This window comes from Kitasatospora sp. NPDC056273 (assembly GCF_042268845.1).
Classification (GTDB): Bacteria; Actinomycetota; Actinomycetes; order Streptomycetales; family Streptomycetaceae; genus Kitasatospora.
This window is the reverse complement of record NZ_JBHJSJ010000001.1, coordinates 56591-113947: the sequence shown is the minus strand read 5'-3', so window position 1 is coordinate 113947 and position 57357 is coordinate 56591. Positions and strand designations below refer to the sequence as shown.

At 73.7% G+C, this 57357-nt stretch carries 50 protein-coding genes (2 of these 50 only partly in view); 32 read left to right on the top strand and 18 right to left on the bottom strand.

Going from position 1 to position 57357, the window contains the following annotated elements:
- From ACFCY1_RS00500 to ACFCY1_RS00465, 8 genes are all read left to right on the top strand, one after another.
- A protein-coding gene (locus ACFCY1_RS00500) for an FAD-binding protein (RefSeq protein ID WP_375872988.1) crosses the window boundary here: on the top strand, positions 1 to 673 show its 3' end. It extends 851 nt beyond the left edge of the window; 673 of the gene's 1524 nt are visible here — the last part of the coding sequence; its start codon lies off the left edge, out of view; its stop codon occupies positions 671 to 673.
- 135 nt (positions 674 to 808) lie between these two features.
- Entirely contained in the window at positions 809 to 2167 is a 1359-nt protein-coding gene (locus ACFCY1_RS00495; protein WP_375873140.1) for an NDP-hexose 2,3-dehydratase family protein, read from the top strand.
- A 127-nt stretch (positions 2168 to 2294) separates the two neighbouring features.
- A complete protein-coding gene (locus ACFCY1_RS00490; RefSeq protein WP_049650264.1) occupies positions 2295 to 3488 on the top strand; it encodes an acyl-CoA dehydrogenase family protein in 1194 nt (397 codons plus the stop codon).
- Positions 3489 to 3538: 50 nt separating this feature from the next.
- Entirely contained in the window at positions 3539 to 4795 is a 1257-nt protein-coding gene (locus ACFCY1_RS00485) for an acyl-CoA dehydrogenase family protein (protein WP_375872987.1), read from the top strand.
- A 19-nt stretch (positions 4796 to 4814) separates the two neighbouring features.
- Positions 4815 to 5936 (top strand): DegT/DnrJ/EryC1/StrS family aminotransferase, encoded by a 1122-nt coding sequence (locus tag ACFCY1_RS00480; RefSeq protein WP_375872986.1) that lies wholly within the window; start codon positions 4815 to 4817, stop codon positions 5934 to 5936.
- 70 nt (positions 5937 to 6006) lie between these two features.
- Complete coding sequence (locus ACFCY1_RS00475) at positions 6007 to 7269, top strand: methyltransferase domain-containing protein (protein WP_375872985.1); 1263 nt, start codon at positions 6007 to 6009, stop codon at positions 7267 to 7269.
- Positions 7270 to 7329: 60 nt separating this feature from the next.
- On the top strand, positions 7330 to 7929 hold the full coding sequence (locus ACFCY1_RS00470) for a dTDP-4-dehydrorhamnose 3,5-epimerase family protein (protein ID WP_074002845.1): 600 nt from the start codon (positions 7330 to 7332) through the stop codon (positions 7927 to 7929).
- A 36-nt stretch (positions 7930 to 7965) separates the two neighbouring features.
- The gene (locus ACFCY1_RS00465) at positions 7966 to 9240 is read left to right on the top strand and encodes an RNA polymerase sigma factor (protein WP_375872984.1); all 1275 of its coding nucleotides are present in this window, start codon (positions 7966 to 7968) and stop codon (positions 9238 to 9240) included.
- A gap of 49 nt (positions 9241 to 9289) precedes the next feature.
- Here ACFCY1_RS00465 and ACFCY1_RS00460 read toward each other — a convergent pair whose 3' ends face one another.
- Positions 9290 to 10579 carry an activator-dependent family glycosyltransferase gene (locus tag ACFCY1_RS00460; RefSeq protein WP_375872983.1) on the bottom strand — a complete coding sequence of 430 codons (1290 nt, stop codon included), beginning with the start codon at positions 10577 to 10579 and terminating at the stop codon, positions 9290 to 9292.
- Between the two features lie 170 nt (positions 10580 to 10749).
- Here ACFCY1_RS00460 and ACFCY1_RS00455 point away from each other — a divergent pair, with 170 nt between their 5' ends.
- The 3 genes from ACFCY1_RS00455 (at position 10750) to ACFCY1_RS00445 (ending at position 13872) form a co-directional block, all read left to right on the top strand.
- Positions 10750 to 11694: a putative sugar O-methyltransferase gene (locus ACFCY1_RS00455; RefSeq protein WP_375872982.1), complete on the top strand. Its 945-nt coding sequence runs from the start codon at positions 10750 to 10752 to the stop codon at positions 11692 to 11694.
- Positions 11691 to 12701 carry an NAD-dependent epimerase/dehydratase family protein gene (locus ACFCY1_RS00450; protein ID WP_375872981.1) on the top strand — a complete coding sequence of 337 codons (1011 nt, stop codon included), beginning with the start codon at positions 11691 to 11693 and terminating at the stop codon, positions 12699 to 12701. The genes ACFCY1_RS00455 and ACFCY1_RS00450 overlap by 4 nt, the downstream gene beginning before the upstream one ends.
- Before the next feature lie 253 nt (positions 12702 to 12954).
- A complete protein-coding gene (locus ACFCY1_RS00445; protein ID WP_375872980.1) occupies positions 12955 to 13872 on the top strand; it encodes a glycoside hydrolase family 19 protein in 918 nt (305 codons plus the stop codon).
- Positions 13873 to 13960: 88 nt separating this feature from the next.
- Here ACFCY1_RS00445 and ACFCY1_RS00440 read toward each other — a convergent pair whose 3' ends face one another.
- Positions 13961 to 15442 (bottom strand): APC family permease, encoded by a 1482-nt coding sequence (locus tag ACFCY1_RS00440; protein ID WP_375872979.1) that lies wholly within the window; start codon positions 15440 to 15442, stop codon positions 13961 to 13963.
- A gap of 118 nt (positions 15443 to 15560) precedes the next feature.
- Here ACFCY1_RS00440 and ACFCY1_RS00435 point away from each other — a divergent pair, with 118 nt between their 5' ends.
- The 3 genes from ACFCY1_RS00435 (at position 15561) to ACFCY1_RS00425 (ending at position 18617) form a co-directional block, all read left to right on the top strand.
- Positions 15561 to 16208: a TetR/AcrR family transcriptional regulator gene (locus ACFCY1_RS00435; RefSeq protein WP_375872978.1), complete on the top strand. Its 648-nt coding sequence runs from the start codon at positions 15561 to 15563 to the stop codon at positions 16206 to 16208.
- Between the two features lie 47 nt (positions 16209 to 16255).
- Positions 16256 to 17434 carry a P1 family peptidase gene (locus ACFCY1_RS00430; RefSeq protein WP_375872977.1) on the top strand — a complete coding sequence of 393 codons (1179 nt, stop codon included), beginning with the start codon at positions 16256 to 16258 and terminating at the stop codon, positions 17432 to 17434.
- 193 nt (positions 17435 to 17627) lie between these two features.
- Positions 17628 to 18617, top strand: coding sequence for an aldo/keto reductase (locus tag ACFCY1_RS00425; protein ID WP_375872976.1), 990 nt, complete (start codon positions 17628 to 17630; stop codon positions 18615 to 18617).
- A gap of 103 nt (positions 18618 to 18720) precedes the next feature.
- Here the strand turns inward: ACFCY1_RS00425 and cysD are convergent, their stop codons facing one another.
- Positions 18721 to 19659 (bottom strand): sulfate adenylyltransferase subunit CysD, encoded by a 939-nt coding sequence (cysD, locus tag ACFCY1_RS00420; protein ID WP_375873139.1) that lies wholly within the window; start codon positions 19657 to 19659, stop codon positions 18721 to 18723.
- The gene (gene cysC, locus ACFCY1_RS00415; protein WP_049653039.1) at positions 19656 to 20234 is read right to left on the bottom strand and encodes an adenylyl-sulfate kinase; all 579 of its coding nucleotides are present in this window, start codon (positions 20232 to 20234) and stop codon (positions 19656 to 19658) included. Before cysC ends, cysD begins: the two co-directional genes overlap by 4 nt.
- A gap of 86 nt (positions 20235 to 20320) precedes the next feature.
- Between cysC and ACFCY1_RS00410 the strand changes: the two genes are divergently transcribed.
- Positions 20321 to 20965 (top strand): sulfotransferase family protein, encoded by a 645-nt coding sequence (locus ACFCY1_RS00410; RefSeq protein WP_375872975.1) that lies wholly within the window; start codon positions 20321 to 20323, stop codon positions 20963 to 20965.
- Between the two features lie 48 nt (positions 20966 to 21013).
- Here the strand turns inward: ACFCY1_RS00410 and ACFCY1_RS00405 are convergent, their stop codons facing one another.
- From ACFCY1_RS00405 to ACFCY1_RS00395, 3 genes are all read right to left on the bottom strand, one after another.
- A complete protein-coding gene (locus tag ACFCY1_RS00405) occupies positions 21014 to 22219 on the bottom strand; it encodes a cytochrome P450 (protein WP_375872974.1) in 1206 nt (401 codons plus the stop codon).
- 82 nt (positions 22220 to 22301) lie between these two features.
- Positions 22302 to 22520, bottom strand: coding sequence for a ferredoxin (locus ACFCY1_RS00400; protein ID WP_049653036.1), 219 nt, complete (start codon positions 22518 to 22520; stop codon positions 22302 to 22304).
- 469 nt (positions 22521 to 22989) lie between these two features.
- Positions 22990 to 23793, bottom strand: a complete 804-nt coding sequence (locus tag ACFCY1_RS00395) for a class I SAM-dependent methyltransferase (protein WP_375872973.1) — start codon at positions 23791 to 23793, stop codon at positions 22990 to 22992.
- Between the two features lie 416 nt (positions 23794 to 24209).
- Between ACFCY1_RS00395 and ACFCY1_RS00390 the strand changes: the two genes are divergently transcribed.
- The 7 genes from ACFCY1_RS00390 to ACFCY1_RS00360 all read left to right on the top strand — a co-directional run bounded on the left by ACFCY1_RS00390 (position 24210) and on the right by ACFCY1_RS00360 (position 31851).
- The gene (locus tag ACFCY1_RS00390) at positions 24210 to 25013 is read left to right on the top strand and encodes an SDR family oxidoreductase (protein ID WP_220450004.1); all 804 of its coding nucleotides are present in this window, start codon (positions 24210 to 24212) and stop codon (positions 25011 to 25013) included.
- Entirely contained in the window at positions 25010 to 25609 is a 600-nt protein-coding gene (locus tag ACFCY1_RS00385) for a non-canonical purine NTP pyrophosphatase (RefSeq protein WP_375872972.1), read from the top strand. Before ACFCY1_RS00390 ends, ACFCY1_RS00385 begins: the two co-directional genes overlap by 4 nt.
- The gene (locus ACFCY1_RS00380; RefSeq protein ID WP_375872971.1) at positions 25594 to 27984 is read left to right on the top strand and encodes an MBL fold metallo-hydrolase; all 2391 of its coding nucleotides are present in this window, start codon (positions 25594 to 25596) and stop codon (positions 27982 to 27984) included. The genes ACFCY1_RS00385 and ACFCY1_RS00380 overlap by 16 nt, the downstream gene beginning before the upstream one ends.
- Positions 27985 to 28028: 44 nt before the next feature.
- Positions 28029 to 29222 (top strand): deoxynucleoside kinase, encoded by a 1194-nt coding sequence (locus ACFCY1_RS00375; protein WP_375872970.1) that lies wholly within the window; start codon positions 28029 to 28031, stop codon positions 29220 to 29222.
- Complete coding sequence (gene moaA, locus ACFCY1_RS00370) at positions 29203 to 30237, top strand: GTP 3',8-cyclase MoaA (RefSeq protein ID WP_049657070.1); 1035 nt, start codon at positions 29203 to 29205, stop codon at positions 30235 to 30237. The genes ACFCY1_RS00375 and moaA overlap by 20 nt, the downstream gene beginning before the upstream one ends.
- A 4-nt stretch (positions 30238 to 30241) precedes the next feature.
- Positions 30242 to 31333 carry a glycosyltransferase gene (locus ACFCY1_RS00365; protein WP_375872969.1) on the top strand — a complete coding sequence of 364 codons (1092 nt, stop codon included), beginning with the start codon at positions 30242 to 30244 and terminating at the stop codon, positions 31331 to 31333.
- 347 nt (positions 31334 to 31680) lie between these two features.
- Positions 31681 to 31851: a hypothetical protein gene (locus ACFCY1_RS00360; RefSeq protein WP_181970411.1), complete on the top strand. Its 171-nt coding sequence runs from the start codon at positions 31681 to 31683 to the stop codon at positions 31849 to 31851.
- Positions 31852 to 32075: 224 nt separating this feature from the next.
- On the opposite strand, the gene ACFCY1_RS00355 is transcribed toward ACFCY1_RS00360, so the two are convergent.
- The 5 genes from ACFCY1_RS00355 to ACFCY1_RS00335 all read right to left on the bottom strand — a co-directional run bounded on the left by ACFCY1_RS00355 (position 32076) and on the right by ACFCY1_RS00335 (position 37225).
- The gene (locus ACFCY1_RS00355) at positions 32076 to 33878 is read right to left on the bottom strand and encodes a S8 family serine peptidase (RefSeq protein ID WP_375873138.1); all 1803 of its coding nucleotides are present in this window, start codon (positions 33876 to 33878) and stop codon (positions 32076 to 32078) included.
- A 222-nt stretch (positions 33879 to 34100) separates the two neighbouring features.
- Complete coding sequence (locus ACFCY1_RS00350; protein ID WP_375872968.1) at positions 34101 to 34847, bottom strand: anti-sigma factor domain-containing protein; 747 nt, start codon at positions 34845 to 34847, stop codon at positions 34101 to 34103.
- A complete protein-coding gene (gene sigK / locus ACFCY1_RS00345; protein ID WP_375872967.1) occupies positions 34844 to 35428 on the bottom strand; it encodes an ECF RNA polymerase sigma factor SigK in 585 nt (194 codons plus the stop codon). The genes ACFCY1_RS00350 and sigK overlap by 4 nt, the downstream gene beginning before the upstream one ends.
- Before the next feature lie 196 nt (positions 35429 to 35624).
- Complete coding sequence (locus ACFCY1_RS00340; protein WP_375872966.1) at positions 35625 to 36431, bottom strand: ferritin-like domain-containing protein; 807 nt, start codon at positions 36429 to 36431, stop codon at positions 35625 to 35627.
- Positions 36428 to 37225, bottom strand: a complete 798-nt coding sequence (locus ACFCY1_RS00335; protein WP_375872965.1) for a ferritin-like domain-containing protein — start codon at positions 37223 to 37225, stop codon at positions 36428 to 36430. The genes ACFCY1_RS00340 and ACFCY1_RS00335 overlap by 4 nt, the downstream gene beginning before the upstream one ends.
- 382 nt (positions 37226 to 37607) lie before the next feature.
- On the opposite strand from ACFCY1_RS00335, the gene ACFCY1_RS00330 reads away from it, so the two are divergent.
- Both ACFCY1_RS00330 and ACFCY1_RS00325 read left to right on the top strand, forming a co-directional pair.
- A complete protein-coding gene (locus tag ACFCY1_RS00330; protein ID WP_375872964.1) occupies positions 37608 to 38906 on the top strand; it encodes a serine hydrolase domain-containing protein in 1299 nt (432 codons plus the stop codon).
- Positions 38907 to 39229: 323 nt separating this feature from the next.
- Positions 39230 to 39706, top strand: a complete 477-nt coding sequence (locus tag ACFCY1_RS00325) for a hypothetical protein (protein ID WP_375872963.1) — start codon at positions 39230 to 39232, stop codon at positions 39704 to 39706.
- Between the two features lie 213 nt (positions 39707 to 39919).
- On the opposite strand, the gene ACFCY1_RS00320 is transcribed toward ACFCY1_RS00325, so the two are convergent.
- On the bottom strand, positions 39920 to 40837 hold the full coding sequence (locus tag ACFCY1_RS00320; RefSeq protein ID WP_375872962.1) for a LysR family transcriptional regulator: 918 nt from the start codon (positions 40835 to 40837) through the stop codon (positions 39920 to 39922).
- A gap of 191 nt (positions 40838 to 41028) precedes the next feature.
- Between ACFCY1_RS00320 and ACFCY1_RS00315 the strand changes: the two genes are divergently transcribed.
- The 4 genes from ACFCY1_RS00315 (at position 41029) to ACFCY1_RS00300 (ending at position 45139) form a co-directional block, all read left to right on the top strand.
- Positions 41029 to 41757: a class II aldolase/adducin family protein gene (locus ACFCY1_RS00315; protein WP_375872961.1), complete on the top strand. Its 729-nt coding sequence runs from the start codon at positions 41029 to 41031 to the stop codon at positions 41755 to 41757.
- 45 nt (positions 41758 to 41802) lie between these two features.
- Positions 41803 to 43056: an MFS transporter gene (locus tag ACFCY1_RS00310; RefSeq protein ID WP_375872960.1), complete on the top strand. Its 1254-nt coding sequence runs from the start codon at positions 41803 to 41805 to the stop codon at positions 43054 to 43056.
- Between the two features lie 285 nt (positions 43057 to 43341).
- Entirely contained in the window at positions 43342 to 44673 is a 1332-nt protein-coding gene (locus ACFCY1_RS00305) for a M64 family metallopeptidase (protein ID WP_375872959.1), read from the top strand.
- A gap of 142 nt (positions 44674 to 44815) precedes the next feature.
- Positions 44816 to 45139: a hypothetical protein gene (locus ACFCY1_RS00300; protein WP_375872958.1), complete on the top strand. Its 324-nt coding sequence runs from the start codon at positions 44816 to 44818 to the stop codon at positions 45137 to 45139.
- 228 nt (positions 45140 to 45367) lie between these two features.
- Here the strand turns inward: ACFCY1_RS00300 and ACFCY1_RS00295 are convergent, their stop codons facing one another.
- From ACFCY1_RS00295 to ACFCY1_RS00280, 4 genes are all read right to left on the bottom strand, one after another.
- Positions 45368 to 46090 (bottom strand): LURP-one-related/scramblase family protein, encoded by a 723-nt coding sequence (locus ACFCY1_RS00295; RefSeq protein WP_375872957.1) that lies wholly within the window; start codon positions 46088 to 46090, stop codon positions 45368 to 45370.
- A gap of 277 nt (positions 46091 to 46367) precedes the next feature.
- The gene (thpR, locus tag ACFCY1_RS00290; protein ID WP_375872956.1) at positions 46368 to 46961 is read right to left on the bottom strand and encodes an RNA 2',3'-cyclic phosphodiesterase; all 594 of its coding nucleotides are present in this window, start codon (positions 46959 to 46961) and stop codon (positions 46368 to 46370) included.
- Positions 46962 to 47070: 109 nt separating this feature from the next.
- Positions 47071 to 47568, bottom strand: coding sequence for a beta-class carbonic anhydrase (locus ACFCY1_RS00285; protein ID WP_375872955.1), 498 nt, complete (start codon positions 47566 to 47568; stop codon positions 47071 to 47073).
- Positions 47569 to 48040: 472 nt separating this feature from the next.
- On the bottom strand, positions 48041 to 48217 hold the full coding sequence (locus ACFCY1_RS00280) for a hypothetical protein (RefSeq protein WP_375872954.1): 177 nt from the start codon (positions 48215 to 48217) through the stop codon (positions 48041 to 48043).
- A 749-nt stretch (positions 48218 to 48966) separates the two neighbouring features.
- Here ACFCY1_RS00280 and ACFCY1_RS00275 point away from each other — a divergent pair.
- The 4 genes from ACFCY1_RS00275 (at position 48967) to ACFCY1_RS00260 (ending at position 56021) form a co-directional block, all read left to right on the top strand.
- Positions 48967 to 52284: an ALF repeat-containing protein gene (locus ACFCY1_RS00275; RefSeq protein ID WP_375872953.1), complete on the top strand. Its 3318-nt coding sequence runs from the start codon at positions 48967 to 48969 to the stop codon at positions 52282 to 52284.
- Between the two features lie 202 nt (positions 52285 to 52486).
- Positions 52487 to 52786, top strand: a complete 300-nt coding sequence (locus ACFCY1_RS00270) for a hypothetical protein (protein ID WP_143204551.1) — start codon at positions 52487 to 52489, stop codon at positions 52784 to 52786.
- A gap of 268 nt (positions 52787 to 53054) precedes the next feature.
- Entirely contained in the window at positions 53055 to 53597 is a 543-nt protein-coding gene (locus ACFCY1_RS00265) for a hypothetical protein (protein ID WP_053112263.1), read from the top strand.
- Between the two features lie 609 nt (positions 53598 to 54206).
- Positions 54207 to 56021, top strand: a complete 1815-nt coding sequence (locus ACFCY1_RS00260) for a trypsin-like serine protease (RefSeq protein ID WP_375872952.1) — start codon at positions 54207 to 54209, stop codon at positions 56019 to 56021.
- 205 nt (positions 56022 to 56226) lie between these two features.
- Here the strand turns inward: ACFCY1_RS00260 and ACFCY1_RS00255 are convergent, their stop codons facing one another.
- On the bottom strand, positions 56227 to 57357 hold the 3' portion of the coding sequence (locus tag ACFCY1_RS00255) for a cytochrome P450 (protein ID WP_049655872.1). 69 nt of this gene lie beyond the right edge of the window; the window shows 1131 of its 1200 coding nt (coding positions 70–1200); its start codon lies beyond the right edge, outside the window; it ends in the stop codon at positions 56227 to 56229.

Below are 57357 nucleotides of genomic sequence, written 5' to 3'. Positions count from 1 at the left end.
CTCGGGGGGCATGCTCGGCCTGATCTCCGTCATCGACGACGCGCTCCCGGGCGCGTCGGAGCGACTGAACACCCATGTCGACTTCCTCACCGCCGGGGTCGGCGCCACGCCCGTGATCGACACCGACCAGGTCATCCCCTGGATGTCCCCGCAGAACTGGCCCTACGAGCCGTCCGGGAACTACAAGCACAAGGCCGGGGACCTCCGCAAGGGGTACACGGACGAGCAGATAGCGGTCATCTGGAGGTACCTGAGCAGCACCGACTACCACAACCCGGCCGCGAACCTCGGCCTCTCCGGGTTCGGCGGCCAGGTCAACGCGCTGCCCGCCGACGCCACCGCCACGGCCCAGCGGGACGCGATCGTGAAGGCCGTCTACTCCACCGGGAACTGGGAGGGGGGCTCGGGCGCCGAGCACCTCGACTGGGTCCGCTCCTTCTACCGCGACGTCTACGCCGCCACCGGCGGCGTCCCGCTCCCGGACGAGCGGAACTCCGGGAGCTACATCAACTACCCCGACGTCGACCTGCTGGACCCGAAGCTGAACGACTCCGGGGTCTCCTGGACGACGCTGTACTACCGGGACAACTACGCCCGGCTGCAGGCGGTCAAGAAGCGGTACGACCCCGGGAACGTCTTCCGCCACGCGATGTCGGTGGAACTCCCGTCCTAGCGCGTTCCGGCCGGGCGGTTCGCGCCGCCCGGCCGGGGCCGGCCCCCCCGGGGTGACCTCCGCGCCGATTCCCGTGACAGCCGATTCCCCTGAAAGGACGTGGAGTTGAGCACCATCGGTACGGTTCGTGGAGGCATCGGAACCCGGCTTCCGGCCCTCACCCGGCGCCCCGCCGCGGCACCGGGCCGGGACGGTCCGGGCGCCTCGGCCGACGAGATAGCGCACTGGCTGTCCGCCCGGGTGCGGGCCGACCGCTTCCGGGTCGAGCGCATCCCGTTCGACCGGCTCCGCGGGTGGTCCTTCGCCCCGGACACCGGCGACCTGGTGCACGACAGCGGGCGCTTCTTCTCGATCCAGGGCGTCGAGGTGGAGACGGCCGACGGCCCGGTGCCGACCTGGCGCCAGCCCATCATCGACCAGCCCGAGGTCGGCATCCTGGGGATCATCGCCAAGGACTTCGGCGGGGTGCGCCACTACCTGATGCAGGCGAAGATGGAGCCGGGCAACCCCACCATCGTCCAGCTCTCCCCCACCGTGCAGGCGACCCACAGCAACTACACCGGCGTGCACAAGGGCGCGCCGGTCGCCTACCTGGAGTACTTCCTCGATCCGTCCCGGGGGCGTCCCGTCGCGGACGTGCTGCAGTCCGAGCACGGCGACTGGTTCAACCGGAAGTTCAACCGGAACACGATCGTGCTGGTCGACGAGGAGGTGCCGGTCGCCGAGAACTTCCGCTGGCTGACCCTCGACCGGATCGCCGCGCTGCTGCACCGCGACAACCTCGTCAACATGGACGCCCGCACGGTGCTCTCCTGCCTCCCCCTCCCCGTCTCGGGAGCGAGCGGGCTGATCTCCGTGGAGCACATCGAGGGCTGGCTGGCCGCGGAGCGGGCCCGGCGCTCGCTGCGGGTGCGGCGCGTCCCGCTGCGCGAAACCGGGGGCTGGGTGCGGACCGCGCACGCGATCCGCCGGGTGCCGGACCGCCACTTCCGCGTGGTCGCGGTGGCCGTCGAGGCGGGCAGCCGCGAGGTGGCCCAGTGGACGCAGCCGCTGGTCGAACCCGTACGGCTGGGGCTGAGCGCCTTCGTGCTGCGGTACTTCTCGGGCGTGCCGCACCTGCTGGCCCGGGCCGGCGTGGAGGTCGGCTTCCAGGAGATCGCGGAACTCGCGCCGACGGTGCAGTGCACCCCGGAGCACCACCGCGGCCGCCCCCGCGGGCCCCGCCACCACTTCCTGGACGTCGTCGAGACCGCCGCGCCCTCCCGCGTCCGCTACTCGGCCCTCCACTCCGAGGAGGGCGGCCGCTTCCTGAACGCGGTGAGCCGCTACGCCATCGTGGAGGCGGACGGAGCGCAGGCGCCGTCCCAACCACCGCCCGGGTACTGCTGGGTGACGCCTGGTCAGCTCTCCGCGCTGGTGACCCGCGGCGGGCGGGTGAACGTCCAGGCCCGCACCCTGCTCTCGGCGCTGACCACGCGCGCCGTCCGGCTCTGATCCCACCGGCTCCGATCCCCCCGCGACGCCGTCCACGGGGTGCGGGACCGCCACCGCGCGACCGGTGGACCCGCCCCCGCCATGCCCCGAATTCCGCTGCCCCGTCCTTCACCAGGGAGAGCACGTCATGACGGACACCACCGCAACGACCGCCGTCCCCGACCGCGCCGAGATCCTCCGCCGGGCGCGCGAGGTGGCGCCGGTCCTGAGGAACAACGCGCCCTGGGGCGACGAGAACCGGCGCCTGTCGAAGGAGACCGTCTCGGTCCTGGCGGACGCCGGCCTGCTCCGCACCCGGATCCCCAGGCGCCTCGGCGGTTTCGAGGTCGACATGCGCACCCAGGCCGAGCTCCTGGTGGAGCTGGCCCGCGCCGACGGCGCGGCGTCCTGGACGGCCGGCGTCTGGTCGATCAGCGCCTGGGTCGCCGCACTGTTCCCGGACGAGGTGCAGGACCGGGTCCTCGCCTCCCCGGACGCCCTGGTCAGCGGCATCATCAGCCCGACGGCCACCGCCGTCCCGGTCGACGGCGGCATCCTCGTCAACGGCTCCTGGAAGTTCAACAGCGGCGTCCAGCACAGCACCTGGGACACCAACGCGGCGGTCCTGCTCACCCCCGACGCGGCCCCCCGGCCCATCATGACGCTGATCCCGGTCTCCGACCTGGAGGTGGTCGACGACTGGCACACCGTGGGGCTGCGCGGGTCCGGCAGCGTCACCACGGTCGCGCGGGACGTCTTCGTCCCCGCGGAGCGCTACATCCCGATGGAGCCGGTCATGATCGGCGGCGGCGGGGCGGGCAGCAACGCCGGCTCGGAGATCTACCGGGCCCCGATCATGCCGACGGCCTGCGCGACGGTGAGCGCGACCGCCCTCGGCCTCGCGATCGCCGCGAAGGACGCCTTCTTCGAGCGCCTCCCCGACCGGCGGATCACCTACACCGACTACACCGACCAGCGCGAGGCGCCGCTGACCCACCTCCAGGTCGCGGAGGCCGCGGTGAAGATCGACGAGGCGGAGTTCCACTGCTACCGCCTCGCGGACCTCGTCGACGCGAAGAACGCCGCCGCCGAGCCCTGGACGCTGGAGGAGCGCGCCCTGGCCCGCCTGGAGACCGGCGCGGTCTGCGCGCGCGTCAAGGAGGCGGTGGACATCCTGGCCACCGCGAGCGGGGCGTCCTCGGTCTACCTGGACGTGCCGATCCAGCGGATCGAGCGGGACGTCCGGACCCTCCACCTGCACGCCGTCATGCACCCGAACACCAACCTCGAACTCTACGGCCGGCTGCTGTGCGGCCAGGCACCGAACACCCAGTACCTCTGAACCGCCGGTGCGAGCGCGATGCCCGGCCGGAACGAAACGGGAGGCGAACTGTGCTGACGGAGGCCGCGAACGAGGCCGCGCGCCCGGACCTGTCCGCGCCGGTCAGCGAGGCGGGCCGCAGGCTGCTCGGCCTCGTCTCCGAGCAGGTGCCGGCGATCCGCGCCGACGCCGACGCACGGGACCGGACCGGCACCTTCCCGGTCGAGGTCTTCGAACGCTTCGCACGCGCCGGCGTGCTCGGCGGCACCGTCCCGGCGGAGCTCGGCGGGCTCGGCGTGGACCGCCTCCACGACGTCGCCCTGGCGCTCCAGGAGGTGGCCCGGGCCGACGCCTCGACGGCGCTCGCCCTGCACGTCCAGTTCAGCCGGGGCCTGACGCTGGCGTACGAGTGGCGCAACGGCAAGCCGGAGGCCGCGGCGCTCGCCGAGCGGGTGCTGCGCGCCATGGCGACCGGCGAGGCGCGGGTGTGCGGCGCCGTCAAGGACCCCCCGGGCACCGTAACGCGGCTGGAGCCGGACGGCTCCGGCGGCTGGCTGCTCTCCGGCCGCAAGACGCTGGTGAGCATGGCCCCGGTGGCCACCCACTTCTTCGCCTACGCCCTGGTCGAGGCGGACGGCCGCACCTGCCTCGCGGCGCCCCTCGTCGCCCTCGGCACCCCCGGCCTGACCGTCCTGGACACCTGGGACGGCCTCGGGATGCGCGCCTCCGGCACCTGGGACATCGCCTTCGACCGGTGCCCCGTACCGGACGCCGACGTGCTGGTGCGGGGCCCGGTCGGGGAACGCGGCGACGCCGCGCTGGCCGGGCAGACCGTCAGCTCGATCACCATGCTCGGCATCTACCTGGGCGTCGCCCGGGCCGCGCGCGACGCCGCCGTGGAGTGGCAGCGGGAGCGCCCCGGCGCGCCCGCCGCCGTCCGCACGCTCGTCGCCGAGGTCGAGGCCCGCCTGTACGCGGCGCGCGCCACCACCGCCGCGGCCCTGGCCGAGGCCGACGCGCTGACCGCCGGCGTGCCCGATCCGGCCGTACGCGGCCCCCGGATGATGACGGCGTTCCAGTGCGCGAAGCTGACGCTCAACCGGCTCGCGCCCGACATCGTCAACGACTGCCTCACCATCGTCGGCGGCGCCTCGTACGCCGGGAGTTCGAGCCTGGCCCGGCTCTACCGGGACGTCCGGGCCGGGTGGTTCATGCAGCCCTACACCTACCCCGACGCCGTCGACCACCTCAGTGCGCGGGCGCTGCGCATCGACCGGGACGACGACTACATGAGCACCCGCGCCGCCCGCCCCGCCGGGCGGCGCTGACCCACCGAGGAGGGCGCAGATGACAACGCGGGTATGGGACTACCTTCCGGAGTACCGGAACGAACGCGAGGACCTGCTCGACGCCGTCGAGACGGTGTTCGGCTCCGGGCAGCTGGTGCTCGGCGCGAGCGTGCGCGGCTTCGAGGCGGAGTTCGCCGCCTGGCACGGGCTGGACCACTGCGTCGGGGTCGACAACGGCACCAACGCCATCGTCCTCGGGCTGGAGGCGCTCGGCGTCGGGCCGGGCGACGAGGTCGTCACGGTGTCCAACACGGCCGCCCCGACCGTGGTCGCGATCGACGCCGTGGGGGCGGTGCCCGTCTTCGTCGACGTGCGCGAGGACGACTACCTGATGGACACCGACCTGCTCGAGGCGGCCGTCACCGACCGCACCAGGGCGATCGTCCCCGTCCACCTCTACGGCCAGTGCGTCGACATGGACGCGGTGCTCCGGGTGGCGCGCGACCACGGCCTGGCGGTCCTGGAGGACTGCGCCCAGGCGCACGGGGCACGCCACCGCGGCCGGACGGCCGGCACCATGGGCGACGCCGGCGCCTTCTCGTTCTACCCGACCAAGGTGCTGGGCGCGTACGGCGACGGCGGGGCCGTGGTCACCCGCGACCCGGACACCGACCGCGCGCTGCGGCGGCTGCGCTACTACGGGATGGAGGAGACCTACTACGTCGTCGACACCCCCGGCCACAACAGCCGGCTGGACGAGGTGCAGGCCGAGATCCTCCGGCGCAAACTGACCCGCCTGGACACGTACATCGAGGGCCGCCGGAGCGTGGCGCGCCGCTACCAGGAGGCGCTCTCCGACCTCGCCGCCCCCGACGGCCTGGTGCTGCCCCGGACCACGCCCGGCAACGAGCACGTCCACTACCTCTACGTGGTGCGCCACCCGCGGCGCGACCTCGTCCTGAAGGAACTGCTCCGGCACGACATCGCCCTGAACATCAGCTACCCGTGGCCCGTCCACACCATGAAGGGGTTCCGCCACCTCGGCGTGGGCGAGGGCGCGCTGCCCGTGACCGAGCGGCTCGCCGGCGAGATCTTCTCGCTGCCGATGTACCCCTCGCTGCCCCCGGACCTCCAGGACCGGGTGATCGAGGCCCTGCGCGAGGTCCTGGCCGGGCTCTGACCTCCCGCTCCCCCGCGCCCGCGCCCGCAGCCGCAGCCGTGCCGACGACGATGACGATGGAGGCCCGACGATGACCGACCGGATCGACACCGCGCCGCCCGCCCCGCCCGCCCCACCGCACCCGTGCCGGATCTGCGGCGCGGCGACCGAGGAGTTCCTCGACCTCGGCCGCCAACCGCTCTCCGACGCCTTCCCGGCGCGGACGCCCGTCGCCGACGAGTTCTTCTACCGGCTCCGGGTCGCCCGCTGCACCGCCTGCACCATGGTGCAGCTGGTCGACGAGGTGCCCAGGGAGCGGATGTTCCACGAGGACTACCCGTACTACTCGTCCGGGTCGGCCGTGATGCGCGAGCACTTCGCCCGCACCGCCGGCGAGTTCCTGGCCTCGGAACTGGCCCGCGACGGCGCCTTCGCCGTCGAGATCGGCTGCAACGACGGGGTGATGCTCCGGACCGTCGGCGAGGCCGGCGTCCACCACCTCGGCTTCGAACCCTCCCGCAAGGTCGCCGAGGTCGCGCGCGCGGCCGGCGTGCGGGTGCGCGGCGACTTCTTCGAGGAGGCGACCGCGGCCGACGTCCGGCGCGCGGAGGGGCCCGCCGACGTGATCTACGCGGCCAACACCATCTGTCACATCCCCTACCTGGAGTCCGTCTTCCGCGGCGTCGACGCACTGCTCGCCCCCGACGGCGTGTTCGTCTTCGAGGACCCGTACTTCGGCGACGTCGTCGAGAAGACCTCCTTCGACCAGATCTACGACGAGCACTTCTACCTCTTCACCGCGCGCTCCGTCCACGCGATGGCCGAACGCTTCGGCTTCGAGCTCGTCGACGTCCGCCGACTGCCGGTGCACGGCGGGGAGATCAGGTACACCCTCGCCCGGCCCGGCACCCGGCGCCCCTCGCCGGCCGTGGGCGAGCTGCTCGCCCACGAGGAGGAGCGGCGGCTCGCGGCCCCGGACACCCTGCGCGGCTTCGCCGACGCCGTGTCGGCGGTCCGGGACGACCTGCTCGCGCTGCTCACCCGGCTCCGCGACGAGGGCCGCACCGTGGTGGCCTACGGCGCGACCGCCAAGAGCGCGACGGTCGCCAACTACTGCGGCATCGGCCCCGACCTGGTCTCCTTCGTCTGCGACACCACCCCGGCCAAGCAGGGCCGCCTGACCCCCGGAACGCACATCCCGGTGCGCCCCGCCGAGGCGTTCGCCGACCCGTACCCGGACTGTGCGCTGCTCTTCGCCTGGAACCACGCGGACGAGATCATGGCCAAGGAGACCGCATTCCGCGAGGCCGGCGGCCGGTGGATCCGCTACGTCCCCGAGGTACGCGTCGACTGACCGCGGCCCACCCGGCCGGGGAACGGCCTTCCCCGGCCGGCCCGCGAGGAGAGGAGTGCCATGGACGTACGGGAGTTGGCGGTCGAGGGCGCGCTGGAGTTCACCCCGCGCGTCTTCCCCGACGACCGGGGGGAGTTCCTGTCCGGCTACCAGGAGGCGGACTTCCGCGCGGCCACCGGGAGAACGCTGTTCGCCGTCCGACAGGCCAGCCACAGCCGGTCGCGGAGCGGGGTGCTCCGCGGGGTGCACTACACGGCCACCCCGCCCGGCTGCGAGAAGTACGTGACGTGCCCGCGCGGGCGGGCCCTGGACGTCGTCGTCGACCTGCGGGTCGGGTCCCCGACCTTCGGGCGGTGGGACTCCGTCGAGCTCGGCCCGGACCGGTACCGCGCCGTGTACCTGCCCGTGGGCGTGGGGCACCTGTTCCTCGCGCTGGAGGACGACACCGTCGTGTCCTACCTGCTGTCACAGGAGTACGTCCCACGCAACGAGCTGGCGCTGTCGCCGTTCGACCCCGCGCTGGCCCTGCCCGTCCCCGAGGCGTCCCGGACGCTCCTCTCGGCGCGCGACCGGGACGCGCCGTCGCTCGCCGAGGCCCGCTCCGCCGGGCTGCTGCCCGACTACCGGGAGTGCCGGCGGGCCGGGTCCGGAGGGCGGTGATCGGCTAGCCTGGACCGCAACGCTGGGGAGGTCCGGGTGGCGGTCGTCGTCGAGGAACTGCTGCGCCGGTCGGCGCCGCGCGCGCTCGGCCTGCTCACCCGCCGCCACCCCACGCAGTTCGACCACTGCGAGGACGCCATGCAGGAGGCGCAGCTCGCCGCGGTCGTGCAGTGGCCGCGGGACGGGGTGCCGGACGACCCGGTCGCCTGGCTCCTCACCGTCGCCACCCGCCGCCTCCAGGACGTGATCCGCAGCGAGAGCGCCCGGCACCGGCGCGAGGCCGTGGTGGTGGCCCGGTCGGCCGCCGGCGAGCCGGCCGTCCCCCCGGCCGACGAGGCCGGCCCGGGCGACACCGACGACACCCTGCGCCTGCTGTTCCTCTGCTGCCACCCCGAGCTCTCGCCGCAGGCCCAGGCCGCGCTGACGCTCCGTGCGGTCGGCGGGCTGACCACCGCGGAGATCGCCCGTGCCTTCCTGGTGCCGGAGGCCACCATGAGCCAGCGGATCCGGCGGGCGAAGCAGCGGGTGAAGGAGGTCGGGGGCGGGTTCCGGATGCCCGTCGGCGAGGAGAGCGCCGCGCGGGTGCAGGTGGTCCTCCAGGTGCTGTACCTGATCTTCAACGAGGGGCACACCGCGTCCAGCGGGTCGACCGTGGTGCGCCCGGACCTGACGGCGTGGGCGCTGCGCCTGGTCCGCGACCTGCACCGCGCCCTGCCGCAGGAGGGCGAGGTGGCGGGGCTGCTCGCGCTGATGCTGCTGACCGAGGCCCGGCGGGACGCCCGCTCCGCACCGGACGGCGCGCTCGTCCCACTCGCCGACCAGGACCGCACCCGGTGGGACCGGGACGCGATCGCGGAGGGGGTCGCCCTGGTGGCCCGGACCCTCGAACGCTTCGGGCCCGGCCCGTACCGCTTGCAGGCCGCGATCGCCGCCCTGCACGCGGAGGCGCCCGGCGTCGCGGAGACGGACTGGCCGCAGATCCTGATGCTGTACCGCATCCTGGAGCGCATCGCGCCGAGCCCGGTGGTCACGCTCAGCCGTTCGGTGGCGACGGCCATGGTCCACGGCCCGCTCGCCGGGCTGGAGGTGCTCGCCGAGGTCGCGGACGACCCCGCGCTGGCGCAGAACCACCGGGTCGACACCGTCCGGGCCCATCTGCTGGAACTCGCGGACCGCCCCGCCGAGGCCGGGGCCGCCTACGAGGCCGCGGCGCGGCGCACCGAGAGCGACCCCGAGCGGCGCTACCTGCTGGCGCAGGCGGAGCGGGTCCGTCAGCCGGGCGGGTCCCGGGGCGGCCCGGCCCGGCGGTGAGCCGGCGGTCCCGGGGCGGGGCGGGCGGCCCGGCGGGCCGGTGCGGGGGTCAGGCCGGGTAGCGGTGCTTGGCGGTGAGCCCCTCCAGGACCGGGACGAGGTCGTGCGGGCTCGGCAGGGCGGCGGACTGCTCGGACACCCGCGCGGCGCCCTCCCGGAAGGCCGGGTCCTCCAGGACCCGCCGCAGCTCGGAGCGGAGCAGCTCGCCGGTCAGCCCGTCGGCGTCGGCGACGTAGCGGCCGGCGCCCTGCTCCTCCAGCCCGGAGGCCATCGCCACCGGCCCCCACCACTTCTCGCTCCAGTACACGTTGGGCACGATCAGCTGCGGGACGGCGTGTTCGACGGCGGCCGCGAAGGCCCCCGCCCCGCCGCTGTGGATGACGGCCGCGCAGGTGGGCATGAGGTCGTTGAGCGGGACGAAGTCGACCACCCGCACGTTGTCGGGAACGCTGAGCCCCGGCGGGAGTTGACCGGGGGCGAGGGTCGCGACCACCTCGACGTCGAGGTCCGCGATGGCGTCGAAGACCTCGCGCGGCGAGGCGGACACCCCGTGGCCGCGGCCCTCCCGGTGCGCCAGTCCGAGGGTGAAGCAGACCCGCCGCCGCTCCGGGCGCCGGTACACCCAGGACGGCGTGGCGCTCGGGCCGTTGAACGGGACGTGCCGCATCGGGACGTACGGGATCCCGGCCGGGCGCCAGACCCAGGTGGGCATCGGGAAGACCGTCCACTGCCCGAGGACCGCCTCCTCGTCGAACTCCACGCCGAACCGGCCGAACACCGGCTCCAGCCATTCCCGCAGCGGATCGACGCCGTCCCAGTCGGAGCCCTGCGCCCGCCACTGCGCGCGGCAGGCCGTGCGCAGCTGGCCGAGCCCGTCCGCACCGAACAGCATGCGGGCGTGCGCCGCCCCGACCCGGCGGGCGGCGGGCGCGCCCGAGAGGACGAAGGTGTCGGAGACGACGAGGTCGGGGCGCCACAGCTCGGCGAACGCGACCAGGTCGTCGAAGGACGAGTCGGGGTTGAACAGCGTCCGCCAGCCGGCCGCGTTGGAGGCCAGCTCGGCGGTCGGGTCGCCGAGGGGGTAGTCGCTCTGGTGCGACTTCCGGCCCCCGGCCGGCGCCGCCGGGGCGCGCTCCGGCTCCGACCGCGCCATCAGGTCGCCGAGGTCGACCTCCTCGCCGATCGGCACGGGCGTGAGCCCGGTGCGGACGACGTCCTCGGTCAGGCGGGGCGAGCAGGCGACCCGGACCTCGTGGCCGGCCGTGCGCAGCGCCCAGGCGAGCGGCGTCTGCACGTAGAGGTGCGAGCGGAACGGTGCGGTGACGAACAGTACGCGCAACGGGCCCTCCGAGCTCGGACGAATCCCGGTGATTCTGGCACCGCGGCGGACGACCGCACTTCTCGCGGAGTGCTGTGTTCGGGGCGGCGGGGGCGGCGGACGGTCGGGCCGGCCGGGAACAGCACGATCGAGGAAGCCCCCGCCCGCCGGGCCTCCTAGCATCGGCAGCCATGGATGACAGGTACGCCCCCAGCGCACTGTGGGAATACAACAACTCCGTCAAGGTGACCGAGCAGGGCGTGGCCGAGCTCGGATCCTTCAAGTCCGAGCCGGTGAACTTCAAGCTCGCCCTCTGGGATCCGCAGGTCAACGGCGTTCGCTACCTCAAGGCGCTCATCTTCGAACTCGCCACGCGGCTCACGCCGGAGAACCGGTCCCGCCTGCGCCGGATCCGCGGCCGCGAACTCGGCTCGCCCATCACCGTGACCCACGACGGCGACCGGGTCTGCATGGACTACCTGCTCGCCGTCCACGAACTGGACTTCATCTCCCGCCACCTCCCGCTGGACGGCGCCCGCGTCCTGGAGATCGGCGCCGGCTACGGCCGGACCTGCCACGCGATCTTCGCCAACCACCGCGTCGAGGAGTACTGCATCGTCGACCTGGCCCGCGTGCTCTCGCTGTCGCGGGCGTACCTCGGCAGGGTGCTCGCCCCCGAGGACTTCGCGCGCGTCAGGTTCGTCCCGGTCGACGACACGGACGACCTGGACCGGGCCCTCGGGGAGAGCCGCTTCGAACTCTGCCTCAACATCGACTCGTTCGCGGAGATGCCGCCCGGGACGGTGCTCAACTACCTCGACCTGGTCGACCGCCGGTGCGCGGCGCTCTACGTGAACAACCCGGTCGGCAAGTACCTGGAGAAGGAGCTGGACAACCACGCCCAGGGCGAGGAGGTCGTCCGGATGGCCCTGGCGACCGGGCTGCTGCGGGACGTCCTCGACATCCACGACAGCCGCGCCGTCGAGGCGCTGGCGCCGAAGTTCCTCTCGTCCTACCGCCCCGGGCCGCACTGGGAGACCGTCGCCGACGGCGGGGCCGTCCCGTGGAGCTACTACTGGCAGGCCCTGTACCGGCGGCCCGGTGCGGGCCCCGACGCGGGCGCCGGCCCGGCGTGAGCGGCCCCGTCGCGGCGGCGCGCCGCCCCCGCGTCACCGTGCTGGGCGCCTCGGGCTTCGTCGGCTCCGTCGTCCTCGGGGCGCTCGCCCAACGGCCGCTCCGGCTGCGCGCGGTGGCCCGGGGGGCGGTCGCCGTGCCGCCCGCCGGGCGGGCCGAGGTCGAGGTGGTCGCCGCCGACGTGACGGACCCCGAGGCCCTCCGGGCCGCCGTCGCCGGGTCCGACGCGGTCGTCCACCTGGTCTCGCACCGCGCGGGGTGGCGCGGCACCGGCCAGCCCGAGGAGGCCCTGGGGCGGACCAACGCCGGCGTGATGAGCTCGCTCCTGCCGGCCCTCCGGCAGGAGCGCGCACGGCGCGGCGGCGCCCCCGTGGTCGTCCTGTTCGCCGGTTCGACCTCGCAGGCCGGGCCGGACGCGCCGATCCCGGTCGACGAGTCCGCGCCGGACGCCCCGGCCAGCCCGTACGACCGCCAGAAGGCGGCGGCGGAACGGGAGTTGCTGGCCGCCACGGCCGAGGGCGCGGTGCGCGGCGCCTGTCTGCGGCTGCCGACGGTCTACGGCCGCGGCGCACCGGCGGGGCGGGGCGACCGGGGGGTGCTGGCGACGATGGTGCGCCGCGCCCTGGCCGGGGAGCCGCTGACGATGTGGCACGACGGCTCCGTGCGGCGCGACCTGCTCCACGTCGACGACACCGGGCGGGCCTTCCTGGCCGCCCTGGACCGGCCCGACGCGGTCGCCGGCCGGCACTGGGTGCTCGGCACCGGGCACGGGGAGCCGCTCGGGCGGGTCTTCCGGGCGATCGCCGACGGCGTCGCGGTGCGGACCGGCCGTCCCGCCGTGCCGGTGGTCTCCGTCCCCCCGCCGGAGCACGCGCTGCCGACCGACCTGCGGAGCACCGTCGCCGACTCCTCGCGGTTCCGCGCCGCGACCGGATGGCGCCCGCTGATCCCGCTGGACGCCGGACTCGCCGACCTGATCGCCAACCTCGCGGACCTCGCGGACCTGTGACCGCCCGGACCGGCATCCGCACGCCCCACCGCCCCGGCGCCGCCCACCGCGCCGCTCGCGGGCGGGTCTTTTGCCCGGAACCCCTTGACAGGTATAGACCACTCCGCTTGAGTCTGGGGCAGCCCCGCACCGGCCCGCACCCCGGTCGGCCCGTCCCCCACGACGTGCCCCCACCCCGCGGGGCCCGGCTCCCCTGCCCCGACGTCCCTACCTCCACGACCGTGCGGCCCCACACCGCACAAGGGGTGATCAAGTGTCCACGAAACGCCTGCTCGCACTGCTCTCCGCCGTCGCCACGGCGCTGACGGTGCTCCTGCTGCTGCCCGCGACCAACGCCAGCGCCGCCGTCTGCGCCACGCCCTGGAGCTCCTCGGCCGTCTACACCGGCGGCGCCGCCGTCTCCTACAACGGCCACAACTGGCTCGCCAAGTGGTGGACCCAGAACGAACCGCCCAGCACCGGCGGCTCCGGCGTCTGGTCCGACCAGGGCGGCTGCGGCACCGGCCCGAGCCCGACCGCCACGCCGACGTCCACCGGTACCCCGAACCCGGGCGGATTCCCGGTCAGCCAGGCCCAGTTCAACCAGATGTTCCCGAACCGGAACGCCTTCTACACCTACCAGGGCCTGATCGACGCCCTCGCCGCCTACCCCGCCTTCGCGGCCACCGGCAGCGACACCGTCCGCAGGCAGGAGGCCGCGGCCTTCCTGGCCAACGTCAACCACGAGACCGGCGCCCTGGTCTACGTGGTCGAGCAGAACACCGCCAACTACCCCCACTACTGCGACACCTCGCAGCCGTACGGCTGCCCGGCCGGGCAGGCCGCGTACTACGGGCGCGGCCCGATCCAGCTGAGCTGGAACTTCAACTACAAGGCGGCCGGCGACGCCCTCGGCATCGACCTGCTGCACAACCCCAACCTGGTGCAGACCGACCCGGCCGTCGCCTGGAAGACCGCGCTCTGGTACTGGAACACCCAGAACGGGCCGGGCACCATGACCCCGCACAACGCGATCGTCAACGGCTACGGCTTCGGCGAGACGATCCGCAGCATCAACGGCACGCTGGAGTGCAACGGCGGCAACCCCGCGCAGGTGCAGAGCCGGATCGACGCCTACCAGCGCTTCACCCAGCTCCTCGGCACCGTGCCGGGCGACCACCTGGGCTGCTGAACCCGCACGGGCCCTCCGCGGTACGTCACCGCGGAGGGCCTCGGCGCCGCCGTCGCGCGCCCCGGTCCCGGTGGTCCCGCCCGGGGCCTCAGCCGGTGGCGCCCCCGTCCTCCTCCCGGACCGGGTCGGGCATGGTCCAGCGGTCGGCGCGGCGGGGGTGGAGGTAGGCGTAGTAGTAGGCGTAGCCGACGGCCGTCATCCCGACCGCGATGGCGATCGGGCGCCAGTCGGCCCGCACCGACTCGTAGCCGACGTAGAGCATGATCGCGACGACGCCCAGCGGGACGTACGGCCAGCCGTGCATCCGGTAGGGGGCCGTGGCGGTGGTCCCCCTGATCCGGCCGGACAGCGCCGACAGCGCGACCAGGACGTAGACCACGACCAGGGTCGAGCCGGTGGCCAGGATCAGCGTGTCGAGCGAGACGAGCCAGCCGACCAGCAGCGTGGCCACGCCCATGGTCAGGGTCGCCGCGAGGGGCGTGCGCAGCCGGGGGTGGACGGAGGCGAGCGGGGCGCCGACCCGGTCGGGCCAAGCCCGGTCGCGGGCCGAGGAGAAGAGCAGCCGTCCGCTCTGCAGCATGATCGCGATGACCGCGTTGACGACGGCGACCGCGATGCCCAGGCTGACCACCGTGTTGACGGTGGAGCCGGCCCGCTCCAGCAGGAAGTAGCTCATCGGCGAGGCCGCCGACATCAGTCCGCTCATGCTCGGCGTGCCCAGCAGCACCCCGACCAGCGGCAGGCACTCGGCGGCGACGGTGATCCCCAGCGACCAGAGCACCACCCGGCCGATCGAGGACGCCCGCCTGGTCTCCTCCGCGAAGTACACGGCGGTGCCGTAGCCGTTGTAGGCGAAGATCGCGGTGGTCGTGAACGAGGCGACCAGCCCCCAGGACGCCCCGACCAGCACGTCGCCGCCGGCGCCGCCGAGCGCCTGCGGGGTCCACAGCACCGAGACCGGCTGGTCGACGTGGACGAAGCCGAGCACGGCCAGCACCGCGACCGCCGCCAGCTCCAGGAGCAGGAAGACCCCGGTGACCCAGGCGTTGGTGCGGATGTCGAGCACCGCGACCAGCGAGGCCAGCGCGATCACCGCCAGCCCGGTCCCCTTCCCGTCCAGCGCGCTCCAGAGCACGCCCAGGTAGCTGCCGGTGCCGAGGGCGATGACGGCGGTGACCAGCACCCCGCCGAGCAGGCTGAGCGCGAACAGCGCGAACCCGGTGGACCGGCCGAGGGTGCGCGCCGCGAAGGCGTACTCGCCCCCAGTGACCGGGAAGGCGCTGGACAGCTCCGCGTAGCAGAGCGCCATCAGCACGCCGACCGCCGCCGCGAGGGCGAAGGCCACGGCCGCCGCGCCGCCGAGGCCCCGGATCACCGCCGGCATCACGATGAACACGCTGGAGGCCGGGGTCACCGAGGAGAGGGTGATCAGCATGTTCTCGCGCAGGCTGAGCGAGCGGGAGAGGTCCTGGGCGTAGCCGGCCGACGGCGCGGAGCCCGAGGCGGCGGGGCCGGTGGCGGCGGTAGCGGGGTCGGTGGCGGCGGGGTCGGTGGCGCGGGGATCGGCCATCGTGCTCCTTCCGAGTCCATGAAACTTCGTCGGAGTTCTTTGGCACAGAAGTCAAAGTTCTGCGATAGTTCCACGTCAAGAGGTACGACGTGATCCGACATCAGTGACAAGGAATGCGATGGCCCGAGCAAAGAACCAGGCCGCCCGCCGCGAACAGCTGGTCCTCGCGGCCACCGAGGCCGTCGGACGGCACGGCCTGGCGCAGCTGCGCGTCGCCGACATCGCGGACGCCGCCGGCGTCGCCCGGGGGTCGGTCAGCTACTACTTCAGCGACATCGGCGAGCTGCTCCAGCAGGTCTACCAGCGCGCCGCCGACCGCTTCTTCACCAGCCGCAGCGCCGTCGCGGCCGGGCTGCCGGACGCCCGCGACAAGCTCGTGGCCTGCGCCCGGCTCGGCCTCCCGGACGGCCCGGACGACGAACTCGCCCTGGTGCTGTATGAGTTCAGCTCGGCCACGCACGACAACCCGGTCTACTCCGCACTCGCGCAGAGCCTGTTCGACCGTCAGGTCGCCCTCTACGCGAGCATCCTGGAGATCGGCCGGGCCCAGGGCCACTTCGAGCCCACCGGGCCGGCCCTCGACCTCGCCGCCAACCTGGTCGTCCTGGAGGACGGCTACGGCCTGCACATCGTCTCCCGCAACGCCTCGCTCACGCCCGAGCGCTCGCTGGAGCTGCTGCTCGGCTACGCCCGGACGGCGACCGGCTGCCCGGACCTGCGCCCCGACCGGGCGGTGGACGGCCCGGCCGCGCGCCCCCGCGACTGACCTCCCGCGCCCCAGTCCCTGCCCCTGCCCCGCGAGGAAGGATCCACATGACCACGCTCTCCACCCCGTCCGGACGCCCCCGGGCCCGCGCCCTCGGCCTGCTCCTGGACGGCACCCCCGGCCCCGCCAACGCCCTGACCGACGTCCCCGGCGTGCGGATCGGCTACACCACGCTCGTCGAGGGCGAGCACGTCCGCACCGGCGTCACCGCGGTGCTCCCGCGCGGACGCGAGGGCGTGGGCACGCCGTGCGCGGCCGGCTGGTACGCGCTGAACGGCAACGGCGAGATGACCGGGACGACCTGGATCGAGGAGACCGGCGCGCTCAACGGCCCGGTCATGGTGACCAACACCCACGCCGTCGGCACCGTGCACCGGGGCGTCGTCGACTGGACCGCCGCCCACCGGCCCGACCTGGCTCGGCAGTGGCTGCTGCCGGTGGTCGCCGAGACCTGGGACGGCTACCTCAACGACATCAACGGACCGCACGTCCGCGCCGAGCACGCGATCGCCGCGATCGAGTCGGCGGCGGCCGGGCCGGTCGAGGAGGGCTGCGTCGGCGGCGGCACCGGGATGAACTGCTACGGCTTCAAGGGCGGTTCCGGCACCGCCAGCCGGGTCGTCCGCTACGGCTCCGCCGAGTACACCGTGGGCGCCTTCGTCCAGGCCAACTTCGGCGACCGGCGCGAACTCGTGGTCTGCGGCGTCCCGGTCGGGCGGGAGCTGTCGGCGGACAACCCGATGGAGGACGACGACTGGTTCGCCCCTGGCGGGGCCGGCTCGGTGATCGTCGTGATCGGCACGGACGCGCCGCTGCTGCCCGGCCAGTGCAAGGCGCTGGCCCGCCGGGTGCCGCTGGGCCTGGCCCGGACCGGCACCAGCGGGGGCCACTTCTCCGGCGACGTCTTCCTCGCCTTCTCCACCGCCAACCCGGGCGCGCTGGGCAGCTCCTTCCCCCGGGGCGAGCCCGGCGACACCGACTACGACACCCTGCGGTTCATCCCCTGGGGCCGGATCGACCCCTTCTACGAGGCCGTCGTCCAGGCCGTGGAGGAGGCGGTGCTGAACGCCCTGGTCACCGCCGAGGAGACGACCGGCCGCGACGGCCACCGCTCCCCCGCACTCCCCCACCAGCGGCTCCGCGAACTCCTCGCGGCGCGCGGCGCGTTGGCGGTGGCCGAGGACGGGACTCCGCCCGGCCCGGGCGCGGGGCCGCTGTCCGCGTAGCCGTGGCCGTGACCGCGGAAGTCGTCGCGGCGGCCCCGCACCGGCCTCCCGCACCCGGCCGTGCCGGTCCGCCGCCGGAAGGCCCCGGCGCCGTAAGGTCCTCTCCGGAAGACGAGGCCGACCGGTCACCCGGACCGGGGCGTCGGAAGGCGTCGGGCCGCGGGAAGATCGGGACGAAGGGCTGGCACGTCACATGCAACAGCGCAGTCTGCGGGACCTCCAGGTGTCGGCCATCGGCCTCGGCTGCATGGGGATGTCCGCCTTCTACGGCACCGCCGACCAGGACGAGGCCGTCGCGACCATCCGGCACGCCCTGGACCTCGGCATCACCTTCCTCGACACGGCGCAGGTCTACGGGCCGCTCACCAACGAGTCCCTGGTCGGCGAGGCCGTCCGGGGGCACCGTGACGAGTACGTGATCGCCACGAAGTTCAACTACCGCATGGACGGCGCCGTTCCGGGCGACATGTCGACCGTGGGCCGCCAGGACGGCTCGGCCGAGCACGTCCGCGGTTCCGTCCACGGTTCGCTCGCGCGGCTCGGCACCGACCGCATCGACCTGTACTACCAGCACCGGGTCGACCCGGAGGTGCCCATCGAGGAGACCGTCGGCGCGCTCGGCGAACTGGTCGCCGAGGGGAAGGTGCGGTACATCGGACTGAGCGAGGCGAGCGCCGAGACCATTCGCCGCGCCGACGCCGTCCACCCGGTGACCGCCGTCCAGAGCGAGTACTCGCTCTGGAGCCGGGACGTGGAGGCCGAGGTCCTCCCCACCTGCCGGGAGCTCGGGATCGGCTTCGTGCCGTACTCCCCGCTCGGCCGCGGCTTCCTCGCGGGCCGCTTCAGCTCCCCGGAGGAGCTCGACAAGGACGACTTCCGCCGCACCAACCCGCGCTTCACCGAGGCCAACCTGGCGGCCAACCTCCGGCTCGCCGGGAAGGTGAAGGAGATCGCCGCGGAGAAGCAGGTCACCCCGGCCCAGCTGGCGATCGCCTGGGTCCTGGCCCGCGGCGAGCACCTGGTGCCGATCCCGGGCACCAAGCGCCGCAGCTACCTGGAGCAGAACGCGGGCGCGGTCGACGTCGAGCTGACCGCCGAGGACCTGGCCCGCATCGAGGCCGAGCTGCCCGCGGTCGCGGGCGAGCGCTACGACGAGGACGGGATGCGGGCGGTCAACCGCTGAACGACCGCCGCTCCCGTCGCCGGACCCGGAGCCCGGCGACGACCAGGGGCGCGACTGCCGCTCCCCCCGGACCTCCGGGCCCGGGGGCGGCGGCGGGCGTGCGTCAGAAGTACCCCTCCCGCTTGCGGTCCTCCATCGCCGCCTCGGAGAGCCGGTCGTCCGCACGGGTGGCGCCGCGCTCCGTCGAACGGCAGGCCGCGAGTTCCGCGATGACCTGGGCCGGGGTCGTCGCGTCCGATTCGACGGCTCCGGTGCAGGACATGTCGCCGACCGTGCGGTAGCGGACCAGCCGGGTCTCCAGCCGCTCGCCCTCCCCCGGGCCGCCCCAGGCACCGGGCGTGAGCCACATGCCCGCGCGGGCGAACACCTCCCGCCGGTGGGCGTAGTAGAGCGCGGGGAGGCCGATGTCCTCGCGCTCGATGTACTGCCAGACGTCGAGCTCGGTCCAGTCGGACAGCGGGAAGACCCGGAGGTGTTCGCCGGGGCCGCACCGGGCGTTGTAGAGCCGCCAGAGCTCGGGGCGCTGGCGCCCCGGGTCCCAGCCGCCGGACCCGTCGCGGATCGAGAACACCCGCTCCTTGGCCCGGGCCCGGTCCTCGTCCCGGCGGGCCCCGCCGAACACCGCGTCGAACCCGTGCCGCTCGATCGCGGCCGTCAGCGGAACGCTCTGCAGCACGTTGCGGCTGCCGTCGGGCCGCTCCCGCAGCCGCCCGTCGTCGATGAACTCCTGGACGGAGACGACGTGCAGGCGCAGCCCGTGGGCGGCGACCAGGCTGTCCCGGTGGGCGAGGACCTCCGGGAAGTTGTGCCCGGTGTCGATGTGGAGCAGCGGGAAGGGCAGCGGCGCGGGGCCGAACGCCTTGCGCGCCAGGTGCAGCAGGACGATGGAGTCCTTGCCGCCGGAGAAGAGCAGCACGGGCCGCCCGCACTCGCCCACGGCCTCCCGGATGATCTGCACGGCGTCCGACTCCAGCAGGTCGAGCTGGGAGAGGCCGGGCGGGCCCGTGCCCGGTCCGTCGGCCGGAGCGCCGCCGGCCGTCACGGCGCGCACAGCCCCCGGTCGGTCAGGAGCGCGCGCAGCGCCCTGACCGACTCGGCCTCGCTCTGCCGGTCCGTGTCCAGCCTCAGGTCCGGCCGCTCCGGTTCCTCGTACGGGTCGTCCACCCCGGTCAGGCCGGTGAGCAGCCCCTCGCGCTGCCGCGCGTAGAGGCCCTTGACGTCGCGCCGGGCGCAGACCTCGACCGGCGCCGCGACGTGGACCTCCAGGTACGCCGTCCCCGACTTCTCGTGCCGCCTGCGCACCGCCTCGCGGGCCTGCTCGTACGGGGCGATGACCGGCACCAGCGTGAGGACGCCGTTGCGGGCGAGCAACTCGGCCACCAGGCCCACCCGCTGGACGTTGGTGTCCCGGTCGGCCCGAGAGAAGCCGAGGCCGGCCGAGAGCAGTCCGCGCATCTCGTCCCCGTCCAGCACCTCGATCCGGCGGGCCTCGGCCCGCAGTTGCGCGGCGAGGGCCCACGCGATCGTCGACTTGCCGGCGCTGGGCAGGCCGGTCAGCCAGACCGTGGCCCCGGGGAGGCCCTCGCGGGAGGCGACGGGGCGGGACGGATCGTTCACACCCGCTAGAACGAGGCCGGCGCCGTGACGACACGATGCCGGGCGGCTCCGTACCCCCACGGGGCTCCGCGTCGTTGGGTTCCCATGTGTGCGCATCCTCCTTCCAGCCGGTCCCCTCCGAGCGCTTCCAGCCGGTCCCGTCCGAGCGCGACGGCGGCCTCCCGCGCCCGCCGAAGGTCTTCGGCCTCGGTCTGACGCGCACGGGCACGCGCTCCCTGACCGCGGCCCTGGGCGTCCTGGGGTTCGACGTCGTCCACTACCCGGTCGACGGGGCCACCTACCGCACGCTGCTGGCCGGCAGCGCGCGGTTCCCGCTGCTCGAATCGCACGACGGCCTCACCGACATCACCGCCGTGCCGTACTACCAGGACCTCGACCTCGCCTGGCCGGGCAGCAGGTTCGTGCTGACCGTCCGCGAGGAGGAGAGCTGGCTGCGGTCCTGCCGGACGCACTGGGAACGGCCGCTGCCGGACCGGGGCGACGGCCGGGACGTCCGTCTCGAAAGCGACCTCCAGCGCTTCCTGCGGGCCGCGGTGTACGGCTGCCACGCGTTCCACGCGGAGCGGTTCCGCGGGGTGTACCGGCGGCATGTCGCCGAGGTGGCCCGGTACTTCGCGGACCGGGCCGACGACCTGCTCGTCCTCGACGTCGTCGGGGGCGAGGGGTACGAACGGCTCGCCCCCTTCCTCGGCGTGCCGGTCCCGGACGAGCCGTTTCCCCACCTCAACTAGCCAGGGATCCGGCCGGTACTCCGGTGAGAGTTCTCCCTCGGGCCCCGCTCACCAGGTCACGGGCAGTGACCGCATCCCGTAGATGAACGACTCGGTACGGAACTCGCGCTCGCCGGCCGGCCGCAGCCCCGGCAGCCGGCGGAACAGCGTCTCCAGGGCGATCTGGAGTTCGGCGCGGGCCAGCGGCTGGCCCAGGCACTGGTGCACGCCGAAGCCGAACGCCAGGTGCCGCCGGGCGTCCCGGTACACGTCCAGCTCGTCCGTCGCCCGGTGGCCGGCGCCGCCGAACGCCGCCTCGTCCCGGTTGGCGGTGGAGAGCATCGCCATCACGCCCTCCCCGGCCCGGACGGTGACGCCGCCCAGCTCCACGTCCTCCAGCGCCACCCGGGGCAGGCCGGTGTGCACGATGGTCAGCAGCCGCAACAGCTCCTCCACCGCGCCCGGCAGGGTGGCCGGGTCGGCCAGGCCGGGGATCTGCTCGGGGTGGTCCAGCAGCAGCGCGGTCGACAGCGCGATCATGTTCGCGGTCGTCTCGTGCCCGGCGACCAGCAGCAGCACGCCCATGGCGGCCACGTCGACCGGGGTCAGGTCGTCCCGCGCCGCGAGCCGGCTGAGGACGTCGTCCTCCGGCTGTGCGCGCTTGCGGGCCGTCAGGTCGCGCAGGTAGTCATGGACCTCCTCCTGGGCCTCCCGGAGCTGCTCCACGGTGCTCTCCCGGTTGAGCATCGTGCGGCTCAGGCGCTGGAAGCGGTCGTGGTCCTCGTACGGCACGCCGAGCAGCAGGCAGATCACCAGCGAGGGCACCGGCAGCGCGAAGTCGGTGACCAGGTCGGCCGTGGTCCGGCCCGCGGTCATCCGGTCCAGTGCCCCGTCCACGATCCGCTGGATCTCCGGGCGCAGCGTCTCCACCCGCTTGACCAGGAACTCCCCGGTGAGCATGCGGCGCTGGCGGGCGTGCTCGGGGTCGTCGAGCCGCAGGAAGTCCGGATTGTCGGTGATCAGCTCGCGAGCGCCGGCGATCAGCAGCGGGAAGGTCGGGTGGCGTATGTCGGCACTGAACCGGCGGTCGGACAGCACGGTGCGGACCTCGGCGATGCCGGTGACCAGCCAGCAGAGGTCGCCGTCGGGCAGCACGGCCCTGGTCACCGGCCCGGTGGCGGCGGCCTCGGGGTACGCGGGCGGCGGGCCGAACGGGCAGCCGCCGGAGTGCCGGGCCGGCAGTGGGAGGGCGGGGGTGGTGGGTGCGGTGGTCACGGCGGGGGTCTCCTCACGTCGCGGGTGTTCTCGTGGGGTTCGGGGCCCGGGAAGGTTCCCGGCGGCCTGCGGCGGGGGTCCGTCAGGCCCCGGTCCGCGCGGGCTCGTCCCCGGTGACGGTGATCGCCCGGCCCGGGCAGAGCTCGGAGGCGAGTCTGACGTCGTCGAACTGCTCGGGCAGCAGGACGGTCTGACGGAGCCTCACAAGACTGTCCCGTTCGTCCTGGTCGAAGACCGCGGGGGCGTTCGTCACGCACATGCCGGAGCTGCAGCAACGGTCCCGGTCGACGCTCACCTGCATGTCGGGCACCTTTCGCCAGGGCGGCGCCGGCTGCCCGGCGGCCGCCTCTCGTTGTCACGGTCAAACTAGCCGTCGCCGGTCCGCTTACGGACGGGTACGGTGGCCGGACCGAGAACGGCTGAATCGGCCCCTGTGCGTGAACCCCCATGGCCGCACAATGCGTTCAACCCGTGGTACTTCATCGGAAGAGTCGGCGGACCCGGCCGCGCGGACGGCCTCACAAGCCTTCGGCGGTGGCCAACTCCCGCACGGAGGCCACCGTATAGGCCTCGGCAGCGCTCCTGTCCGTCCGGTAGCGCACCGCCCGGGCGAACCGCCGGGCCGGCCCGGCGGGGTGGCGGGGGCCGCGCCGGAGGCCGTCGAAGGCGACCTCGACGACCGGTTCCGGCCGGACCGGCACCGTCCGGGCGTCCCGCCCGGTCTCCCGGGCAGCACCGCACTGGTCGTACGGCTCCGCTCATGACAGAACCTACCCGGGGCGGAGGCCTCGATGCCGCCGCGTCGCGGTCAACGCCTCGGTGCGGACGGTCTGTTCGAAGCGGCCGTCCGGGCTGATGCCGGTCAGCGCCGTCCGCAGGTCCCGTTCGAAGGCGTCCTTCCGGCCGCCGAGCCGGGCGGGGGTGAAGGAGGAGTGCGAGAACTGGAGGCCGATGACCTCGTCGAGGGTGCGGTCGATGCGGTACGTCCAGTGCGCGGCCGTGACGCGGGGGAAGGGGGAGCGCCGGAGGATCTCGCGGTTCGACTCCTCCTGTTCCGGGCGGGAGCCGTCGTCTCCGCCGCCGGGGAGCGTGCGGTACGCCTCCCGTACCTCGTCCACGGCGCGCGACCACGCCGTCCCGGCCGGTTCCGTGGCGACGAGGACCACGCCGCCCTCAGGGTTGGCGAGGCCGTCGAGGTCGGCGAGGACCTGCTCGCGGGACATCCAGTGGAACGACCTGCCCATGACGCAGAGGTCCAGCGGGGGAAGGCCCAGCGCGCGCAGGTCCGAGGAGTCTCCCCGCCTCCACCGGATGGTGTCGACGCCCTGCCGTTCGGCGATCGACCGGCCTTCTTCGAGCATGCCCGGTTCCGGGTCCACGGCGATGACGCGGGCGACCAGCCGGGACAGCGGGAGGGCGAGGATGCCTGGTCCGCATCCGAGGTCGAGGGCCGTCTGGGTCCCGTTCAGCCCGAAGGCCTCGGCGAGGAAGTCGAAGAGCTCCCGCGGGTACCGCGGCTGGTAGCGGGCGTAGTGCGACGCGCCGGAGGCGAAGAGCTCACCCGGGGAGGACATCCGGACCTCCGACGACCGGCCGGGGCGTGCCGGGCGGGTTCACCGCGGCCCCGTCCGGGCGGGTGAGGGGCGGCAGGGGTTCCGGCAGGCGGTCGGCGGCGGCCTCCCAATGGGCTCGCGTCCGGCCGGTGCGCGGCGGGGGCCGGCGGTCCTCGGGAGGCACCGGGAATCCGGTCGTCACGGGCGGGTGCACGGGCGTTCCTCCGGCAGGCGGCGGGCGGGGCGGGCTGGGAAGGCGAGGGTGCTGGGTTGCGGTGCGTATCGCCACGTGCACCATAAGTCACAGGTAGGTGGTTCGTCCGACGACTGATCGCCGTCGCTCCAAGCCGAGGAGGCGGGACATGGCGCCCCACCCTCACCCCGACCCCGCGAAGCCGCGTTCCGCACCTCGTCCGGGCCTCGCGGACACGACCTGTGTGATCACCGGAAGCGCGTCGGGCATCGGTCGCGCCGTCGCCCACGCCTTCGTCGGCGCGGGAGCCCACGCCGTCCTGGTGGACCGGGACTCCGACGGGCTGCGCCGGGTCGCCGGAGAACTCGGCCCGGCGGCCTCCGTGGTGGTGGGTGACATCTCGCGGCACGCGGACTGCCTGGAGGCCGCGCGGGCGGCCGAGGGGACGGCGCTGCCGGTCCGGTCGCTGGTCAACTGCGCGGCGAGCTTCCTGGCCCTCGGTGAGGGCGCCGGCCCGGCGGACTGGGACCGGAGCCTGGGCGTGAACGTCAAGGGCAGCGCGATGATGACGTCGGCGCTGGCCCCCCTGCTGCGCAGGGCGGGAGGGGCCTCGGTGGTCAACGTCGCGTCCGTCTCGGGGCACATCGCCCAGCCCCGCCAGTGGACGTACAGCGCCGGCAAGGGGGCGCTGCTCGCGCTGACCCGTTGCCAGGCGCTCGACCTCGCGGACGACGGCATCCGGGTCAACAGCGTCTCGCCGGGCCTGATCTGGACCCCGGAGACCGACCGGATGACCGGCGGCGACCGGGCGCGCTGGGGGCCGGTGCTCGGCGACCACCACATCCTGCGGCGGGTGGGGCAGCCGGAGGAGGTCGCGGCCGTCGTGTTGTTCCTCTGCGGGCCCGGCGCGTCGTTCATCACCGGCGCCGACCTGCCGGTCGACGGCGGCTACCTGGCGATGGGCCACAGCAGGTCGGAACCCGAGGTGCTGCCGGGGCGCAGGGACGACCGGGCCCATGCCCGGCACGTGGACGGGACGCCCGCATGATGCACGCCGTACTGGCGACCGGCAATCCCCGCAAGGCCGCCGAGATCGTCGAACTGCTCCACGGGGTCCTGGAGTTGCTGCCCCGGCCCGGGTGGCTTCCCGAGACCGTCGAGGACGGGACGACGGTCGAGGAGAACGCCTACCTCAAGGCCTCCGCGGTGGCCCTCGCGACCCGCCTGCCCGCGGTGGCCGACGACACCGTGATGGAGGTGGACGCCCTGGGCCTCGCTCCCGGGCTGTTCTCGGCCCGCTACGCCGGTGAGGGCGCGGGCGACGCCGCGAACGTGGCCAAGGTGCTCGCCGAGATGGCGGGTGTCGCCGCCCCGGGCCGGGGAGCCCGGGTGCGCACCGTGGCGCTGCTCTGCTACCCGGACGGACGGCGGGTGGTCAGCGAAGGGGTCGCCCGGGGCCGGATCACCGAACGCCCGCTCGGCGACCGCGGGTTCGGCTACGACACCGTGTTCGTGCCCGACGACGGCGACGGACGCACGCTCGGCCAGATGACCGCGGACGAGAAGGCCCGGCTGTACTGCCGGGGGCGGGCGTTCCGCGGCCTGGCCGCCTCCCTGAAGAGCGCGGCATGCCGGTCGCGCTAGAGCTCGGCGGACACGCGACGGTCCTGATCCGGGCGGACGCCTTCACCCTGCTCTGCGACCCCCACCTGCACGACAGCTACCGCGGCGGCCTCCTCGGCTTCGCCCCCGCTCGACGCGTCCTGCCGCACGCGCTGCCCCGGCCCGACGCGGTGTGGATCTCCCACTCCCACCGCGACCACTTCGACCTCGCCTCCCTGGCCCGGCTCGACCGGGCGCTGCCGGTCCTGCATCCCGACGACCCGAGGATCGCGCACGCCCTCCGCCGGCTGGGCTTCCGCGACACCGTCGTGGTGCGCGACTGGACGGCGTTCAGCCCCCGCCGGGGCGTCGAACTGACGTGGACGCCCTCGACGATGGCGGTCCCCGAGCACGGGCTCTCGGTCCGCACCCGGGACGCCTTCGTCTGGCACATGGTCGACAGCCTGGTCACGCCCGCGTGGGTGCGGCGGCTGCTCGCCGACGGACCACCGCCGGACGTCCTGCTGGCTCCCTGCCAGCCGATCGAGGAGACCCGCAGTGTGGAGGGCGTCCCACCCGGAGTGGACCCGGACTGGTCCGACCCGCTGACGGCGCTGATGGCACAGGTCCGCCCCGCACACGTGGTCCCGCTGCCGGAGGGGCAGTACGGGCTGGGCGAAGCGGCCTGGCTCAACGGGCACAAGTTTCCCGTACCGCCCCGGCTGGTCGACCGGGCGCTGCGCGCGGACGACCCGGACCGCCGGGTGCTGCGCCCCGGCCCGGGAGACCGGCTCACCGTGACGGGAGGGACCGTGCGCTGGGAGGAGGCCGCCGTGGACTGGGTGCGGGCCACCGACGAGCAGCGCGATCGCAGCTACCGTCCGGGAAGCTGGATCGGCCGGCTGGCCGCGGGCCCCGGTCCCGCCGCCGGGGACGGCCGGAGCGCGCCGGACGGCCACGACGGAGCGGCGGCACTGGACCGGCTGTTCCCCGGGCTCCCGGCGCTTCCCGGGGCTGACGCCCCCTCCGGCCGGGTGACGGTGCCCGGCCTGCCCGAGCTCGCCGCGGCCGCCCGGGGCCGGCTCCGCGCCACCGCGTACCGCTTCGTCACGGTGGGCGCCGGCGCGGAGCCGCTCGCGGAGCGGACCGTACGGCTGGGCGTCGAGGGCACGCTGTCCGCCCTGCCGTCGGAGAGCGTGCCGGACGTCGAACTGGCGGTCTCCGTCCGGGATCTGGACGACCTGCTCGACGGGCGCCTGGGCTACTCCGCGGCGCAGTACGGCGGGCGGCTGCGCGAGGTGCGGCCCGGGCCGGCGGCCGATCCCGACGCCGGCCCCGCCGTCGTCACCAGCCGTCATGACCCGGTCCCCGCCACCGGGGCGGTGATGCTGTCGGGCACCGGACTGTTCGCGATCCTGCTGCGCGCCCGGCTCGGTTCGGCGCTGGTGGAGCTGGACCACGAACTCGACGCCCGGCTCCCGGACCATCCGGTGCCTTCGGTGCTTCCGGTGCTTCCGCCCTCCGCGCCGCCGGCCCGTGCCCTTCCCCCGGTCGTCCGGCCGCAGTCGCGGGCCGGGGAGCAGCCGCCCCGGTTCTGGCCGCGCGTCGCCCGTTGCCTGGCGCTGGGCGAGGACCCGTCCGCCGCGTCCGGGACCTTCACCGATGCCGGTCGCACGCACTACCTCGGTGTGCTCGGGCGCGGCGAGTGGCCCGCGCCCGGGCCCGGGCCGGACGACGGCGTGGGGCTGCTCGTGCTGACGAGCCTGCTGGACGCCCAACCCCACCTCGGTGGCGGGGTGCGGTTCCCGGACTCCTCCTACCGGCGGTTGCTGGCGAACATCGAGCGTTCTCCCGTCCGCCGGTGGCGGGTAGCCGCGGCGCTTCCCCCCGGGGTACGGGTGCCCCGGTGGCGTGCGGCCTCGCTGTTCCCCGTCTCGGCCGAGCGGCTCCGTGCCGACCTGGCCCGCCGGGGCTGGGACGGCGAACTGCTCGGCCCGGTCGCTCCCGACCCGGCCGTGACCGGCGGAGCCGAGCGCTGCTGGTGGCTCGGCGTGCCCCCGCTGGAGGGGCCGTCCGACGGCCGGCGGGCCCTGGTCCTCCGGGAGTCGCCCGGGTGCCGGCTCCACGGTCTGGTCGAGGCCGCCCCCGGGCCGGAGGACCCGGCAGTGGAACAGCCCGACTTCCGCGTGCGGGCGGCGCTGTCCCGCCCGTCGGCGCCACCGGACGCCGTCCTGCACGCACTGCTCGGCGGTGACGTGCGGTTCTCCTGGCTGCTGCCGCCCCGGGAGACCGTGCGGAAGGCCGGGCGGACCGTGGACCCGGTCGCCTTCGCGGAGCGGGTCGCCCTGCTCGCCCTCGCGGAACTGGCCCGCCGGGCGTACCCGAGGACCGGGCCGCCACCGGCCGGCACCGGCTGACCCCGACCGCCCCCGGCCGCTTCCGACCGACCTCAAGGACCGTGATGCTCACCGAACTACCGCCCCGGCACCGCCCGGACCACCTCCGCGCCGCGTGCGTCATCCTCGACGGGCAGGACCGGGTCCTGCTCACCGAACCGCGGTCGGCCGACGAGCGGCCCGGCCTGCCCTGGGCCGTCGTGCCGCCGGGCAGCACCGCTCGGGAGACCGCCGCGGACGTGGCCCGCCACGCCTGCCGCCAGCGCGTGGCCCCGACCCGGCTGCGCTACCTCACCGAACTCCACCTCCCGCCCGGCCCCCACGGGGAAGCGCCCCACGACCTGCGGGTGTTCGTCCACCGGTACGCGGGCGCCTCCCGGCGTACCGCACCCGGCCCGGACCTGCGCTGGAGCCCGCTGGTGTCCGGTACCGGGGAGGGCCTTGGACTCGACGCGGCATCCGCGTACTGCGTCGGCGAGTTGCTGCGGCACCGCCCCGACGACGCCGCGGACGACGGCGGGATCCGTGCCGTGGCCGAGATCGAGGACGAGGCGCGGCGGCTGATCGATCCGGTCCCCGCGCTGTGGCGCAGGGACGGAGCGGCCCGCGTGGTGGTCATCGGCCCGCCCGCCGTCGGCAAGAGCACCCTGCTGAAGCGGCACACCGCCCGCGCCCCGGACACCGAGCACGTGCAGGACATCGTCCCGGTGCGCCGGGACCGGGGCCCGGGCCCGGACAACTACCTGACCCGCTACCTGCGCGGGGACGACGCCTCGGGGTTCTTCTGCCAGATGGAGACCCTGCTGCTGCGGGTCCTGCAGAACCTCCGCACCGGCGAGAGCGGCGTCATGGACCAGGACGTGCACAGCTCGCTGGCCTACGCCAAGGCGCTCCGGCTGAGCGGCGCCCTGAGCGCCCAGCAGTACGAGACGTACTACCGCTACCACCACCTGATCACCTCCGCGCTGCCGCCGCCCGAGGCGGTGGTCCACCTGACCGCCCGTACCGACGTGCTGATGCGCCGGCTGCGCCGCCGCGACCGCGTCCTGGAGCGCTCGTTCACCAGCTCCTACGTGTCCCTGGTGGCCCAGTGCTTCGAGGACGTGGCCGAGGAGCTCGCCCCGCGGATCCCCGTCCACCACCTCGACACCTCCGAGCTGAACCCCGACCAGGTGCTGGCGCGCTTCGAGGAGCTGCTCCCCGTGCGCGCCGGCTCCACCGACCGAAGGACCGACCGACATGACCAAGCCCAAGGCTGACTGGCGCAATCCGGGACCCGCCCCGACCGGCGGCCCGCTCATCGACACGTTCGGCCGGGTCGGCGGCGACCTCCGGATCTCCGTGATCGACAAGTGCAATCTGCGGTGCACCTACTGCATGCCGGCCGAGGGGCTGCCCTGGCTGGAGAAGGAGGAGCTCCTCACCGTCGACGAGATCGACCGGCTCGCCCGGCTCTTCCACTCCCTCGGGGTGCGCGACTTCAAGATCACCGGCGGGGAGCCGACCGTCCGCCGGGAACTGCCCGAGATCGTGGCCCGGGTGTGCGCGCTGGAGGGGGTTGACGTCTCCATCACCACCAACGGGCTGCTGCTGGACCGCCTGGCCCGCCCCCTGCGGGAGGCGGGGCTGCGCAGGATCACGGTGTCCTGCGACTCCCTGATGAGGCACCGCTACGCCGAGATGACCCGTCGGGACGCCTTCGACAAGGTGACCGCGGGGCTGGAGGCGGCCCGCGAGGCCGGATTCGACCCGATCAAGATCAACTGTGTGGTGATCCGCGGCAGCAACGAGGACGAGGCCGTCGACTTCGCCCGCCTGGCGCGGGAAGGCGGCTACGACGTGCGCTTCATCGAGTACATGCCGCTGGACGCGGAGCGGACCTGGGAGCGGGAGAAGGTCGTCCCGGCCGCCGAGACGCTGGCCGCGGTCTCCGCGGCCTACGACCTGGCCCCCGTCGTCCAGGACGCGCCGCAGCCGGCCACCTCCTTCCGCTTCGCCGACGGGGCCCCGGGGGTCCTGGGCTTCATCCCCTCGGTGACGAAGCCCTTCTGCGACAGCTGCAACCGCATGCGGACCACGGCCGAAGGCGCCTTCCGCGTCTGCCTGTTCGCGCTGGAGGAGACCGACCTGCGCACCGCGCTCCGCTCCGGTGCCGACGACGCCGAACTGGAACGGCTGGTCCGCGAGGCGCTCTGGCACAAGTGGCCCGGACACAAGATCAACCACCCCGACTTCGTCCGGCCCGACCGCAGCATGTCGATGATCGGCGGCTGAAGCCGTGAACGGCCGTGTGGTCTCCTTCACCTGGGGCCGGGGGCTGGGCCACGTCTCCCGCCAGATCGCCGTCCACCGCGAACTGCGCGGGCTGGGCCGGGACTCCCTGCTGCTGACCGAGCGGCCCCAACGGCTGATCGAGGACTACGGCTTCGCCCAGACCGTCCTGCCCACCGACGCCGACAGCCTGGTCGGCGAGCCACTGCACGGGACCGGCCCCGCGGTGGACCACGGTCTCGCCCGGGCCATGGTCGCCTGGGTGCTGCGACCGGACGACGTGGTGCTGCACGACGTGACGGTGCAGCGGGAACTGTACGACCAGGCCGCCCGGCTGGGCTGCCCCCAGTTCCTGGTGCACCGCTTCCAGCGCAACCGCCCCGACCCGCCCCACTGGGTCTCCCGCCACACGCCCGCCATCGGCACGATCTACCTGCTGGGCGAGCCCGGACCGGAGGAGACCGTCCACGGGGTGCGCGTGCTGGGGGTGCCCCACGTCGTCCGACCGCTGCTCGACGACCGGTCGCCCTGGCCCGAGGACACCCGCGCCCTCCGGGTCGCGGTGGTGGCCGGCGGCGGCGGGCACGACGACGCGCCCGGATTCCTCACGGCCGCGCTGCACGGCATCCGCGCGTTCACGCGCGGACGCCCCGCCGGCGTCGACGTCCTGGTGCTCACCGGCCCGCACTTCGACGGAGCCGTCCTCGTGCCACCCGGCCTGCCCGGGCCGGTACGGGTCCGCCCGTACCTGGGGCCGTCGTACGACGTGTACCGGCACGCCGACGCCGCGATCACCCACGCCGGGTACAACACCGTGCAGGAACTGGTCCGTTCCGGCCTGCCGGTGGTGGCCGTCCCCGGCGTCCGCGACTTCGACGACCAGCGCGTCCACCTCAAGGCCGCCGACAGCCCCAACGTGGTGGTCACCGACGCCGAGGAGCACGCCATCGCCCGCGCCCTGGCCGAAGCCCTCAACGGCCCGTCCGGCACCCGGGCCCGGCCGGCCGCCACCCCCGCCCGACAGGCGGACGGCGCCGCCCGGATCGCCCGCGACCTGCTCGCCGCCACCTCCCGCGGCAGCGGCGCGGGGGCGCCGTGACGCCCGGACACCGCCCCCGCTCGACACGGTCGATGTCGAGCCGACCACCGAATCCTGCCCTCAGGAGAGTTGATCTTCCCCGGCTTCGGGAGGATGCCCCGTGGCAGCCGTGCACGTGACCGTGTGGGACGACCGCGACCGGGCCGGCGGCCGCACGCCCAGGGACCCGCCGCCGTCAACGCCGCCCTGCGGGAGTTCTGGGGCCGACCCGGTTCCGCACCGGCTACCGGTCCCGCCCCGCGGCCGCGGGCCTACCAGCCGACTTGCGGACTGCCGGACCAGGGGCGGTGATAGGAGGAGGGAAGAACAGCGAACCCGTCCGCGGGCCGTCCGGCCCAGGAGGAACCATGTCGCACCACAAGTCGAACAAGGACGTCGAGGGCGACCCCGACACCGGCCACGGCCGCGGCCTGCCGCGACGCCCCGACGAGGCCGAGCTCGAGGAGCGCACCGAGGAGGACCGCGAGGAGGTCGGCCTGGCGCCCGACGCCGACGAGGCCGACGAGGACGGCAGATAGGAGCAGGGCCTGGTGAGCCGCCCGCCCCGGTGGTGGTCGGCGTCCTGCGCACGCTCCCGGCCGACCGACGCGCTCGGGGGGGCGGGGGGCCGGGGGGGCCTGGGGGCCCGGGGGGGCCCGTCTCACCGGGCCCCCCGGGCCCGCGGGGGGGGCCGGGGCGGGCGGGGGGGGGGGGGGGGGGGCGTGGGGGGGGGGGGGGGCGGGGGTCGGGGGGAACCGCGGGATCAGAAGGTGAGGTTCCAGGCGTCGATCGTGCCGGTGTCGCCGGAGGCGCCGTCCTTCACGCGGAGCTTCCAGGTGCCGTTCGCCGCGCTCGCGGAGGCGTTGACGGTGTAGGTCTTGGCGACGTTGTCGGTGCTGTCGCTGTTCGGGAAGTCCTCCAGGAGGTAGACCGTGCCGTCGGGCGCGACCAGGGAGAGGACGAGGTCGCCGCGGTAGGTGTGCTTGATGTCCACGCCGACCTTGAGCGTCGCCGGGGCGTTGCCGGTGACACCGGTGACGGTGATCGGGCTCTCCACCGTGGTGTTGTCGGGGATCGCCACGTCGGCGGTGTTCTCGAAGTACGTGCCGGTGGGCTGGGTGGCGCCGCCGACCGCCTTCAGCGCGTCGACCTGGCCCTCGCCGAAGAAGGAGTTGTTGGCGGTGGTGCCGGTGCAGCGGCTGTCGGAGGCGGGGCAGGCCAGGTCGTTGGCCTGGCTCGCCAGCCGGGCCCGGATGTCGGCCGGGGTGAGCGAGGGATTGCTGCTCGCGATCAGCGCGGCCACCCCGGTGACGTGCGGGGACGCCATCGAAGTGCCGCTCTTGGTGCCGTACTTGCCGCCGGGCAGGGTCGAGTAGACGCCGGTGGCACCGTCACCGCCGGGCGCCGCGACGTCGATGACGCCCCGGCCGAAGTTGGAGTAGGAGGCCTTGCCGCTGCCGCTGCCCGTGGCCGCGACGGTCACCACGCCGGGGAGTTCGGTGGGGATGTCGATGCAGGCGTTGCTGATCGTCCGGGTGACCTTGGTGGAGTCGTTCGGGCTCTCGGTGTCGGTGGTCTTGTTGGCCAGGTCGTAGTTGGCGTTGCCGGCCGCCGCGACCTGCAGCGAGCCCTTGCCCTCGGCGTACTCCTGAGCGCGCTTGACGCCCTCGATGATGGCCGCCTGGTCGAGGTCGTTCGGGCAGTTGAACTGCCAGGGGTCGGTGTAGTAGCTGTTGTTGGTGACCTTGAAGCCGTGGTCGCCGGCCCAGACGAAGCCGCAGACGGTGTTCTCGGCGTAGAACAGGGTGCTGGTCGGCTCGGCGATCCGGACCGAGGCGATCTTCACGCCCGGTGCGACACCGATGACGCCCTTGCCGTTCTTCGCGGCCGCGATGGTGCCGGCGACGTGGGTGCCGTGGGTGTCCACGTCCCGCCAGGCGCCGGTGCGGGCGTCGGGCTTGCCGTAGGCGCAGGAGACCGAGTCGGCGGCGTCGAAGTTCGGCGCGAGGTCCTGGTGCTGGTCGTCCACGCCGGTGTCGAGCACGCCGACCTTGACGGACGGCGAGCCGGTGCTGACGCTCCAGGCCTGGTCGGCCTTGATCTGCGTCATGTCCCAGCGGTTGGACTCGGTGAGCGTGGTGGTCGCCTGCGCCGGGTTGGCGGGCAGCGCCGGGCTGTAGGCGTCGGCCGGCACGTCGGAGGTGCGGGTCGCGCCGACCTGCTGGATGCCGGTGACGGTGCGCAGCGCGGCGGCGAAGCCGGCGCTGGTGGAGTGGGCGACGATGACGCCGATCTGGTCGTAACTCGAGAAGACCGTACCGCCCTTGGCGGCGACGGCTGCCTTGGCAGCGGCGATGTCGGCGGGGGCGCTGATCACCAGGTAGGCCCGGGTGCCGGCGGCCCACCCCGCCGCGCCGCCCGCGGCGGCGGGAACGGCGGGGGCCTGGGCGGCGGGGGCCTGCGTGGCGGGCGCTTGTGCCGCGGGCGCGGAGACGGCGCCGGGGACGGTGGGGGTGGTGGTCGTGGTGGCGGCGGTCGCGAACGCGGTGGGGGTGGCGAGCGCCATGGCCGAGAGCACGGCGAGGGCTGCGGCCGGGCGGCCGAGCCGCCGGGATATCAGGGGTGACACGTATCCTCCGATTCAGACCGTGCGTGAGGGGGATCGCACGGGAATTGAGGGAAACATGCCAGATTTAGCAGGAGTTGGGGAAGACTTTACGCCCGGCGACTTTCCACGGAAGCGTTACGTTTTGATGTCACGGGGCCTCCGGCACCCATCGGGGTGTCATCAGGCGAGCGGCAGCATCATGAGGGGCCGCCCGGTGGGGTGGTCCGATCCGCCGGACGGTTCCTCGGTCACGCCGACCCCGTCGGCGCCGCCGATGCTCCCGGTGAGCAGCAACTGCCTGTCGCCGGCCCGCAGCAGGCCAGCCGGCCTCATCGTGCCGCCATCGTCGAACCACAGCTCGTAGGCACGCCCCCGCGGCGGGACGGGCATGCCGGTGACGAGGAACGCGGCCTGCCCGCGGCCGGCCGACCACACGACCGTGGCGGCGGCCGGGCCGGAGACCGCAGTGGAGGTGCGCACGTCCGGAGCGGACAGCAGGCTCGCGACGGCCGCCTGCTGGTCGCGCAGCCGACTCGCCTGGGCCTGGGCCCGGCCCGCCTCACCGTGCTGTCGCACCGCGATGGCACCGGCCCCCGCGGCCAGGGCCAGGCACGCCGCCAGGAGCACCCTGGGCCACTGCCGTGCCAGGCTCGACGTGTACCGCGGTCGCGCCGCCGCGGGCCCGGCCGTCGACCGGAGCTGGCGGACGTGGCCGATGCCCCGCATCACCCGCGCCTTGAGCTCCTGCGGCGGCTCCACCGATTCGGCGGCCCCGAGCCGCGCCAGGGTCACCTGGAACTCGGAGACCTCCCGCGCGCAGGCCGGGCACTGGGCGAGGTGGCGCTCGAACGCGACGCGGTCCCCGTCCGGCAACGCGTCCGCCGCGTACGCACCGGTGAGGGTGTGCGCATCGGGTACCGCATTCATGATCCCACTCCCAGGCAGTCGCGCAGGCGGATCAGGCCGTCCCGCATCCGGGTCTTGACGGTGCCGAGCGGGATGCCCAACAGCTGGGCGACCTCGGGGTAGGTGTGCCCCCGGTAGTACGCCAGGGTGACCGATTCACGCTGCAGTTCCGTCAGCGACCGCAGGCATCGGCGGACCTGCTCGCGCTCCAGCCGGCCCTCGACCTGCTCGACGACCTCGTCGAACGCGGGAACACGTGCCCGGGCGGCCGCCCTCTGGTCCCGGTCGGTGGCGGCCTGCGCGGCCCGGACCCGGTCCACCGCGCGTCGGTGGGCCACCGTCAGCACCCAGGCCATCACCTCGCCGCGCTGCGGCTCGTACCGGTCCGCGGTGCGCCACAGCTCGAACATCACCTCCTGGGTGACCTCCTCCGACTGCGACGGATCCCGCAGCACCCGCAGCACGAGGCCCAGCACCGGGCCGGCCACCGCGTCGTACAGCCGGGCGAACGCCTCCTGGTCGCCGAACGCCGTCCTGGCGACCAGTTCCTTCAGATCCGGGCCGCGGAAGCGGGGAGCGGGAAGGTACACGACGGCGCTCACCCCCGCCTCCCTCCGCGGCCGTTGTCGGATCCGGCCGGCTGCGACCGTCCGGGCCTGCCGTGCGAACGGTAGCAATGCATGAGGGCCTCCTGGGCCGAGCGGCGGGCAGGACCGGTCGATCGGCACCGGTCGGGATGGGGCGCGCGCCCGCCGGGGGGTGTCGGTCCGGATCGCCGGGCGCGCGCCTGCTGGGGGGTCAGACGGTGAGCAGGGTGGGCGCGGCGGCCTTGTCGGTGGGCAGGAAGTCGTCCGGAACGGGGTACCGGCCGAGCACGAAGTTGAGGATCGCGGCGTGCATGGCCTCGACGGGGGCGATACCGGCAGCGGTGGCGATGCCGGCGGGGCTGGCGACGTTGTAGGCCGCGAAGAGGTACGTCTGGGCCGCCTGGTCCTCCAGTCGGAGGGCGAGCTCGGCAACGTCGCCGACGGAGGCGGCCTTGCCCAGCGCGGCCAGCGTCTCCGGCTGGTTGGAGAGCGGCACGTCGGTGATCGCGGGCAGGCCGGCACCGGTGAGGACGGCGTTCCAGGCCTTGGCGTGGTCGGCGTGCTGGGCCATCGCGGCGGTCACGAACGTCGCCACCGCCGGGGGGACGGCACCGAGCCTGCCGGCCTTCGCGGCGTCGAGTGCGGCCTGGTAGGCACCGACGGCCTGGTTCTCCAGCGCGGTGGCCAGGGCCACCACCTTCAGATCGCCGGTGTACCTCCCGGACGCCCGGGCCGAAGCCGGCGTGGTGGAGGCGCCGCCGCCGGGGACGGGGTTGGTGCGGCTCCGGCTGCTGGAGCACGCGGTCAGGACGAGGCCGGCGGCGGCCCCGCCCGCGCCGAGCAGGAAGCGGCGGCGGCCCACGTCGACCCGCCTGGTGGCGCGGATGTCCGCGACCAGCTCGCGGGCGGTCGCCCGCATGGCCGGGAGGGTGGCCCGGTGGGCTTCGTTCATCTCCCGGGTCAGACGGGTGAGTTCGGCCTCGCCGACGGCGGGCTCCCAGGTACGGTCGGCAGTCACTTCACGGCCCCTTCGGCGATCGGGGAGGCGTTCTCGGTCGTCTGGAAGGCATCGGGGAAGCCCACGCTTCCGGCCGCGGCGGGCAGCTTCGCCGGGTCGACCGGGATGGTCACCAGGTCGGCGGCGTCGCCCGCCAGCAGCGCCTGCACGGCCAGCAGGACGGCGCGGTGCTGGGCCTCGACCGGGGCGACGGAGGCGAAGAGCCTGCGCAGGTCCGCGCTGCCCACCTGGCCGACGTTCCTGGTGTAGGTCTGCGCGGCGACGTCCTCCAGGGTGATGGCGAGCTTCACCACGTCCGCCGGGGTCCTGAGGGTGGGCAGCGCCTGGTCGACGACGGCCTTGTACTTCGGGTCGGGGTCGTTCTGCGCCTTGCCGCCGGCGGCGGTCGCGGCGGTGTTGAAGGCCTTGGCGTGGGCCTGGTGCTGCTCGGTGGTCCTGGCGATGAACGCGGCCACCGTCCGGTTGCCGTCCTTGATGAACGGCAGGCCCGCGGCGGCCCGGTAGACGGCCACGGCCAGGTTCTCGATCGACGCGGCGGTCTGCAGCGCCCGGATGTCGTCCCCGGAGGCCGTCGCCGACGGGGAGGCCGCCGCCCGGGTCAGGCCGGCCAGGCCGACCGCTCCCGCCAGGCCCGCGAGCGCCGTGCCACGCTGCCACCAGCGGCGCGCGGGCTCGGCGCCCTGCTCGAAGTCGGTCAGCGCGGTGCGGGTGACCCGCAGCGCGTCACTGTTCAAGTCCTCTGACTGCTCGGCGAGTTCTTCCAGCAGCCGGGTGTCGATGTGCTCGCTGGCCATCATGTCCCGTCTCGGCTCGTCGGCCCGGCCGAATGCCGGACCGCTTCCTCCCGGCCTTCGGCGCCTCCCCGGCCCCGGCTTGGTCACAGGGCCGGATGGGCCCGTAGTTCACCCGTGAGGGTGAACCACCAGGGCGAGGTGGACAGCGTGCGCCAGCCCCTCCCCCGGTCACCGGCCGCTCGATCCACCGAGGCCTCAGGGATCCGTCGGGGGCGGTCTTCGACCTGAGGTGGAGTCCTACGACCGGGAAGATGCACCCCTGGGCGGACCTGCTCCGCCCTCCAAGGTGGACGCCTCACGTCACAAAGAACTGAAAGTCTGTCAACTACCGTGATTGAGAGGAATGTTGATGACATTCGTCGGCAGGCCCCAGGAGGACGGAATGGCGGATACGAGGCCCGGGAAAGCTTGGTCGAAGGGTCGGAGGTGGCGGCGCCCGGTCGGGCGGTCGGCGATCGTCGCGCTCGCCGGTGCGGGCCTGCTGGCGGCCTTGGCCCCGGCCGCCGGCGCGACGGGCGCCCCGGCGGCGCCCCACCGGGTGACGGCGGACGGGGCGGCCCTGGACGCGGCGGTCCGGGCCATGGTGCGGGAGGGCGGGGCGGCGGCGACGCTGGCCCGTGTCCGGGAGAACGGCTCCACGGTCTGGAAGGGTGCGGCCGGCGTGGCCGACCTGGCCACCGGTGCGCCCGCCGATCCGGACGGCCGGTTCCGGATCGGCAGCGTCACCAAGACCTTCGTCGCGACGGTGGTCCTCCAACTGGTCGCGGAACACCGGATCGGCCTCGACGACTCCGTCGAGAGCCGCCTGCCGGGCGTGGTCCCGAACGGCGCCGGCATCACCGTGCGCCAACTGCTCAACCACACCAGCGGCATCCACGACTTCACCGAGGACCCGGCGTTCGACGCGAGCAACGAGGAGACGCTGCGGCAGTGGCTGGCGGGTGGGCGCTGGACGTCCTACCGGCCGCAGCAGCTCGTGGACATCGCCGACAAGTACCCGCCGTACTTCGCCCCCGGTCAGGGCTGGCACTACTCCAACACCGACTACGTGCTCATCAGCATGATCATCGAGCGCCTCACCGGGCGCAGTTGGGCGCAGGAGGTGGACCGCCGCATCATCCGGCCGCTGGGCCTGACGGGCACGTCGATGCCTATCTACTCGCCCTTCATCCCCGGCTCCCACGCGCACGGCTACTACAAGCTCCCCACCGGCCCCGCCGACGTGACGCTGCTCAACCCGTCGATGGCGTCCGCCGCCGGGGCGGGCATCTCCACCACCGCGGACCTCACCCGCTTCATCGCCGCCCTGCTCGGCGGGCAGCTGCTCGGCCCGGCCGAACTCGCCGCGATGAAGGACACCAGCGGCCCGAACGCGGCCGCCGGCTACGGCCTCGGGCTCCAGCGGTTGACCACACCCTGCGGCGAGTTCTGGGGACACGACGGCGGCATCCCCGGCTACAACACCCTGCTGGTCGGCGAGGTCACCGGCAAGCGGCAGTTCGCCACCTCGATCAACCGGTACGACCTGTCGGACCATGCCGCGATGCTGAGGACCTCCAACGCCCTGTACTCCGCGGGCACTTGCGGCGGTGGCCCGTCGGCCTCCTCGCCGTCGGCGGTCCCGTCCGACGCCGCCGCGACACCGTACTCCGCCGGACCGCTCGCCGGACCGCTCGCCTGAGCGTTTCGACGCACTGAAGGCCGCTCCCGGTCACTCGAAATTCACAGCCCGGGGTCTACTCGCATAGACAACGATGGGGCATCCTGGTCCGATGCCGGCGCTCGAAGCCCGTCGCCCCCCGTTTCCCGGGAGCGGCAGGCGGTGGCGCCGGAGGGATCGGTCGGCCCTCGTGCCGGAGCACTGTCGCGTCACAGCACTGCGTACGACCCCTACGTCCGGGCCGCTTGCGTCGGCCCGGCGCCGGACCTCCCGCCCTCCCACCGAGGCGCGGCAGGAGGGCGGGGGTCGAGTCGGATGCACACCATCCTCACCGGGAGATGCAGATGAAGCCACGCACCGCAGCCACCGTCGTCGCCCTGGCCCTGGCCGGCCTCGCCCTCTCGGCGCCCACGGCCGGCGCCAGCGGCACCAAGCTGTCGCAGTCCGCGGCCGCCGGCCAGTTCAGCGGCGCCGGCATCACGTGGAGTTCCAGCGGGGGCCGCACCACCAGGTCCAACTCCACCTGTACCTCGTTCGACCAGATCAACTCGGGCACCGTCAGCGCCGTCATCACCCTCAAGCAGGCCAGCGGCTGCGCCATCAACATCACGGGCGGCACCGAGGTCGGCCACGCCTCCGGCACCTACAGCCACTACAACGGCTACAAGGTCGACATCGCCCGCAGCTCCTGCATCGACGGCTACGTCCAGAACAGCTTCACCTACATCGGCCTCCGGGGCGACGGCTACCCGCAGTGGCAGGCCGCGTCGGGCAACCTGTACTGCAACGAGGGCAGCCACTGGGACGTCCTCATCTACTGACGCCGCCCCGGGCCTTCCCCGGGATCTTTCCGGATCAGGAAGCGGCGCCGTGACGGGGACCGAGGGCGCGTCACGGCGCCGGACCGTGCCGAGGAACGCACCCTCGGCCTCACCGTCGCCGACAGGCTGCCGAGGCTCCAAGGCCTGACCACGCCACGGCACTTGACCGCCCCGCCCGTCCGCGCCCCGTGCGGACGGGCGGGGCGGCGCGCGTCACGGGGCGGTCCGCCGGCCGGCCGCTTCGCGGACGCGGGCACGCAGCCAGCGGTGGGCCGGGTCGTTGTCGTGGCGAGGGTGCCACAGCATGCTGACGCGCAGCGGCTTCACGTCCAACGGCACCGGGAAGGCAACCCGTTCGAGCGGGTCGGCCAGACGGCCGGCCAGGGCGGCCGGCACGATCCCGACCAGGTCGCCGGCGGCTACCAGGCGCAGCGCCGTGGCGAAGCCGGGCACGGAGGCCGCGACGGTACGCCGCACTCCCTCGGCCTCCAGCATCCTGTCGACCGCGGTGCGCAGGCGGCCGTGACGGGAGACCACGACGTGGTCCCACGCCGCGAAGCGGGCCGCCGTGACCTCGCCGCGGCTCAGCGGGTGACCGGCGCGGACCACGCCGAGCAGCGGCTCGCGGACCAGCCCTTCCGAGCGGAGGTCGGCCTCCTTGGAGGCGTTGACCGCGATCGCGACATCCGCGGCGCCCTCGCGCACCGCCGCGCCTTCGTCGGCCGCCCGCCCTTCGCCGAGGAAGCGCAGCTGGACGCCGGGGGCTTCGGCGCGCACGAGGGCCAGCAGGTCCGTACCGAAGCACCCGATCAGGTCCTCGGGCGCCAGAACGGTGAAGCTGCGGCACCAGGCGGCCGGCGCGTCCTCCTCCGCGGGCCCCAGCAGGTTCCGGGCGTCCTCGACCAGGGCTCGTACCCGCGGACGCAGCGCCAGCGCGTGCGCGGTCGGCTTCAGTCCGCGGCTGGAGCGCACCAGCAGGGGATCGCCGAAGGCGGTCCGCAGCCGGCCCAGGGCCCTGCTGACGGCCGGTGCCGACAGGTCCAGCCGGCGGGCCGCCGCGGTGACGCTGCCCTCCTCCAGTACGGCGTCGAGGATGACGAGGAGGTTGAGGTCGAGGGACGTGACTTTCACCAAGTGAAAATAGCACTTGCATTCTTTTCACTGGTCGCAATCCGCGACCGCTCCTAGGCTCGTGAGCACCGCCGCAGGATGCAGCCCCGGACGCCCCGGACGCACGGTCCGAAACCCCCCGCGTACGAGGGGAGACGGCGGCCACAGCAGCCCGAGAACGGGCCCGGACACGACATCAAGGAGCACCACCCATGACGGACGACCCAATCGACCCAATCGACCCAATCGACCCGGTCGAACTGGTCGCACTGGGCAGCCGGGCGCTGGCCGCCGCCGGGCACGGTGACATGGTGTGGGGACACCTGGCGGTCCGCGACCCAGACGGGCGCGGCGTGTGGATGAAGTCGGCCGGCTGGGGGCTGGAGGAGATCACTCCCGAGCGCGTCCTGCTCGTCTCGTGGACCGGCGAGCGGTTGGCGGGAACCGGACGCGTCCACCTCGAACACCACCTCCACACCGAACTCATGCGGGCCCGTCCCGACGTGCGCGCCAGCGTCCACACCCACTCCCCGACGGTCAACGCCTTCAGCGCGCTCGGTGAACCGCTCCGCGCGCTCAGCCACGACGCCGTCGTCTTCGCCGAACACGGCCTGCCCCGGTACACCGCCACCGACAACCTCGTCCGCACCCCCGGGCTGGGCCGCGCGCTCGCGGCCGACCTCGGCGGCGCCCGCGCCTGCCTGATGCCCGGACACGGCCTGGCGGCGGTCGGTCGGGAAACCGCCCACGCGGTCATGTACGCGATCCTGCTCGAACGGGCCTGCCGGACCCAGCTCACCGCCCGCGCCGCGGGCGAGCTCCGGCACTGGACCGGCCATCAGGAATGCCTGGAGAAGGACGCGGTGGCCTGGCCCGACAGCCAGATCGACGCCGGCTGGCGGTACTGGCTACGCCGAGCCGCACTCCTCCAGGCCCACTGACCCTTCCCGTTCCCGAAAGACGCCCACGCGGAAGGAACCCCGCACGTGGACCCCCACGCCTCCCCGATACCCGCCCCGCCGACCGCGCCCGCCGCCGGGACCACCGCCACTCCCGGGGCGGGTTCCCCGGGCGGCAGACGGCGGATCGGCACCTGGGCGGTCGCCCTCGCCTTCTGGGCCGTCACGGCCGGGACGACGGTGCCCACCCCGCTCTACCCGCTGTACGAGCGCGCCTTCGGTTTCTCTCCGCTGGCCGTGACCGTGGCCTTCGCGGTCTACGCGCTGGCCGTGGTCGCGGGACTGCTGGCGCTCGGCGGGCTCTCCGACCGGTACGGCCGCCGTCCGGTCGCCGCCGCGGCGCTGCTCACCGCCCTGGCGGCCGCCGTCGTGTTCCTCCTCGCCGAGAACCTGGCCGCCCTCCTGGTCGGACGGGTGCTGTCCGGGCTGGCCGCCGCGCTCATCACCGGGACCGCCACCGCCCACCTGGCCGAACTGGCGCCCGCCGACGGCCGGTTCCGTGCCGGGCGGCTGGCACTCGCCGCGAACATGGGTGGCCTGGCCTGCGGCCCGCTGCTCGCGGCCGCGCTCGCCGACACCACCGGCTGGCCGCTGCGAGCCGTCTGGGTCGCCGCCGCGGCCCTGCTGACGGCAGCCCTGGCCGCACTCGCCGTGGCCCCGGAGACCGTGACGCCGAGGGAGCGGGGAACCGGGTCGGTCGCCCGCGCGCCCCGCGTGCCCACCGCCCTCCGCAGGGAGTTCCGGCACGCCGCGCTCGCCGCGGGCGCGGGGTTCGCCGTCCTCGGCGTGCTCACCGCGGTGACCGGGCTGTTCCTGACCGAAGTCGCCCACCTCCACGACCTCCTGGCCACCGCGGCAACCGTCTCCCTCGCTTTCGCCTGCACCGGCACGGGCCAGCTCCTGGCCGCACGACTGGGGCGCGCCGCCCTGCCCGCGGCGTGCGCCGGGCTGATCGTCGCGGCCGGGCTGATCGCCGCCGCCGTGGCGGCCTCCTCCCTCCTGCCGCTGCTCGGCGCGGCGCTGACGGTCGGCCTGGCCACCGGCGTCGCCGTCGGCCACGGGATCGCGCTCATCGGCGCGCGCACAGCGCCCGGGACCCGCAGCCGTACCGTCTCGGCCTTCTTCGCCGCCCTGTACACCATGCTGGCCCTGCCGGCCGTAGGCGTCGGCGCGCTGATCGGCGCCGTCGGACTGCGCACCGCCACCACCGTCTTCGCCGCCGCGGTCGCCGCCCTGGCCGCCGCCGTCCTCCTGACCCAGCGGGCACCCGCCCGCCGGTGACTTCCCCGGAGAACGGGCCGGCCGGCCACCGGAACGCGCCGGCAGACGACGAGATGATCCCGCAGCCGCCAGGAGCTCGCTCACCGGCGAGACGGCGACAGCCCGCGTGAACCGTTCGTGGGCAGCCGGCCGTATCCACCGATGAGATGACCACCCGACAGTGTCATCTCGTCAGTTCCGGCTCCGTGCAGCCGTGTTGGTGGAGTGCGGCGGCAGCACGGCACGGGGCCGCGCTCCCCCGCGCTCCACCACTTTTCGCCGCCCATAGATTTCGGAGAAACCCTCTTGCGCACCAGCAGGTTCACCTCGGTCACCCTGGCCGGCGCCATGACACTGGCGGCTCTCGCCGTCGGCGTCGGCCCGGCGGTCGCCGCTCCGTCCGACCCGGTCGACCCGGCCTCCGTCACCGTCTCCCCCGGGGACCAGGACGTGGAGGTCTTCGCCGAGGACGGTGCCATCAGCCGGACCAAGGTCCCTGCCGCCTCCCCCTTCGTCGGCGCGCCGGTCATGAACGCGGCCGGCGCCGCGGCGGACGGCACCGTGACGAAGATCGTCAACAATGGGAGCACGGACAGCAAGCTGGACGTGGTCATGATCGGCGACGGCTACACGGCCTCGGAGCAGGACAAGTTCCGCAAGGACGCCGCGGCGAAGTGGAAGGACATCAGCGCCGTCGAGCCGTACGCCACCTACCGCAAGCTGTTCAACGTGTGGGCCGTGGGCGCCGTCTCCGCCCAGTCGGGCGTCTCCGGCGACCCGAAGCAGGACACCGTCCGCAAGACCGCCCTCGGCTCGCGCTTCTGGTGCAACTCCATCGAGCGGCTGCTGTGCGTGGACATCAAGGCCGTCGACACCTACGCCGCCAAGGCCCCGCAGGCCGACCTCGTGATCGTCGTCGCCAACACCGCCAAGTACGGCGGCGCCGGCTACGGCAGCACCCAGTCGCCGCTCGGGTACGAGGGCATCGCCACCGTCGCGGGCGGCAACAGCGCGTCCGGTCAGATAGCCGTGCACGAGACCGGCCACTCGCTGGGCAAGCTCGCGGACGAGTACTGGGCCGACGGGGCGGGGCCCTACCAGGGCGCGGAGCCCCCGCAGCCCAACATCACCACCCTGAGCGCCGACCGGATGCGCCAGGACAAGGCCAAGTGGTACCGCTGGCTCGGGAAGACCTCGCCCGACGGCGGCACCGTCGGCGCGTACCAGGGCGGCAGCAACTACCCGACCGGCCTCAACCGGCCGACCGACAACTCCGTGATGCGCTCCCTCGGGCGGGAGTTCAACCTCCCTGGCCGCGAGGCGATGATCGCCGGCTTCTACCGGCACGCCTCCACCCTCTCCAGCAGCACGCCGGTCACCACCCGCCTGACCGCGACCGACCACCTCACCGTCGACCTCCCGGTCTCCGGCACCAAGCTGCGCTGGTACCTCGACGGCAAGGAGGTGACGGCCCTGCGCGACCACAAGTCGATCGCCGTCTCCGACCTCGGCCCCACCGGCTCCAAGCCCGCGGCCCACGAGCTCAAGGCCGTGGCGAACGACCCCACCTCGGCCGTCATCGACCCGGCCCTGACCCCGGCGCTGACCCGCAGCCTGGTCTGGAGCGTCACCCGCTGACCACGGGCGTGGACCCTCACGGCCGAGCCGACGAGGGTCCACGTCGACCTGGTCCGACGCGACGTCACCCTTACTCCGGACGCCGGGTCGCCGTGTGCTTCCGTCGCTGGTGCCCGGCCGTGTTGTTCGAAAGGATGCTCAGGTGGCGAACTTGACCCGGATCTTCACGATGACCCGTACCAACTTCCGCTCGGCCGACCCGGTCGAGCGGTGGACCGCGCGTGCGACCTGGGCGGCGCTGACCGCGACGGGCTGGCTCGTGGTGATGTTCACGACCGTCTGGGGGGCCATGGTCGCCGGGGTTCCCCTCGGTACCGTCAGGTGGCTGGCGGTCTTCCTCTCGCTGGCGGTCCCCGCCGTCTCGCTGATCGCCGTCACCTCCGAGGCCGGCGGGCGTACCGGCGCCCCGGCGCTGACGGTCGTTCTCCTGCTGGCGGCCGTCCTGCTCGTCATCGCCTTCGTCTGAGTCGGGGGGGGCGGCCCGCCCCCGGGCATCGCCTACGGGTGCCTCCCGCCCGGAGTGCACGCACCGGGGACCACCCGGAACCCGGTCGGCGCGTCGCGACGTTCGAGAGGCCGGTCGGCGAGCCCCCTCCCCCGAACCCCCTCCCCCGAGCCGGAACGCGGGGACGGGCAGGCCGCCCGCAACGTTCGGGCGGCCTGCCCGTCAGTCCCCGGTTTCCCCGGTTCGCGGCTATCCGAGGCCGCGGGCGTCCTGCTTCAGCGCGGTGTCCACGGTCAGCGCGGTCGCCACGACCAGGCTGAGCAGCGGGTCGGGGAGCGGGCGGTGGATCTGGAGAACGTAGTTGTCGGCCGTGGTGAACATCGTCTTCGCCAGGCCCTCCCAGGTCTTGGTGATCCGGGCGATCTCGGTGTCCGTGCCGTCGACGATGGAGAAGTTCCAGGCCCGCCAGTTCTCGGCCTTGATCGCGCCGACCTTCTGACCGCCGACCTCCAGCGAGAAGTTGATCTTCCCGATGGCGTTCTGCTGAACGATCTGGCCGACCTCCTGGCCGTCCGGACGCTGCACGATCACCCGCGACTTGATGAACTTCGCCGGACGGGTCAGCAGCAGCACCGGGGTGCCCTGCGCGTCGCGGATCTCCAGCTTGTGGGTCAGGTACTGGTCGATGGAGAAGAGCAGCCGTACCACCTTGCGCAGACCGCTCTGGCCGACCTGGACCACCGAGCCCAGCGTGGCGCCCTGCTGGTCGAAGACCGAGTACTCGTTGGTCAGCTCGATCAGCTTGGCCTTCTGGTTCACCACCAGGACGGGCTCGGAGAAGAGGGTGCCGCCGCCACCGTAGACCGGTCCGACGCCCGCCTGCTGCCGTACCTGGCGCTGCACCCTGGCGGAGTCGCCGACCGCAGCGGTCGGCCCCCCGGGGAAACCGGGGATGTTCGTGTTCTGGGACATGCCCGGCAGGCTAGGGCCAATCCACCGTCAGCAGCGAGATCGTTTCGGACGCCCACCCGGCGCGCCAGGGACTCCGAGTCGCGAATTCGACCTGCGGATCGGCGTGTTGCGAACGAGGGCCGACCGACGACCGGCACGCGTGTGGCCGATGTCACATCCGCCGATCGATCACGGACGGCGGAAAAACCGTGCGACATCGAACGGAGCCGCACCCGTAGGCACGTACCTGTAGGCCGGTGCAGGCACCCGGCTCCCCGGCCTACGCCCCCCGGGCGCCTCAGGCCGGGGCCGCGGCGACGCCGAGCCGCCACGCCTCGATGTCGCGGTAGTGGATCGGCCCGGGGCCGCGACCGATGTTGCTGCCGACGAGGTGGAGGCGTTCGGTCCGCCACGGCCGGCCCACGAACCCCGTGAGCCCGGCCGCCGCCAGCGGCACGCTGACGGAGTCGTCGCGGCGGGAGCGGGCCAGGGTGAGATGGGGGTTCAGCGGCCGCTCCCTGAAGTCGATCCCGCAGGACCTGGCGAGGTCCCGGACGTCGGCGGCGAGCCGGTGCAGTCCTTCCAGGTCACCGTCGATGCCGGTCCACAGCAGCCGCTGGTCGAAGTAGCCGCCGCCGCGCAGGCCCAGCCGCAGGGCGGGGCGCGACGGGGCCGCGGCGGCCAGCGCCGACCGCAGCAGCGGCACCGCCGTGGACGACTGTTCGCCGAGGAAGGCCAGGGTGATGTGCCAGTCCTCGATCCGGTTCCACCGCAGCCGCGGATAGCCGGCATAGGCGGGTCGCAGGGCCCTGGCCAGTTCGTCCTTGGCGTCGTCGGGCGGGGCGAGCGCCACGAAGACGCGCAGGGTCCGGGGTTCGGGGTGATCGTCCACGAGGGGGGAGGGTAGTCGACGGCTGGCGCCACCCTCGACTCTCCCGTACGGGCCGGCCGGGCCCCGGTGCGGCGGCCCTGTCCGACCGCCGCACCGGGACGCCGTCAGGTCAGAGCACGACCTCCTTGAGGAGGCCGGTCGCGACGTCGAGGACGAAGCCGCGCACGGCGTCCGTGTGCGGGACGAAGGGACTGGTGCGGATCCGGGCGGCCGACTGGCGCACGTCCGTCTCCAGGTCGGCGAAGGCCTCGGCGGCCCACGGGGGCTTGACGCCGGTCTCCACCCGGATCGACTCGCGGAAGGCGTCGTCGCCGAAGGTGAGCATGCCGCAGTCGGTGTGGTGGATGAGGATGATCTCCCGGGTCCCGAGCAGCCGCTGGCTGATCGCCAGCGAGCGGATGGCGTCGTCGGTGGCCACCCCGCCGGCGTTGCGGATCACGTGCGAGTCGCCTTCGGCGAGGCCGAGTGCGCCGTACACGTTGAGCCGGGCGTCCATGCAGGCCAGGACGGCCGTGCGGCGGGCCGGCGGGAGCGGGAGCCGCCCGTCGAAGGCCGCGGCGTAGTCGGCGTTGTTGCGCAGGTAGTGGTCGGTGGCGGTGTCGGTCATGGTGGACGGCTGTCCTCTCGGTGCGGTCGGATCGTGGTCGGCCGGGACGCGCGGGAGCGCCCCGTCCCGCCCGCGGGTGCGTGCTGCGGGCGGCACGGAGCAGCGGGTGAGCGCGTCCCGCCGGATGCGTCCGGAGCGCCACTCGGAGGGTCCGTCGACCGGGGCGACGGCCGACCCTCGCGGCGGCGGGGAGCGACGGCCGCCACGGCGGTGCCGTTCGGAACGGAGCGCAACGGAAGAGCGCAACGGAACGACACGGCCGGGCGGCTGGAACGGGCGATCAGACGATGACCGGACAGCCTGTGGAGTGGATGCGGCCGAAGTCGATGTGACGACGGCGGACGAGCACGGTCATGCGGGCACGGTACTGCCCGCCGGAGCGGCCCCGCCCGGGATTCGCCCATTCTCCACTCCGCCGGGTGACCGCCTCCGTGGACAGCCGAGCTGCGGCGATCCCACACGTTCCCTCACGTCACATGCCGCCCTCTCGGACCGCGCCGGTCGGCGCCGGGTTCTCGGGGAGCCGCCACCCGCCGCCGCGGTCCTCCTTCGAGAAGCGCGCGGCGAGATCGGGAACGTGGAGGAAGCAGGCCAGTGCGGTGGCGGCCTGGAAGGCGTCGATCGCACGCCGGCGAACCGCTTCCCTCACGGAAAACGGTGGCGAACCCAAGGATCGACACACCACCCTCGGATGACCACGTGATCGCGGAAACACAGGTGCGTGACGACGGATTCCCGCCCGCCCAGCAGGACGAAACTCCGCCGAAATACCCACCGACGTGCGCTAGTTGATGCGCCACCGCGCCCGGCCGTCGCCCTTTCTCCGGAACAGCGGCCGACGCACCGATCGACTCGGCCCCGGAAACCTTCAGCAACCTCGCGAGCTTCGGCGAACACCACGGTGGTGTTCGCTGCTCCCCGGTGGATCGGATGCTCACGCCCCCGGAGCGGCACTCTTCCTGTGTTCTTCCTGTGCCCTTCCTGTATTTTTCCTGGTTTGGCAAATCCCTATCCTGCCATCACTTTCAGTGACTGGCCGCCATACTGACGGTCAGTCACTCTGACATTCGGGGCGCAGGGGGGATGTACGTGAACCGGACGAGGGTGATGAACCGGTCCTTTGCCGCCGTTTGGGTGAATCCATTGCAGGCCTATGCGATCGGTGGCCGAAACCGACGGGGATTCAGCCAGTTGGCATGCGATCCAGACAAAATCATTCCGCCCCGTCGATCCGCCTTCTCCGGCATTAGGATTCCTGCGGCATCAGGACAACTGTCCTGGTGAACACTGGCCCTGACGGGCCAGGAGATTGGGGAAGAAGAGGGGGAAATGGCGAACTCGCCAATGAGGGCAGGGTCGGCACGGCGCTCACGCGCCAGGATCCTGTCCGCCACGGCCATGATGCTGGCCGCGACCGTCATGGGGACGACGGTCGCCCAAGCACTTCCGTCCGACACGGCCCCGGAGCCGCTGCCGGCCAACTACCGCGCGCAGGTGGTCGAAGCCTGGCAGGGCGGCGGCACTGCGGTGAAGGACGCGGCCGCACGGGCACTGGTCGGCTCGGACGCCGACATCACCACGTTCTTGACCAGCACGCTGAGCCGTGCTCAGGCGTCGGACGAGCGCTTCGCCGTCATCAAGATGCTGAGCAGCACCGGCAAGGGCGTGCGCGACGCCGCGACGAAGGCGCTGAGCGGGTCGGACGCCGACCTCCACGCGTTCGTCACCAGCGGCTGGCAGAACCCGATGATGGACGACCGCCGGGCGGCGATCGTCACCATCGTCGACGGCGCCGACGTCGCCGTCCGCACGGCCGGGACCAAGGCGCTCGGCGACGGCACCGCCGAGGCCATGGACGCCTTCCTGACCACCGGCCGGTTCAAGGCGCAGGAGGAGGACGACCGGGTCGCCGTCCTGCGGCTGATGGACGTCTACACCGGCCCGGAGTTCACCAAGCAGGCCGGCCGGGCGCTCAGCGGCACACCCGCCGACATCCGCGGGTTCCTGGAGAACGGCCAGCTCCTCGCCCAGGCGAGGGACCAGGAGACGCTCGACGTCAAGCAGCTCGCCCAGACCGCGAAGGACGCCACCAAGCGGGCCCTGGAGGAGACGGCCGCCGCCCAGGAGGCGGGCGCCCGGGCCGAGAAGGCCGCCGAGACGGCCAAGCAGGCCGCGCTGACGGCCGCGGACGAGGCTGCCAAGACCAAGGACGACGCCGAGAAGACGGGCGCCGCGGCCAACCGGGCCGCCGAGGCCGCCCAGGGTGCGGCGGAGGCCGCGAAGACCGCGATCGACGCCTCCAACACGGCGGTGGCGGCAGCCAAGACGGCTGCCACGGCGGCGCGTTCGGCCGCTTCGGCCGCCGCCGCCGCCGGCCAGGCCGCCAGCCGCGCGTACAACGCCGCTGCCGCCGCCGCGGGCGACCGGTCCCAGGCCAAGGCGGCGAGCGACGCCGCTGTGCTGGCGCGCAACGCCGCCGCCGGTGCGCGGGACGCGGCGTCGGCCGCCTCGTCCGCCGCCGACGCGAGTGCCCGGGCGGGCCAGGCCGGCTCCGCCGCGGCCCGCGCCGCCAACAACGCCGCCGCTGCCGCCGAGGCCAGCGCCCAGGCGGCCGGTTCCGCTGGCCAGGCCACCGAGCAGGCGGCCCGCGCCCGCAACGCGGCCACCACCGCCCGCAACGCGGCCAACGCGGCCAGCACGGCCGCGACCCGTGCCCAGAACCTCGCCACCGCGGCCGCCGCCGCGGCGGGCGAGGCCAAGGATCTGGCCAACCGGACCGCCGACCACGCGGAGAAGGCCGCTGCGGCAGCCGACGCCGCGGCCGCCGCAGCGGGCCAGGCCCAGGACTGGGCGAAGATCGCGGGGCAGCACGCGGACGCCGCCGCTGTCGCCGCCGAGACCGCGGCCTCGGCGGTGGCGAAGGCCCAGACGCTCGAGAAGCTGGCCCGTGACGCCGAGGCCGTGCAGCTGGAGTCGGACAAGCAGCTCGGTGTCACCCAGGCCGACCTGCTGCTGAAGGACGATCAGGCCACCCAGGCGGACTTCAACCAGCAGCAGACCGAGGCCGCCTCGCAGGACGCCGCGACGAAGGACCTGGTCAAGCAGGCCGCGGCGACCGGAACAGCCACCGCGACGGCCGCCCAGGCCGGCCGCAAGGCCGCGGTCAACCTGCTGAAGTCCACCGGCTCCTGGACCCGGGCGTCGGCGCAGGCCGCGCTCTCCGGCACCGACGAGGCCGTGGTCTCCTGGGCCAAGTCGGACTACCAGCGCAGCCTGCAGCTCGACGACCGGGAGAAGATCCTGGCCGTCACGAGCATCGCGAACGCCAAGCTGGCGACCGAGGCGCAGAAGACGCTGGAGAGCACCGACCCGACCGCGGTCGAGAGGTTCCTCAGCGGCGGGGCGCTCCAGGCCCAGGCCGAGGACCTGCGGGTGCGGACCGTCTCCCTGGTCTCGGACGGCGGCAAGGCCGTCCAGCGGGACGGCGGCGCGGCACTGGCCGACGGCCGGGTGTCGGTCCTGGCCGCCTTCCTGTCCAACGGCTACGCCAAGGCCCTGGCCGAGGACGACCGGGTGGCCGTGGTGGTCGCCACGGACGGCGGCGGGCCCAACGTGAAGGCCGCGGGCGCGGTCGCCCTGGCCGGACCGGCCTGGATGCAGCACGAGTTCGTCCGCAAGACCCAGTTCACGGCGGCGCAGAAGGACGCGGACACCGACGCGCACGTGTCGTCCGTGCTGAGCATGATCGCCAACGCCGCGAAGGACGCGGCCACCGCGAGCGAGAGCGCCCAGCGGGCGTACCAGATCGCCGCGGACGCGCGCCACGCGTCGGATGAGGCCGCGCACTGGGCGAGCCTGGCAGGGCAGTCGGCCCAGCAGGCGAAGGGGTACGCGGACGACGCCAAGGCCAAGTCCGCCGCCGCCGACGCCTCCGCGGCAGCCGCCGCCGCTTCGGCGCAGAAGGCCAAGAGTGCGGCGGCGACCGCGCAGACGGCCAACCGGCAGGCCAACTACTCGGCCACCCAGGCGACCACCTCCGCGAACCAGGCCGTGAACTCGGCGGCGAGCGCGAGGGCCTCGGCGGCGCAGGCCGCGGCCAGCGCGAGCGCGGCGGGCAAGGACGCCGCCACGGCGTCGCAGGCCGCGAGCGACGCCCACGCCATCGCCGCGCAGAAGCGGGCGCAGGAGCAGGCCGCCGCTGCCGCCGCCGCGGCGGCCCAGGCGAAGGCCAACGAGGCCAACCACGTCGACCCGGTGAACACGCCGGCCAACGACAAGGTGACCACTCCGGCTCCGGCTCCCGAGAAGCCCGCTCCGGGCTCTCCGCCGAAGGACGACAAGCAGCTGTTCAAGGACTACGGAGACTTCCTGGGCAGTGTCAGCACCTGGAGCGGGTTCGTCGCGGCCGGCCTGATGCTCATTCCGGGTGGCCAGCCCTTCGCGGCCGCCGTCGGCACGTTCTCGCTGGTGACGGGTGTGGCTTCGGCCCTGTACACCGGGATCGGCTACGGCTTCAGCAGCGACAAGTTCATCGGCTCGGTGGCATCCGTCGGCCTCTCCCTGATCGGTGGCCGAGTGGTCGGCGCGATCGAGAAGGGCGCGGCGGAAGCGGCCAAGTTCGGCGTGAAGGTGACCGAGAAGGTCGGCGAGAGGCTGGTGAAGGCCGGACACAGTGCTGTCTCGTCCGTCGTCAGCTGGTTCTCGAGCGACGACTGATCAGGTGATCGCTAGGCAGTGAGTGATCGGCCGTGTTCGAATGGCCGTGACAGAACAGTGGCTGTGGAGCCCGCGTCCGACGCGGGCTCCACAGCCGGAACGAGGGGGGTGTGCGGTGTATCCGTTGGGGCTTGGTGTCGTTTCGTGGTGGTGGCTCGCGATTCTGGCGACCGCGGTGTTCTGGGCGGTGCTGGTGCCGGGAATGCCCACGCGCACGCACCGGATCAGCATGGCGCTGGCGCCGGCCGCGATGGTGGTCTTCGGCCTCGGCAGCTACTACGCGAAGCACATGGACGCGGCCGCGGTACTCGCCATGTACTCGTTCGCGGTGGTGGCCTTCCCGGTGGGAATGGTCGGCCACCGCAGGAAGTTCGCGCAGCGCCTGATGGAGGCGAAGGAGAGGGGCGAGTCGGAGGACAACACGTGGCCGCCCGCCATGATGGCGCAGGTCTTCGTGTCCCTTGTCGTCTTCGGGACCGCGGCGATCTGGACCACCCGGTAGCGGCTCGGTCCACGGCTCACCCGCCCGCGACAACCTTTTCCCCGGGCATATAGGCCGTATACGAACATGGCGGAATTCCAGATGCTTCCGAAACGGGAAACGATCTTCCGGAAGTCGACCCGCTCGTGATAGCAATGGTGCCGGTCGGGGCCGGGGGTGGCCGGGGGTGGCCGGGAGCGCCATTCGACCAGGTCGCCGGTACGTGCACCGACTCGGCAGGTCCGCTGCGAACCAGCAGCAATTGACGGCTAATCAGGGGGTTTTATTCATGCGTTCCATCACCAAGATGGTCATCGTCGGCGCGGTCGCCGGCACGGTCGCGGTGTCCGGCGTCGTGGGCGCCGTCGCGGCTGACCGCAGCGCCGCCGCGCCCGGCGGCACCGCCGCCGCTCCGAAGGCGCTGACCGCCGACGACACTCCGCCGCCGGCCGTGGAGGACTTCGCCTACCCCGGCGCGGACCAGATCTTCGCGGACCGTGGCATCCGGCTGAAGAGCGGTGACGGCCACATCGTCCTCGTGCCCTGCGCCCCGGGTCTGCTGGAGGTCGACGCCCGGAACATGGCGGAGACCGACAAGGTCGGCGGCGGCCGCTTCTGCTTCACCACCACCGGCACGTCCGGTCGGCTCAGCCTGGAGCTGCCGTCGACCTACGCCGTCTCCACCTCCGACTACTCCGTCCACGTGGTCATGGTGAACGGCACCGAGACCAAGATCCACGACCTGAAGCCGAACACCTGGAACAAGGTCGGCGAGCTCACCGACCCGCAGCAGCGCCCGTTCACCCTGCTGGAGCTCACCACCTCCAAGTGAGGCTCCGATCAGGCGGTTTGACGCACGCCTGATCCCCCGGCCCCGGCCCCGCCGCGCGAGTGGCGGGACCGGGACCAGCGGGACCCGAACCATCCGAGCGGCCCGCATCGCCGCCGCCCGCGAGCGGTGCGAACGCCCTCCGCGCCCACCCCGCAGACGGCGGCCGACTCCACGAAGCCCGACGGGGCCGCACAGCGGGACTCCGACCGCCAGGATGCCGAACGGCCGGGCCTGCGCTGCGAGTTCCTCGGCAGCCGGCTGCCGTCGCTCGGCGATGGGCCACCGGCCGCACAGACCGGTGAGCCGGCTGCAGGCCTGCCGCTCGTACCGCTCCAGGCCGCCGAGCGAGTGCAGGGCGACGGCCTGGCGGCCCGTCAGAGGCCGCACGATCGCGGGCTCCGTCGGACGCGGGCGGCTCACTCGTCCCCGGCCTCGGCGACCACGGGCCCGAACTGCCGGGCCAGCCTCACCGCTGACCTGCCCCGCAGGCCCTGCGCGCTCCAGGACAGCGCTTCGCGATCGTCGGCGAGGACGCCGGCGGGAAACCCGCCGGACCACGTCGGACCGATCGCTACCCGAATTCACCTCTTATCGTTGGGAACCCTGTTCATGCCTCGCAACTCCTCGCTCCGCTCCCGACGAGCGGGCGTGCTGGTAGCGGCCGCCGCCGCGGCCGCCGGCACGATGACCTCCTTCACCCCGGCCGGCGCGGTGACCGGCGACGCCGCCGCCGACGGCTCGTACGCCTACACCGCCCGGATCGTCGTCGGCGACGCCCTGCGCGGCTGCACCGGCACGCTGGTGGACCACTACTGGGTGCTGACCGCCGCGTCCTGCTTCTCCGACGACCCCGCACAGCCGCAGACGCTGGCGGCCGGCGCGCCGAAGTGGAAGACGACCGTCACCGTGGGCGCCAAGTCCGCCGACGTGGCCGAGCTGGTGCCGCGGCAGGAGCGCGACCTGGTGATGGCCCGCCTGGCCACCGCCGTGGACGGCATCACCCCGCCGGCGTTCGCCACGACCGCCCCCACCTCGGGCGAGAACCTGCGGGTGGCCGGGTACGGCCGCACCAAGGACGAGTGGGCCCCGCTGAAGCCCCACACCGGCTCCTTCACCCTCGGTACCGTGAGCGCGACCGGCATCAGCGTCACCGGCACCGGCGGCGCGGCGGTCTGCAAGGGCGACACCGGCGCCCCCACGATCCGCGAGACGGGCGGCAAGTCCGAACTCGTCGCCGTCGCCTCCCGCTCCTGGCAGGGCGGCTGCCTCGACACCCCGGCCACCGAGACCCGCACCGGCGCGACCGCCACCCGCGTCGACGACCTCGGTGGATGGGTCTCCTCGACCGTGGCCGCCGGCGGCGTGTCGGTCAAGTCGGACACCAAGCTGACCTCCGGACAGTCGATCGTCGGCGCGGACCTGAAGCTGACCATGCGGCCGGACGGCGACCTGGTCGTCACCCACAAGCAGGTCGACAACGGGATCCTGTGGTCGAGCGGGACTTCGGGCAACAACGGCGCCTGGGCGTACATCCAGCCGGACGGCAACCTCGTCGTCTACAAGAGCGACGGCAACCCGGCCGCCGGCACCGGCGCCCTGTGGGCCTCCGGCACCTGGGGCCAGAACGGCGCGTTCCTCAAGCTCCGGAACGACGGCAACGTGGCCATGGTCAAGGCCGACGGCAGCTCCGTCCTGTGGTCCGCCGGCACCATCCGCCTGGACCAGAAGCTGAACAGCGACACCAAGATCAAGCCCGGTCAGTGGTTCCAGTCGCAGACCGCCGTGGTCGAGATGCAGGCGGACGGCAACCTGGTCCGCTACCGCCGCGCCGACGCCGAGCCCACCTGGAACACCAACACCTCCGGGAACAAGGGGGCGTGGGCGTACGTGCAGACGGACGGCAACTTCGTCCTGTACAAGAGCGACGGCAACCCGGCCGCCGGCACCGGCGCCCTGTGGGGCTCCAACACCTGGGGCCAGAACGGCGCGTTCCTCAAGCTCCAGGACGACGGCACCTTCGCGCTCTACAAGAAGAACGCCGCCGAGACGGTCGCCAACACCGTCTGGAGCGCCACCACCTTCCGCTCCGGCACCCAGCTCGTGGCCGGCCAGCAGGTGTACGCGAAGACCACCCGCCTGGCCATGCAGTGGGACGGTGACCTCGTCCTCTACCGCCTGAGCGACAACGCGGTCCTGTGGCACAGCAACACCGCCGGCAACGGCAACGCCTTCCTCCGGATCCAGCCCGACGGCAACGCCGTCGTCTACTCCGCGGACGGCAGCCGCAGCCTCTGGGCCTCCGGCACCTTCTGGTCGGCGGGCGCCTTCCTGAAGCTCCAGGACGACGGCAACCTCGTCGTCTACAAGGCCGACGGCGGCGAAGGCATCGGCAACGCCATCTGGTCCACCAACACCTTCGCCTGATCCCGGGCCCGCCTCACCGTCCGGGGCCCGCGCCGCGCACTGCGCGATGCGGGCCCCGGACGCCGGGCTGTGGTGCGGCGTCGATGCTACGCACTCTCCCGCCCAGGGCCTTCGAGCGGACCGTGACCGATCCGGTCGCGGTCCGCTCGAACCCGCACGACGCGCTGGTAGTCCGCCGACCCCGGCCCGTGCGCTGTCGCCCCCCTCACCAGGCGACCGGCAGGACGAGCGGGCGGGTGAACAGGTTGTCCTCGTCCCAGGGGAGTTCGTCCGCGTCGATCGCGAGGATGAGCCTCGGGAACCGGGTGAAGAGTGCTTCGAAAGCGATCCGCAGGTGCGCCCGGGCCAGTGAGGCGCCCAGGCAGAAGTGCGGGCCGGCGCCGAAGGTCCTCGATCCGTCCGTACGGCGGTGGATGTTGAACCGGTGGGGGTGCTTGTAGTGATCCGGGTCCCAGGTCGCCGCGATCATCGGCGTGACGACCGACTCCCCCGCGCGGATCGGCACGCCGCGGATCTCGGTGTCCTCCAACGCGACTCGCGGGTTGGACAGGTAGCCGTTGTGGTGGAACCGCAGGACCTCCTCCACGACGGCGGGCCACAGCCGCGGGTCTTCGAGGACGCACTGCAGCTCCTCGGGGTGCCTGAGCAGGGTGACGATGCCCGTGGACGCCGAGGAGACGAGCGGTTCGATCCCGGTGACGAGCAGGTAGCTGACGGTGCCGTGCAGCTCGTCGGAGGTGATCTCGTCGGCCTGACGGGCCGCGATCAGGGCGCCGATCGGTTCGGTCGGGTCGGGAGCGGACCACTTGTCCGCGACGATCTCGGCGGCCAGCGCGCCGATCTGCTCGGTGGCGGCCGAGACGTCCGTCCGGTCGGCGTTCTGGCTGGTCTGCTCACGGAAGCAGCCGTGCAGCGCCTGGCGCCGGTCCGCCGGGATGCGGAGCAGCCCGCAGCTGACCCGCAGGGCGAGGGGCGCCGTGTAGGCGCTGACCAGATCCGCGGGGTTGCTTCCCGCGGCCATCGCCGTCAGCAGGTCCTCGGCGTGCGCCGCGATGGCGGTGGAGTACCGTTCGGCGGCTCGCCGGTTGAACAGCGGGTTGAGGATCTGCCGCACCCGGGTGTGCCGGGGCGGGTCCAGGTTGAAGATGCCCCCGGGCACGGAGTTGAAGTCCTCGCCGATCAGTCGCGGCGCGCCCGGGTAGACCAGGTCCCTGGAGAAGCGCGGGTCGGTCAGGACTCCGGTGATGTCGTCGTGGCGGGTCAGCAGCCAGGTGGTCTGCCCACTGGGCATGCGCAGCGGGCAGACCGGGCGCTCCCGCCGCAGCGTGGCGTACAG

Coding starts and splice junctions, on each gene's coding strand:
- ACFCY1_RS00380 (WP_375872971.1), top strand. CDS start 25,594: ATGCCGGTCGCGCTAGAGCTCGGCGGACACGCGACGGTCCTGATCCGG.
- ACFCY1_RS00435 (WP_375872978.1), top strand. CDS start 15,561: ATGGCCCGAGCAAAGAACCAGGCCGCCCGCCGCGAACAGCTGGTCCTC.
- ACFCY1_RS00490 (WP_049650264.1), top strand. CDS start 2,295: ATGACGGACACCACCGCAACGACCGCCGTCCCCGACCGCGCCGAGATC.
- moaA (WP_049657070.1), top strand. CDS start 29,203: ATGACCAAGCCCAAGGCTGACTGGCGCAATCCGGGACCCGCCCCGACC.
- ACFCY1_RS00355 (WP_375873138.1), bottom strand. CDS start 33,878: ATGGCGCTCGCCACCCCCACCGCGTTCGCGACCGCCGCCACCACGACC.
- ACFCY1_RS00440 (WP_375872979.1), bottom strand. CDS start 15,442: ATGGCCGATCCCCGCGCCACCGACCCCGCCGCCACCGACCCCGCTACC.
- ACFCY1_RS00260 (WP_375872952.1), top strand. CDS start 54,207: ATGCCTCGCAACTCCTCGCTCCGCTCCCGACGAGCGGGCGTGCTGGTA.
- ACFCY1_RS00425 (WP_375872976.1), top strand. CDS start 17,628: ATGCAACAGCGCAGTCTGCGGGACCTCCAGGTGTCGGCCATCGGCCTC.
- ACFCY1_RS00295 (WP_375872957.1), bottom strand. CDS start 46,090: ATGTCCCAGAACACGAACATCCCCGGTTTCCCCGGGGGGCCGACCGCT.
- ACFCY1_RS00430 (WP_375872977.1), top strand. CDS start 16,256: ATGACCACGCTCTCCACCCCGTCCGGACGCCCCCGGGCCCGCGCCCTC.
- ACFCY1_RS00400 (WP_049653036.1), bottom strand. CDS start 22,520: ATGCAGGTGAGCGTCGACCGGGACCGTTGCTGCAGCTCCGGCATGTGC.
- ACFCY1_RS00275 (WP_375872953.1), top strand. CDS start 48,967: ATGATGCTGGCCGCGACCGTCATGGGGACGACGGTCGCCCAAGCACTT.
- ACFCY1_RS00330 (WP_375872964.1), top strand. CDS start 37,608: ATGGCGGATACGAGGCCCGGGAAAGCTTGGTCGAAGGGTCGGAGGTGG.
- ACFCY1_RS00475 (WP_375872985.1), top strand. CDS start 6,007: ATGACCGACCGGATCGACACCGCGCCGCCCGCCCCGCCCGCCCCACCG.
- ACFCY1_RS00360 (WP_181970411.1), top strand. CDS start 31,681: ATGTCGCACCACAAGTCGAACAAGGACGTCGAGGGCGACCCCGACACC.
- ACFCY1_RS00335 (WP_375872965.1), bottom strand. CDS start 37,225: ATGGCCAGCGAGCACATCGACACCCGGCTGCTGGAAGAACTCGCCGAG.
- ACFCY1_RS00270 (WP_143204551.1), top strand. CDS start 52,487: ATGCCCACGCGCACGCACCGGATCAGCATGGCGCTGGCGCCGGCCGCG.
- ACFCY1_RS00455 (WP_375872982.1), top strand. CDS start 10,750: ATGGATGACAGGTACGCCCCCAGCGCACTGTGGGAATACAACAACTCC.
- ACFCY1_RS00350 (WP_375872968.1), bottom strand. CDS start 34,847: ATGAATGCGGTACCCGATGCGCACACCCTCACCGGTGCGTACGCGGCG.
- ACFCY1_RS00470 (WP_074002845.1), top strand. CDS start 7,330: ATGGACGTACGGGAGTTGGCGGTCGAGGGCGCGCTGGAGTTCACCCCG.
- ACFCY1_RS00325 (WP_375872963.1), top strand. CDS start 39,230: ATGAAGCCACGCACCGCAGCCACCGTCGTCGCCCTGGCCCTGGCCGGC.
- ACFCY1_RS00480 (WP_375872986.1), top strand. CDS start 4,815: ATGACAACGCGGGTATGGGACTACCTTCCGGAGTACCGGAACGAACGC.
- ACFCY1_RS00395 (WP_375872973.1), bottom strand. CDS start 23,793: ATGTCCTCCCCGGGTGAGCTCTTCGCCTCCGGCGCGTCGCACTACGCC.
- ACFCY1_RS00385 (WP_375872972.1), top strand. CDS start 25,010: ATGATGCACGCCGTACTGGCGACCGGCAATCCCCGCAAGGCCGCCGAG.
- ACFCY1_RS00285 (WP_375872955.1), bottom strand. CDS start 47,568: ATGACCGACACCGCCACCGACCACTACCTGCGCAACAACGCCGACTAC.
- ACFCY1_RS00375 (WP_375872970.1), top strand. CDS start 28,029: ATGCTCACCGAACTACCGCCCCGGCACCGCCCGGACCACCTCCGCGCC.
- ACFCY1_RS00265 (WP_053112263.1), top strand. CDS start 53,055: ATGCGTTCCATCACCAAGATGGTCATCGTCGGCGCGGTCGCCGGCACG.
- ACFCY1_RS00315 (WP_375872961.1), top strand. CDS start 41,029: ATGACGGACGACCCAATCGACCCAATCGACCCAATCGACCCGGTCGAA.